The following is a 53,973-nucleotide window of genomic DNA, read 5'->3' on the forward strand; positions in this document are numbered from 1 at the left end:
TCCTTCGGCACGCCGAGCCGCTCGGTGACCTTCTGCGTCAGCGGCATGGTGCCGACGGACGAGCGGGAGACGAAGGCGAGCTGGATCGCGGGCCAGGCGCCCTTGAAGAACTGGACCGGGTTGGCCTTGGCGACGGTCGCGAGCAGCGTCGGGTAGACGCCGAACAGCACGATGAGGCAGCCGACGTAGATGTCGGCGGTGAACGTCGCGTACTTGCCGATCAGGTTCCAGCCGTAGGTGGCGATGGCGTGGCCGATGAGGCCGATCGTGCCGAGCGGGGCGAGCCGGATGACCCACCACAGCGCCTTCTGGAGGAGGCTGAGGACGGACTCGCTCAGGGTGAGGATCGGCTGGGCCTTCTCGCCGAGCTGCAGGGCCGCGATGCCGGCGACGGCGGCCATGAAGACGATCTGCAGCACGTTCAGCTGGGTGAACGGCGTGATGACGTCGGTCGGGATGATGCCCGTCAGGAAGTCGATCCAGGAGCCGGTGTCCTCGGGCTTCGAGCCGTCCTTGGGGGTGAGGCCGGTACCGGCACCGGGGTTGGTCAGCAGGCCGATGACCAGGCCGATGCTGACCGCGATCAGCGAGGTGACCATGAACCAGAGGAGGGTGCGCGAGGCCAGGCGGGCCGCGTTGTTGACCTTCCGCAGGTTGGTGATCGACACCAGGATCGCGAAGAAGACGAGCGGGGCGACCGCGAGCTTCAGCAGCCCGATGAAGGTGTCGCCGACCTTTTCCAGTGTCGTGGTCAGCCAGGACAGGTCCTGGTCGCGGGCGAGCCAGCCGAGGAGCACACCCAGGACGAGACCGGCGAGTATCTGGGCCCAGAAGGGCACCTTGAAGGACTTCGTGTGTGAGGACACGGACTGACTCCGTTGGGGGGACGCGTAGGAAAGCTGACGTGGGGAGGGGCGGCGGGGGGTTGCGTTACGTCAGGAACGACAGAAAGCGGACGCGCACCGACAGAGATCCACGTGCAGCCGCGCCACGAGCGGAGCGCTCAGGGGCGAATGGGGCGCGACTGCTGACTTCATACCAGGACCTTAACACCTGAGCTTTGGGGACCCCAAAGCCTTTCTTTGATAGGTGCCGACTCACACACACCCATACAACGCAATGCGCCCCGTTTCCGCGCATGTACGGAAACGGGGCGCTGTATGCGCGTGAGGGGCCCTACGAGGTCTGCCCCTGGGTGCGGGCCGTGTCGTCGGCGGCGTCCTCCTGGCTGCGGTTGGCGTCCAGGTTCGCCTTCATCCGGTCCACGCGCCGCGCGACCTGCACCGACGCCCGGTCCCGCTCCTTGCGCAGCACGACGAAACTGATCGGCGCGGAGATCAGCAGGGCGAGGAGTACGACCCACAGCCCGTTGCTGTTGCCCAGCCCGCGCGGGGCGATGCCGGAGTAGACGGCGCCCCAGACGACCACGAGGCAGCCCACGAAGACTCCGAGGCGCATCAGTGTGTAGCGGAGCATCTCAATCCACTCTTCCGTTTCGAACGGCCGGAACGCACCCAAAGGGGCACCGTCCAGTGAAGCACGCCGAGCGGCCGATCTTGCGAGGGGGGTCGTCGGCGGTCAGGCCAGCGGCAGCAGCATGATGACGTCGTCCCGGTCCTCCCCCGGCCCCAGCCGGATCGCCCCGGGGATGCGCCCGACCTCCTTGTAGCCGCAGGCCTCGTAGAACCGCTCAAGGCCGAGACCGCCCCGGCAGGTCAGCCGGATCGCCTCGATACCGTCCATCCCCCGGGCCGCGTCCGCGGCGGCGCGGAGCAGCTCCCGCCCCCAGCCCTTCCCGTGATGCCTCGGGTGCACCATCACCGTGTACAGCCACAGCCAGTGCGTCATCAGATGGTGCGTGTTGAAGGTCAGGAACGCCGTCGCCGCGACGCGCCCCTCCTCGTCGTGCCCGACGAGCAGCTTCACCCGCCCGTCCGCCATCGACGCGAAGTGCTGCACGAGCGCGGGGCGGATCTCCTCCCGCGTCACCGGCGGCACGTATCCGACGGCTCCCCCGGCGTTGGAGACATCGGTCCACAGGTCGAGCAGGCCGTCACGCAACTCGGGAGTGACGGAGGGACCCAGCGTGAAGGTAAGGGGCATGGATGGATTGTAGCTATTACGACAGCGCGTCGGCCGCCACCTTCAGGTCCGACACCAGCCCTCGGTACGCCGCCTCCCGGTCGTCGGACCGCAGCACCGACGACGGGTGCACGGTCGGCACCAGCCGCTCCGGCCGCCCGTGGATCTCCTCCTCCAGCACCGTCCCCCGCACCTGGGTCACCCGGAACGAGGACCCGAGCAGCGCCTTCCCGGCGGTCGCCCCGAGGACGACGATCAGCTCCGGCTCCACGACCGCGAGCTCCGCGGCCAGCCAGGGCCCGCACGCGGTCATCTCCCGCAGGTTCGGCGCCTTGTGGATCCGCCGCTTGCGCGGCTCGGCCTGCGTGAACTTGAAGTGCTTCACGGCGTTGGTGACATAGGCCTCGGAAGGATCCATGCCGGCTTCCTCGAGGGCCCGGTCCAGCAGCTTCCCGGCAGGCCCGACGAACGGCTTCCCCTGCCGGTCCTCCTGATCCCCGGGCTGCTCCCCCACGAGCATGACGCGGGCGTTCTGGTTCCCCGCCCCGAAGACGGTCTGGGTGGCGTCCCGGTGCAAGGGACACCCCCGGCAGCCGGCAGCGGCCTCCCGCAGAGCGGAAAGCCCACCGCGACCAGGAACAAAGGGTTCAGCGGTATAGGCATCCTCAGGTGCCGAGGTCCTGACCATGCCCTCCGAGTACCCACCCCGGGGGCGCGGGACCCCTTCGATATGCGGCTCCGCCGCGTGGGCGCGACCAGCCCCCACGCACGGAAAGCCGCAATCACACCCGCATGGGCTGCGGCGACTCGCGACGCTCAGGGTCAGGACCCTCGTACTCCCGAATGATCTCGTACCGGGTGTTCCGCTCCACAGGCCGGAACCCGGCATCCCGAATCAGATCCAGCAGATCCTCACGCGTCAGCTTGTTCGGCGTCCCGTAGTTGTCCGCGTCATGCGTGATCTTGTACTCGACGACGGACCCGTCCATGTCGTCCGCCCCGTGCTGCAGCGCGAGCTGAGCGGTCTGCACCCCGTGCATCACCCAGAACACCTTCACGTGCGGCACGTTGTCGAACAGCAGCCGCGACACCGCGAAGGTCTTCAGCGCCTCCGCACCGGTCGCCATCTGCGTCCGCGTCTGGAGGCGATTGCGCACCTTGCCGTCCTGCATGTCGACGAAGTCGTGCTGGTACCGCAGCGGGATGAAGACCTGGAACCCGCCGGTCTCGTCCTGCAGCTCACGCAGCCGCAGCACGTGGTCCACGCGGTGACGCGGCTCCTCGATGTGCCCGTACAGCATCGTGCACGGGGTCTTCAGACCCTTCTCGTGCGCGAGCCGGTGGATCCGGGACCAGTCCTCCCAGTGGGTGCGGTGGTCCACGATGTGCTGCCGGACCTCCCAGTCGAAGATCTCGGCGCCCCCACCGGTGAGGGACTCAAGACCGGCGTCGATCAGCTCGTCGAGGATCTCCGAGGCGCTCATCCCCGAGATGGTCTCGAAGTGGTGGATCTCCGTCGCCGTGAACGCCTTCAGCGAGACGTCCGGCAGCGCCGCCTTCAGCTCCCGCAGCGACCGCGGGTAGTAACGCCACGGCAGGTTCGGGTGCAGCCCGTTGACGATGTGCAGCTCGGTGAGGTTCTCCGACTCCATCGCCTTCGCGAGCTTGACGGCCTCCTCGATGCGCATCGTGTACGCGTCCTTCTCCCCCGGCTTGCGCTGGAAGGAGCAGTACGCGCAGGAGGCCGTGCACACGTTCGTCATGTTGAGGTGACGGTTGACGTTGAAGTGCACGACGTCGCCGTTCTTGCGGGTGCGCACCTCGTGCGCGAGACCGCCCAGCCAGGCCAGGTCGTCCGACTCGTACAGCGCGATGCCGTCCTCACGGGTCAGGCGCTCACCCGCCCTGACCTTCTCCTCCAGCTCGCGCTTGAGCCCGAGATCCATGCCCACACCTTTCTACGACGACGTCCCCACCGTACGACTACGGGTCTACTCCTCTTCGGGCAGCTCCCCGACCCGGTTCTCCCACTTCGTGGAGAGCACGATCGTCGTACGGGTCCGGGAGACGCCCTCGATCCCGCTGAGCCGCCGGATCATCTTCTCCAGGCCGTCGACGTCCGCGGCCCGCACCTTGAGCATGTACGAGTCGTCGCCCGCGATGAACCAGCAGTCCTCGATCTCCGAGAGGTCCTTCAGCCGCTGCGCCACGTCCTCGTGGTCGGTGGCGTCGGAGAGCGAGATGCCGATCAGGGCGGTGACGCCGAGGCCGAGCGAGGCGGCGTCGACGGTGGCCCGGTAGCCGGTGATGACACCGGCGGCCTCCAGCCGGTTGATGCGGTCGGTGACGCTGGGTCCCGACAGTCCGACGAGGCGTCCCAGCTCCGCGTAGGAGGCCCGGCCGTTCTCCCTCAGGGCCTGGATGAGCTGCCTGTCCACCGCGTCCATTGCGATCGAAGCCTTCCGCTGAAGTTGTCGTTGAGTCCGATGAGGTTCGGGTGCTGCTCAGCCGTCGCGGTGCGCACCGCCGCCGAGTTCACCTTGCCAACGGCGGTAGAGCCGGTGCGGCACGCCCGCCGCGTCGAGTACGCGTCCGGCGACGAAGTCCACCAGGTCCTGGATGTGCGTCGCGCCCGCGTAGAAGGCGGGTGAGGCGGGCACGACCGTCGCGCCCGCGTCGTCGAGGGTGACCAGGTGGCGCAGGGTCTGACCGTTCAGCGGGGTCTCCCGCACGGCCACGATCAGCTTGCGGCCCTCCTTGAGGGTCACGCTCGCCGCCCGTTGCAGCAGGTCCTTCGACAGCCCGAGCGCGACCCCCGCCACGCTCGCCGTCGAGGCGGGCACGATGAGCATGCCCCTGGTGGGGTACGACCCCGAGGAGGGTCCGGCGGCCAGGTCGCCGGCGCTCCAGTGCCGTACGGCGCCGATGTCGGCGGAGAACGTGCCCGGCTTGCCGTCGGCCCCCCGGGACAGCCATTCCCGCAGGTCGGCCTGCCAGTGGGCGTCCCGGAAGGAGATCCCGGTCTCGTCCAGCAGGGTGAGCCGGGAGGCCCGGGACACCACGAGGTCGACACTCTCGCCGGCGTCCAGCAGCGCGCGCAGCACGGCAGCGGCATACGGGGTGCCGGAAGCCCCGGACACCCCTACGATCCAAGGCGTACGTGGCATCTCGCCTGGCTTGACTGGGTTCACAACCCCGAGCCTATCCGGCGCCACGGCGTGGGAACCGGCCCAGGGGTGCGGGCCGTTGCACGGAGAGGACGAGCGAGCACTGGGGGTCGCCATGTCGGGTCCGCAAGCCGGGTGGTCGAACGGCGACCGTGCGCTGGCCGCGGGCAAACTGATGCTCGCCTGGGTGGCACTGCTGTGGCTGCTGGAAGTGGTGGACGTGGCGACGGGCCACGCGCTGGACGGCTTCGGCGTCACCCCGCGTGACACGTCCGAGCTGGTCGATGTCGTTCCCTCGTCCTTCATCCACTTCGGCTTCGCCCATCTGGCGTCGAACACCGTCCCCCTGCTGGTCCTCGGCTTCCTCGCCGCGCTCGCCGGGCTGCGGCGCTTCCTGCTCGTCTGCGCCATGATCATCGTCGTCGACGGCCTGGGCGTCTGGCTCATAGCCCCGGACCGCACCAACACCGCGGGCGTCTCCGGCGTGATCTTCGGCCTCTTCGGCTTTCTCCTGGTCAGCGGCTTCCTCGAGCGCCGCCCCTGGGGAGTCCTGGCAGGCGTCCTGGTCGCCGCGGTCTGGGGCGGCTCGATTTTGGCGGGCCTCGCCCCGACGCAGACGGGCGTCAGCTGGCAGGGCCATCTGCTGGGGCTGCTGGCGGGGGTGGCGGCGGCGTTCGTCTTCCGCCGCGCCCCGGCGGCACCGCCCGCGCTCACACGGTGAGGCCACGCACCAGCAGGTCCAGCAGCGCGCACACGAACAGGGCGATGCCGATGAAGCCGTTGACGCTGAAGAAGGCGCGGTTCACTCGGGACAGGTCGTGGGGGCGGACGATCGAGTGTTCGTAGAGGAACGCTCCGGCGACGATCAGCAGGCCCAGCCAGAAGAAGGCGCCGGCGCCGGTGGCGAGGGCGTACCAGACGAAGAGGGCCGTGGTGAGGGTGTGGCAGACCCGGGCACCCCAGATCGCCGCCGGGACGCCGAAGCGGGCCGGGACGGACATGACACCGATCTCGCGGTCGGCCTCCACGTCCTGGCAGGCGTAGATCAGGTCGAAGCCGCCGATCCAGATGCCGACGGCGAGACCGAGGAGCACCGCGTCCCAGGACCAGGAACCCGTGATGGCCAGCCAGCCGCCGACCGGACCCATCGCCTGGGCCAGGCCGAGGATGGCCTGCGGGAAGTTCGTGAACCGCTTCCCGTACGGGTAGACCACCATCGGGATCACCGCGATGGGCGCCAGCGCCAGGCACAGCGGGTTGAGCAGGGCCGCCGCGCCGAGGAACACGGCGAGGGCGACGAGCGCGCCCGTCCAGGCGTGCTTCACCGACATGGCGCCCGTCACCAGCTCGCGCTGCGCCGTGCGCGGATTCCGCGCGTCGATCTCCCGGTCGATGATCCGGTTGACCGCCATCGCGAAGGTGCGCAGCCCCACCATGCAGACGGTGACCAGCAGCAGCCTGCCCCAGTGGATGTTCTTGTCCCACTGGAACATCGCCGTGAGCGCGGCGATGTAGGCGAAGGGCAGCGCGAAGACCGAGTGCTCGATCATCACCAGCCGGAGGAACGCCTTGGTGCGTCCCGGCTGCGGGATCGCGGCGGAAGCGGAGGTCACAGCCCGTACTCCTTCCAGCGGCGGTCCACCTTGGCAGCCGTCTCCGGGTCCGACTCGACCATGTCGGGCCAGCCCCCGTCGCGCGTGTAGCCCTCCTCGGGCCACTTCTTCGTCGCGTCGATACCGGCCTTGCCGCCCCAGAACTGCTGGTAGGAGGCGTGGTCGAGGTGGTCGACGGGCCCCTCGACGACCGACAGGTCCCGGGCGTAGTCCGTATTGCCCAGCGCCCGCCAGGCGACCTCGTGCAGATCGTGCACGTCGCAGTCGGAGTCGACGACCACGATCAGCTTGGTCAGCGACATCATGTGCGCGCCCCAGATCGCGTGCATGACCTTCTGCGCGTGCTTGGGGTACTTCTTGTCGATCGAGACGATCGCGCAGTTGTGGAAACCGCCCGCCTCCGGCAGGTGGTAGTCCACGATGTCCGGCACGATGATCTTCAGCAGCGGCAGGAAGAAGCGTTCCGTCGCCCGTCCCAGCGGCCCGTCCTCCGTCGGCGGGCGGCCCACCACGATCGACTGGAGCAGCGGACGCTTGCGCATCGTGATGCAGTCGATGGTCAGCGCCGGGAAGGGCTCCTGCGGCGTGTAGAAGCCGGTGTGGTCGCCGAACGGCCCCTCGGGCAGCATCTCGCCCGGCTCCAGCCAGCCCTCGATCACGACCTCTGCCTGCGCCGGCACCTGCAGCGGCACGGTCTTGCAGTCGACCATCTCGATCCGCTTGCCCGCGAGGAACCCGGCGAACAGGTACTCGTCGATGTCCCCGGGCAGCGGGGCGGTCGAGGCGTACGTCACGGCGGGCGGGCACCCGAAGGCGATCGCGACGGGCAGCCGCTCGCCCCGGCGCGCGGCCACCTGGTAGTGGTTCCGGCTGTCCTTGTGGATCTGCCAGTGCATGCCGATGGTGCGCTTGTCGTGCCGCTGGAGCCGGTACAGCCCGAGGTTGCGGACGCCGCTCTCCGGGTCCTTGGTGTGGGTCAGCCCCAGGTTGAAGAACGACCCGCCGTCCTTCGGCCAGGTGAACAGAGCGGGCAGCTGGTCGAGGTCGACGTCGTCCCCGGTCAGGACGACCTCCTGGACCGGCCCGTCCTTCACCTTCTTCGGCGGCACGTGCGTCATCGCGCCGAGCTTGCCGAATGCCTCCCGGACGCCGACGAAGCCGTGCGGCAGCTCGGGCTTCAGCAGCCCGCCGATCCGCTCGGTGATCTCGGCGTACGACTTCAGGCCCAGCGCCTTCAGCAGCCGCCGGTCCGTGCCGAACACGTTCATCGCGAGCGGCATGCTCGAACCGCGCACGTTCTCGAAGAGCAGGGCGGGGCCGCCGGACTTCTGCACCCGGTCGACGATCTCCCCGACCTCCAGATACGGGTCGACCTCGGCCTTGATGCGCTTGAGGTCACCCTCGCGCTCCAGCGCCCTGAGCAGGGAGCGAAGATCGTCGTAAGCCATGGGGTCCAGTATCCCCGAGCCGCTACCCTGGCCTGGAACCACCCACCGCTTTCGCTGAGAGGCCGCATGCTCCGGGTACTGATGTTCCTCGTGCCGCTGGCGCTCAGCGTGTACGCGTTCATCGACTGCATCAGCACGAAGGACGACGACATCCGCCACATGCCCAAGCCGCTGTGGGCGCTGCTGGTACTGGTGTTCCCGCTCGTCGGGTCGATCTCCTGGCTGATCGCCGGCAAGAAGCGGGTGCCTGCGGCGGAGCGCCCCCGGAAGTGGGTGGCGCCCGACGACAATCCCGACTTCCTGAAATCCCTCGACGAGGACAAGAGCAGGGACGACGACCCGAAACGCGACGAGTCCTGAAGGCACCGGCACTCCCGCCCGTGTGAAACCACTTGCCCTCGGTAAGCACATGGTCGCCAATGGTGCCCATGGAGACACAGCAGCCACCGGGGCAGTGGGACGTACCGCCCCCGCCGTCCACTCCGCCGCGCGCCATCACAGACGTCGAACTCCGTGTGCACAAACGTCTGTTATGGGTCGGCACGGCCGCCTATCCCCTGCGCAACATCGCCCGGGTGTACACGTTCACCTTGCATCCCAAGCGCAAGGAGGCGGTCTTCCGCTTCCTGACCCGCGCGCTGATCACCCTGGCCGTGGGGGTCGGTCTGTCGATCATCGGCAGCCTGACGTTCATCGACGGCAACGCCACGGGCACCGGGGTCCTCACTTTCGTGTGGCTCGGTGCGGGCGCGGCGCTGGTCTACTTCTTCATGCGCATGCTCTCCGTCGTCACGGCCCAGTCGCACTACGTACTCGCCGTCGAGACGGCCGGCCCCTCCACCGCGATGGTCACCAGCCGGAACCCGCAGCACCTCGACCAGCTCGTGGGCTACGTCGCGGGCGCGCTGGAGAATCCTGACACCGAGTTCCAGGTGACGGTGGAGCGCCTGGCGATCAACTCGCCCACGAACTACCACTTCGGCGACAGCGTGAACATGTACGGCGGCAGCGGCAACACGGGGATCGCGGGATGAGCGGCAACAACTACTACTACGGCGACAACGTCAGCATGCACGGCGGCAGCGGCAACACGGGCATCGTGAAGAACGGGGCCACGGGCGACACGGACCCCGCCCTGCGGCTGGCCCTCGCCGAACTGATCCGTGAGGTCCGGGAGCTGCGCGACCAGCTGCCACAGCCGAGCGCGCAGCTCATCGACGAGTCCCTGCCGGTGCTGGCCGCGGACGCGGCGCCGGCACAGGAACGGCACCGTGCGCTGCTGGCCGTCGCAGCGATCGCTGCCGCCGTCGGAGCTGTGGGCCAGCCGGTGGCCGAGGCGGCCAACCGGATCCTGCAGATGGTGAGCGGGCAGTAGTTCAGCGCACGGAGTCGACGAACGCCGACCAGGCGGACCGGCCTACGACCAGGACCGGTCCGTCAGGGGTCTTGCTGTCGCGGACGGGGACGGTTTCGGGGAAATCGGGGGCTATTTCTATGCAGTCCCCGCCGTTGGCGCCGCTGTGACTGCTCTTGATCCAGGTCGCCGCGCGCAGCTGGTGGCTGGTCATGGGCCTCGTACCCTTCCCTCACGTCGCTGATCAGAGCAGCGGACTGAGGTGCTGACAGGGCGTCCGCTCGGAGCACATCATAAGAGCGCATGTGCTGCGTGAAGACGGCCGGATCATCGCTGAAGTGGCCCCGGTCGAGCGATTCCGAGTAGACCCAGCGTTCACCGCCCGGAAGCTCGATCAGCGACAGAGACGTGTCGGGACGATCGAGCTCCGGGCAGTTCGACGGAGCGATTTGTACGCGGACGTTGGGCAGCCGCCCCACCGCCAGCAGGTGCTCGCACTGGATCCTCATGACCTCCGGTCCCCCCACCACATGCCGCAGGCAGCTCTCGTCGAGCACGACGAGGTAGAACGGGCCGCCTTCGCCGAGGAATCGCTGCTGGCGACTCAGTCGAGCCCTGACCCGTTCCGCCACGTCCTGGGGGTCTGTGAGGCGGCGGCCGAACAGCGCGGTCGCGTACCCAGGCGTCTGCAACAGACCCGGGATCACCTGCGTCTGGTACGCACGGACAGCCATCGCCTCCGCGTCCATGCGCGCCCTGCGCTCGAACCAGTCGGGATGCTCCACCTGCGGATACCAGTCGATCCGGGCCCACAACCGGAGCAACATTCCACCCGTGCCCAACAGTTCGTCACAGGTCTTGGCGAACGTGTCCTGCGGAACCCTCGTGCCCGCCTCCACCCGTGCCACATGCGAACGGTCGCATGGGATCTGTCTGGCCAGACCCTCCTGCGTGAGCAGCGCCGCCTCGCGGAAATGCCGCAGCACCTCTCCGAACACGGCGGCCGTACTCGCCCCCGACTCCGCCCCGCCGTTCCGTCGGCTCACGGCTCCCCCTCCGTGACAGTGCACCGGTGTCACACGCCAAGCATTGATCCGGACCATCCCCCTGCGCAACGCTCGATACACCCAGAGTGACGGAGGTGCACGGAATGGAACCGGGAACGCTCGTCTACGACCCCCAGACGCGCAAGGTCGGCGAGTACCAGGACAGAACCGGCCCGTACGTGATGCTGCGCCCGGTCGGCGGCGGCCGGGAATGGCAGGCGGACCCGGCGAGCATCCGCGAGGCCACACCGGAGGAACGGCTCAGCGCGGGCGTACGCGCGCTCAACGACCGTTCCAGGGAGGGGCTGTCGGCCGATCCGACCCGACCGCCCTCCCCGGTACCCGGGTGCGCGGGCTGTGAGGAGCTGGCACTTCGGCGGGACAGGGCGCGGGCGGCGTTCGACGGCAGTGCGGTGACGGACGCGAACGTACTGCTGCGCCAGCACCAACGCGACGAGCATGGTGGGGAGTCGGCAGGCAGGAGGATCTTCCGGTACGTGCCGTACACGATCGTGCAGGACGCGTCCGCGCAGCCCGAGTACGAGGCGCGGTGCGTCTCGGGTGAGGAGGAGGACTGCGGGGCGGGCTCGGGTCCGTGCCAGGCGCCCGGCGAGGTGGAGGAGTGGCAGCGCAGGCACACCCAGGAGACAAGGCACCTGCGCTACCGCCGCAGCTTCGCGGACTACGCGGTACTGGAGCGGCAGGGCTGACGAAGCACTGAGCAACTGTCGGGGCGGCCCCGAGAGCACGTCTCGGCTCACCCTGCCGACCACCCACCCCTCCCCCCCGACACACACGCCTTCACCTCCGGGACCTCCATCGATGACGAACGACCGCCGCCTCCGCTCCGTCGACCTGGCCCGGCTCGCCGGTGTGTCGACGCAGCAGATCCGCAACTACGAGGACGCCGGTGTGCTCCCGCCGGCCGCGCGGACCGCGTCCGGTTACCGCGTCTTCGGCGAGGTGCACCGCGGCGCGCTGCTGGCGTACCGGACGCTGATGCGGGGGTACGGGCCGGTGACGGCGACTCAGATCATGCGGACCGTGCACCAGGGGGACGTGCCGGGCGCGCTGGCGCTCCTGGACGCCGCGCACGCCGCGCTGCACGAGGAGCGGGTGTCCCTGCGGGCGGCGAGCGAGGCCCTGGAACTGCTCGCGGCCGGGCCGTTCGCCCCGCTGCCCCGCTCGGGCGGGCTGCGCATCGGGGAGGTGGCGGGTCTGCTGGGCGTGCGGACGTCGGCGCTGCGGGTGTGGGAAGGCGCCGGGCTGCTCACACCGGGACGCGAACGTGCCACCGGCTACCGGGTGTACGCGCCGGCCGATGTGCGCGACGCCCGGATCGTGCACACCCTGCGCCGCAGCCACTACCTGTTCGACCAGATCAGGCCGGTGCTCGAGGGGCTGCGGCGGGAGGGCGGCAGTGCGGCGCTGAGTGCGGCCGTAGCGGCGCGCGGCGAGGCGCTGACGGCGCGCACCAGGGTCATGATCGAGGGCGCGGGCGCCCTGCACGCCCACCTCGACCGGCTCACCGCGGCCGGGCCGGGTTACGCAGGAGCGGGGCCGGGTCATGAATGAGGCCATGGAAGAGGGCGTGGATGACGGCGTGGATGACGGCATGGATGACGGCATGGACCGGGTGCAGGCACGCGTTTGGCTCGCTACCGCCGTCGAGGAGGCCCGGGCCGGGCTCGCCGAGGGCGGCATCCCGATCGGTGCCGCGCTGTACGGCGCCGACGGCAGTCTGCTGGGCCGCGGCCACAACCGCCGTGTCCAGGACGGCGACCCGTCGCTGCACGCGGAGACGGCGGCCTTCCGCGCGGCCGGGCGGCAGCGCTCCTACCGGGGCACGACGATGGTGACGACGCTGTCGCCGTGCTGGTACTGCTCCGGCCTGGTGCGGCAGTTCGGCATCTCCCGTGTCCTGATCGGGGAGGCCGTCACCTTCCACGGCGGCCACGACTGGCTCGCCGAGCACGGTGTGAAGATCGTGCTGCTGGACGACGACGAGTGCGTCGGCCTGATGCGGGACTTCATCGCGGGCAATCCGGCGCTGTGGAACGAGGACATCGGCGTCAACTGAAGTTACCGGCCGGGGTTCGCATCACCGTTCGGGATGCCATCCGATCCATTGAAAAGTAGCGACACCCGGTGTCGCCGGTGGCGGGTTCGCCATTCCTTTGGTCGGGTCTATCCCACCTGCGAACGGAGACGCCTCGTGCGAATGACTGACATCCAGCGCTGCGACGTACGACCTGGGCGACTCGTCGAATGGACGCTCAGCCCGGCCACCGTCGCGACGGCGAAGGCACTGCCGGAGGACTCCAGGCCGCCCGCCTACATCCAGGAGTCGCATCTGCGGACGGCGCGGTCCGTGCGCGAGGACGGTCTGTTCGTACCCACCTGGCTCGGCGCGGCGTTCGACATCCCGGGGCGGGTCGATCTGGACGCGCTGGGCGAGGCCCTGCGCGGCTGGACGCTGCGGCACGAGACCCTGCGCAGCGGCTTTCGCTGGGCGGGCGGGCCGGGCGACTCGATCCGCCGCTTCACCCTGGACCCGGCCTCCGTCTCCCTGCACCGCGAGGACGCCGGCGAGTTCACCGACCCCCAGGCCCTGGCCCAGCACCTCCAGGACCGTTTCGACACGACGGCCGACGCGCTGCGCTGGCCGAACCTCATCTACACGGCCGTCGTCCGCGACGACAGCACCAGCGTGTACATGGCTTTCGACCACAGCAACGTCGACGCGTTCTCCATCTACCGCATTCCCGCGGAGATCCAGGAGCTGTACGCCGCTCATCTCACCGGCCGGGCCCCGGAGCAGTCGCCGGTCTCCAGCTACGTCGACTTCTGCGAGGCCGAGCGGGCCAGCGCGGACCGGCTGGACGCGGACCACGAGATCGTCGCCCGCTGGCGGGAGTTCATCCGGCGCTGCGACGGGCGGCTGCCGAGTTTCCCCGTGGACCTCGGGCTGGACCCCGGGGCCGGGCTGCCGACGCAGAAGCTCATGCGCGAGATGCTCGTCGACGCGGACGCCGCCGCCGCCTTCGAGGCGTACTGCCGCCCCTACGGCGGTTCGCTGGTCGGGATCCTGGCGGCGACCGCACTGATCGTCCACGAGATCGGCGGTGAGCCCGTCTACCGGACGGTGGTGCCCTTCCACACCCGGGCGAAGTCCGCGTACTCGGACTCGGTGGGCTGGTACGTCGGCGGCGCGCCGATCGAGGTGCCCGTCGCCGAGGCGCCCGACTTCCCCACCGCGCTGAAGACCGTACGCGCCGCGCTGCACGCCACCCGGCCGCTGGCCCGGATGCCGCTGGCCCGGGTGCTGCGGCTGCTCGGCGCGGACTTCCGGCCGACGTCCCCCGACATGTACTCGATCGTGTCGTTCGCGGACGCCCGCGGCATCCCCGAGTCCATGAGCTGGACCGAGCGCAACGCCTACGGCCTGATCCGGGTGTCGTACGGCGACCAGGTCTGCGCCTGGGTCACCCGGCTCCACGAAGGCCTGTGGTTCGCGGCCCGCTACCCGGACACCGATGTCGCGCACAAGAACCTGCGGCTGTACACCGAACGTCTGCGGGACGTCGTGACCGGCACGGTCAGCCGTCCCTAGCCAGGACCGACACGACGCCGTCCTGCCCGGACCCGCCGAGCAGGGCGGCGCGGCTTGTCGAGCGGCTACTCGCCGCGGCTCTCGAGGTACTCCTCGACCACATCGGGATTGCGTCTCATCGCCGCCAGCAACTGGCCGCGCCGATAGCGGTTGCGGCCCTCCTCGACGCGCTTCTCCCAGCCTTCCCGGCCGTCGGCCAGCCGTTCGGTGATCAGGAACTCGATGACGTCCTCGATGCAAGGCCGGAAGCGTCTTCCCCCTACCGGGATGTGCAGCTTGTCGAGGGACCGCTTGTGATCGTTGTTCCTGTTCAGCGCCTCCAGGGCGGGCGAGGTGCCGTACACCTGGACGTGCGCGCTGGTGTACTTGTCCTTCTCACGTTCGTAGTCCCAGTGGAGCAGGCACGTCTCCAAGGCCTCATCGGTGAAGATGCCGCAGTAGGACGAATGCACCGTCAGGAAGTCGGCCTCGTCGTCCAAGCGGACCTGGAACGAGAGGTTCATCCAGGACCGCGGCTTCTTCTGATCGATGCGGAGCGGGAACGCTGTCGGTTGGGTGGGGTTGGCGGCCGACAGACCATGTCCGAGAGTGAAGACAGGACCGACGGCGGAACGCGGTCGCAGCACGGCGGCGATCCGCACATGCTGGCACACGGTCCCGTTGAGGGTCTCCTGTAACTCCCTTGCGAACTTATAGGCCTGTTTCGAAAGGTCAGAGGTCAACCGTGCCGCCGATGGACACCCACAGAGCATGCGCCTGCGACGAGGTGAAGCTTCCCTCCCTCGCCTGCTCTTCGAGCTCGGCGTAGGTGAGACCGAGCTCGTCCAAGGCTCGCTGCGCGGCGTCCCGGTAGTCGGCGTCGGACACGACGATCACGATGTCGTCCTCGTGGTCCGAAATCGCCCGCTCGTCAATCGTCACACTCATCGTCTACCCCCCAGACGGTTGTGGCGTGCTGCGTGACCTACACAGCATCGCGTATTCAACCGCTCGCCGACAGTTACATACCCCGGATGGCTGAATCTACCGGCCTTGAGGGCTCGTCGTCGCACATCTGTGCGTGGTCCCGTACACCGGAGGCAAGTCCGGTGCACGGGAGGAGAGCTCAGACGCCCGCGTAGGAGTGCTTGCCGGAGACGAAGATGTTCACGCCGTAGTAGTTGAACAGCCAGCAGCCGAAGGCGATGAGGGCCAGGTAGGCGGCCTTGCGGCCCTTCCAGCCGGCCGTCGCGCGGGCGTGCAGGTAGCAGGCGTAGGCGACCCAGGTGATGAAGGACCAGGTCTCCTTCGGGTCCCAGCCCCAGTAGCGGCCCCAGGCGTCACCGGCCCAGATGGCCCCCGCGATGATCGTGAACGTCCACAGCGGGAAGACGGCCGCGTTGACGCGGTAGGAGAACTTGTCGAGGGAGGCGGAGGAGGGCAGGCGCTCCAGGACGGAGGTCGCGAAGGTGCCGGGCGTTCCGCCGCTCGCGAGCTTGCTCTCGTAGGAGTCCTTGAAGAGGTACAGGACCGTGGCGACCGCGCCCACGTAGAAGACCGCGCCGCAGAAGATCGCCGTCGAGACGTGGATGTACAGCCAGTACGAGTGCAGGGCCGGGACCAGCTGGTCGCTGGCGGTGTAGAGGACCGTGACCGCCAGGCCCAGGTCGAGCAGGACCGAGGTGATCAGGAACAGGCCGAGCCAGCGCACGTTCTTCTTCAGGGCCAGCAGCCCGAGGTACACGCCGACCGCGACCGTGGAGAAGGTGATGTTGAACTCGTACATGTTGCCCCACGGGGCGCGCTCCACCGACAGGGCGCGGGTGAGGACACCGCCGAACTCGACCAGGAAGGCGAGGACCGTGAGGGAGATGGCGATCCGGCCGTACAGGTCGCCCTGCTCGTCCCCGCCGTGCGCCCCGGGCCCGTCCGGCACGTCGCGCTGACCGGCGGCGGCCCGCACGGTGACCTTCGGCCGCTCCAGCACGGCGGTGCCGCCGGCCTGGTTCACGGTGACGGCCGGGGCCGTCTTCTTGGCGTCCGCCTTGGTGGTGAGCGCGGCGGCGGTCCTGGCGACCTTGCTGCGGCTGCCGAAGAGCCATTCGGCGATGTAGGCGAAGAAGGCCAGGGTGTAGACGGCCATCGAGGAATAGATCAGCACATTGCTGATCTGCGCGAGGTTTTCGTTCGTGGCGGCGGCGAGAGTCACTGCTTCTCAGCCCCTTCGGCAGGTACGGGGGGTTCGGTACCCGGCTCCTGAGCGGGGTCGGGGGAATCTGCGGGGTCGTCGGGGCCGGGGGCGCCCGGCGCCTGCTCGTAGAGGTCGCCGGCGAGCCGGCCCAGTTCCTCGGGGACCTTGGCGGACTCGCTGCGGCCGAGGCCGGCCATCTCGACGACGGTGACGCCGTCGGCGCCCTTGACCGCGCGCACCCAGACGCGGCGGCGCTGGATGAACAGGGAGGCGGCGAGGCCGCCGATCGCGGCGAGGGCACCGGCGAGGGCCCAGCCGCTGCCGGGCTGCTGGACGACCTGGAAGCCGGCCCACTCCTTGATGTCCTTGCCGAAGGTGACCGTACCGGCGCCGTTCGGGAGCTTCATGGTCTCGCCGGGCTTCAGCAGCTTCTTGAACAGCTTGCCGTCGGAGTCCTTGAACTCCTTCATGTTGGTGCGGTCCATCTGGTACACGCTCTGCGGGATGCCGGAGTCGGCCCCCAGGTCGCCGTGGTAGGCGGACAGCGCGAGCAGCGGATTGTCCAGTGCGGGGAACTGCGACAGCATCGTGCCGCTGGCGGAGCCGCCGAAGGTCGGCACGAAGAACGCGTTGAAGCCGAGCTGTTCCTTCTTGCCCTGGGCGTTGCGGTAGCCGTCGAGGACCTTGACGACGCCGGAGGAGGTGACGTTGGCGTCGAGCGGCAGCAGCGGTACGGCGTCGTCGAAGACGACCTTGCCCTGGGCGTCGCGGACGGTGATGACCGGGGCGTAGCCGTGGCTGACGAGGTAGACCTTGGAGTCGCCGATCTCCAGCGGGTGGTTCACCTCGACGGTGTCGTTCTCGTCCTTGCCGTAGGCGCCCGTGCTGTAGGTGATGTCGGCCTTGTAGACGCGCGGGGTGCCCTTGTTGGGGCCGGTGCGCTCGTAGGTGCCGGTGAACTTCTTCAGGTTGAAGCTGAACGGCACCAGGTCGTCGGAGGTGAAGAGGTTGCCGGACTTGAAGTCGTCGTACTGGGTGAGGGTGTTGGAGAAGCCGTCACCCTCGACGACCAGCTTGTTCCCCTCGGACTTGTACAGCTGGCCCCAGGCGAAGGCGGTCAGCATCACGATGAGGGCGATGTGGAAGACGAGGTTGCCCACCTCGCGCAGGTAGCCCTTCTCGGCGGCGACGGCGTCCCCGGTGAGGTGGGTGCGGAAGCGGCGCTTCTTCAGCAGCACCAGGGCGGCCTGGTGGACCTGCTCGGGTTCGGCGGTGGTGCGCCAGGTGGTGTGGGCGGGCAGCCGGGTCAGGCGGCGGGGCGCGCCGGGCGGCAGACCGCGCAGCTGGCCGACGAACTGCCAGGTGCGGGGCACGATGCAGCCGATGAGGGAGACGAACAGCAGGATGTAGATCGCGGAGAACCACACCGAGCTGTAGACGTGGAACATGCCGATCTTGTCGTAGACGTCCCCGAGGGCCGGGTGGGCCTTGCGGAAGTCGGCGACCTTCGTCTCGTCCTGGCCGGACTGCGGGATGAGCGAGCCGGGGATCGCGCCGAGGGAGAGCAGCAGGAGCAGCAGGAGCGCGACCCGCATGGAGGTGAGCTGCCGCCAGAACCAGCGGGCCCAGCCGATGACGCCGAGGGACGGCAGGCTGGGGGCCTCCTCCTTGGGGGCGGTGGACAGCTGGGAGCCGGCGTCGCCCAGCTCCTGGTCCTCGGCGGCGGAGGGGGCCGGGTCGGAGGCGGTGGTCTTGCTCATGGATCAGATCCCCACAGTGAAGCCGTCGGACCAGACCTGCATCTCCTGCACGATGCGGTCCCACGCGCCGGTCAGCAGCAGCAGACCGGTCACGATCATCATGGTGCCGCCGATCCGCATCACCCAGACGTAGTGGCGCTTGATCCAGCCGAAGGCTCCGAGGGCCTTGCGGAAGGCGACCGCGGCGAGCACGAAGGGCACGCCCAGGCCCAGACAGTACGCGATGGTCAGGACGGCACCGCGTCCGGCGCTGCCCTGGTCGGAGGAGAGGGCGAGCACGGAGGCGAGGGTGGGGCCGATGCAGGGTGTCCAGCCGATGCCGAAGAGAGCGCCGAGCAGGGGCGCGCCGGCCAGTCCCGCCACCGGCTTCCGGTGGAAGCGGAACTCGCGCTGGGTGAACCAGGGCATGAGGCCCATGAAGAACACGCCCAGGACGATCATGAGTACGCCCAGCACCTTGGACAGGATGTCCCGGTACTCCTGGAGCGTCGCGCCGAAGTAGCCGAACAACGCCCCGGACGAGACGAACACGACGGTGAAGCCCAGTACGAACAGCGAGGCACCCGCGGCCATCCGACCGCGTCGCGCCTCGGCGAGGTCGGTACCGGCCACCCCGGTGACGTAGGACAGGTAACCGGGTACCAGCGGCAGGACGCACGGCGAGAAGAAGGAGACGAGTCCGCCCAGCAGCGCGATCGGCAGGGCCGCCAGCAGGGCGCCGTTGAGCACCGTGCCGTTGGGGTCCGCGACCGCGGCGAGCGTGGTGACTGCGCTCACGTCACTACTCCGCTCACTTCTCGGCGACGACCGGCTTGAGCATCTTCAGCAGCCGTTCCTCGCTGAGCGCGGACAGGGAGCGGGCGGCGATCCTGCCGTCCCGGTCGAGGATGAGCGTGGAGGGGATCGCCTGCGGGTTGAGCGTGCCCTTCTTGAAGCGCAGCAGCAGCTTGCCGGTGGGGTCGTAGAGGCTGGGGTAGGTGATGCCCCAGTCCTTCTCGAAGGCGAGGGCGGCGCCGGTGGAGGTGTCGCGGGTGTTGATGCCGACGAACTGCACACCCTTGCCGGCGTACTCCTTGGAGACCTTCGCGAAGTACTTGGCCTCGGCGCGGCAGGGGTTGCACCAGGAACCCCACACGTTGAGGACGACGACCTTGCCCTTGTAGTCGGCGACGTCGAGGGTCTTGCCTGCGATGGTCTTGCCGGACAGGTCGGGGGCGGGAGTGCGCTTGCCCTGGGCGACCGTGGCGACGCCGTCGGTGCCGGTGACGAAGTTGGTGTTGCCGCCCCCGCCGGAGGTGCCGCCGGAGCCGCACGCCGTGACGAGCAGCGCGGCCGCGGCGAGAGAGGCGGTCAGGGCGGCACTACGGCGGACACGTCGGGTGCGCTCGGCGGCACGGGTCGTGCGGTTCGAACGCTGGGGGGCGCTGTCGGCACTCATGTGAAAAGTTTCGCATGCCCGTTCTGGGGGTCTCGCCCACCCCCCTTGCGGGCGGAAAACCGCATTTCAGGCGGCGTTCGGTGAGGCTTCCCGGCCGGGCGTGGCGGCCTGGCCGGTGAACTCCCGCCAGCCACCGGCCGGCTGCTGTCCGACCCCGAGCGTACGGAGCTTGTCGAGCACCTCGGGCTTCTGCACGTCGAGCCAGTCGGTGAACTGCCGGAAGGAGACGAGACGCACATCGGCGCCCTTCTCCTTCTCGCGCGCGATGCGCCTGAACGCCTCCTCGACGGCGTCCATGTAGATGCCGCCGTTCCACTGCTCGAAGTGGTTGCCGATGAAGAGTGGTGCCCGGTTTGTCTCGTATGCCCGTTTGAATCCCTGGATGTACGCCTGCGCCGACTGCTTCCGCCAGCCCGGGTAGTTGTGGGCCGGGGCCTTCGTGGAATTGAGGGACTGGTTGGCGAGCATGTTGTAGTCCATCGACAGGACCTCGAAGCCGCGGCCGGGGAAAGGTATCTGCTGCAGGGGCAGGTCCCATAGGCCCTGACGCTTGCGGGGCCAGACCTGCAGGCCGCCGGGCGAGGAGGCGTCGTAGCGCCAGCCGAGCTCGCGGGCGGTGGGCAGCAGGTTGTCCTGGCCGAGCAGACAGGGCGTACGGCCGCCGACGAGCTCCTTGTCGTAGTCGAACGGCAGCGACGGCAGGTCGGTCCAGCCGGTGTTGGTGCGCCACTCCTTCACGAAGGACTTCGCCTGGTCGATCTCGCTGCGCCACTGCGCCGGCGTCCAGTTCTTGACCGAGCCGTGGGACTCGCCGCAGAAGTGGCCGTTGAAGTGGGTGCCGATCTCGTGGCCCTCCAGCCACGCCCGGCGCACGTTCTCCAGGGTCGCCTTGATGTGGTCGTCGGTGAGGTAGCCGATGTCGGAGGCGCCGCGCGGGTTGTTCGGCGGGTTGTAGAGGCGCTTCTTCGACTCGGGCAGCAGGTACAGCCCGGACAGGAAGAAGGTCATGCTCGCGCCGTGCTCCTTGGCCAGGTCCAGGAAGCGCGGGAAGAGGCCGTTGCCGACCTCGCCTGCGCCGTCCCAGGAGAACACGACGAACTGCGGCGGGGTCTGACCCGGCTCCAGCGGCTCGGGCCCGGCGGGCTGGTGGGGCTGCTTGCCGGTGTGGGCGGTGGAGCCGTCGCCGATGGGGCGCGCGGTGCGCTTCGGCTTCGGCTTGGATCCACCCTGGACGGAGTCGCCGCCGGAACCGTCGGCGTGGCCGGAGTCGTCCGAGCCCGTGAGACCGCCGCATCCGGCGAGTGAGACGGCGGCGGCTCCCGCGCCGAGTCCGAGCATTCCCCTGCGGGAGAGAGCGCGCATGGCATCCCCGATTCGTCACGTCGTGCTGGTCACCCGGTCAGAGGCCGTGACGAGGAAGGGGGTTCCGCTGATATGCGCAGATTCCGTAACGAAGGAGTCGTAAGCGCTCATAAGGGGGCGAACGAAAGGCCTTGCAGGCCTGCCGAACGCCCCCTCACGCGGGCCCGGGGAACTACGCCCCGAACGCCTTGGCCTGCCCCTTCGCCGGCTTGGCACCGGCGAGGAGATGGGCCGGGACGAGATCGCGGGCCGGCTCGCTGTAGCCGACGGAGACGATCCGGTCGCCCTGGTACGTGAACGTCGTCAGCGACGCGAGCGTGCACTGGCGCTTGCGCGGGTCGTGCCAGAGGCGGCGGCGCTCGACGTAGGACCGGACGATCCAGATGGGCAGCTGGTGGCTGACCACGACAGCCTCGTGCCCGCGGGCCTTGTCCTTCGCCGTGCCCAGCGCGCTCATCATGCGGACGACCTGGTCGACGTACGGCTCGCCCCAGGACGGCCGGAACGGGTTGACCAGGTGCTTCCAGTTGTTCGGCTTGCGCAGCGCACCGTCCCCGACGCCGAACGTCTTGCCCTGGAAGATGTTGTCGGCCTCGATCAGCCGCTCGTCGGTCGCCAGGTCCAGACCGTGCGCCTTGGCGATCGGCTCGGCCGTCTCCTGGGCCCGCTCCAGCGGCGAGGCGACGACGTGCGTCACATCGCGGCCGGACAGGTGCTCGGCGACCCGGTCGGCCATGCGGCGCCCCAGGTCGGAGAGGTGGTAGCCGGGGAGGCGGCCGTAGAGGATGCCGTCCGGGTTGGCGACCTCACCGTGCCGCATGACGTGGACGACGGTGATGTCCTCGGCGCTGTTGCCGTGCTGCTCGCTCATGCCGTGGCCTCCGCAGCCGCCCGGGCCGCCGCCGGAAGGGCGTCGGCGATCCGCTGCACGGCCCGCTCGTCGTGCGCGGTGGACACGAACCAGGACTCGAAGGAGGACGGCGGCAGGTAGACGCCGTCGGCGAGCAGCGAGTGGAAGAACGCGGTGAAGCGGAAGGACTCCTGGGTCTTGGCGTCCTCGTAGTTGCGCACCGGCCGGTCGGTGAAGAACACCGAGAACATGTTGGAGGCGTTCTGGAGCGTGTGCGCCACGCCCTCCTTGGACAGGGCGTCGGTGACCAGCCCCTGGATCTGCTGCGACACCGCGTCGACCTTGGCGTAGGCGGCGTCGTCGAGGAGCCGCAGCTGGGCGAGTCCGGCGGCGGTGGCGACGGGGTTGCCGGACAGGGTGCCGGCCTGGTAGACGGGCCCGGCCGGGGCGAGGTGGGCCATGACGTCCGCGCGCCCGCCGAAGGCCGCCGCGGGGAAGCCGCCGCCCATGACCTTGCCGAAGGTCATCAGGTCCGGGACGACGCCGTCGACCCCGAACCACCCGGCCCGGCTGGTACGGAAGCCGGTCATGACCTCGTCGGAGATGTAGAGCGCGCCGTTCTCGGCACAGAGGTTCTTCAGGCCCTGGTTGAAGCCGTCGGCGGGCGGCACGACGCCCATGTTGCCCGGGGACGCCTCGGTGATCACGCACGCGACCTCGCCGGGGTGGGCCAGGAAGGCCTCGCGTACGGCGTCGAGGTCGTTGTACGGCAGGACGACGGTGTCGCCGGCCTGGGCGCCGGTGACGCCCGGGGTGTCGGGCAGCGCGAAGGTGGCGACACCGCTGCCGGCCGCGGCGAGCAGCGAGTCGACGTGCCCGTGGTAGCACCCGGCGAACTTGATCACCTTGGTGCGCTGCGTGAATCCCCGAGCGAGCCGGATGGCGGACATGGTCGCCTCCGTCCCGCTGGAGACCAGCCGCACCTGCTCCAGCGGCGCGACGCGGGCGACCATCTCCTCGGCGAGCGCGACCTCGCCCTCACCGGGCGTGCCGAAGGACGTACCGCGGGATACGGCGTCCTGCACGGCGGCGATCACCTCGGGGTGCGAGTGGCCCAGGATCATGGGCCCCCAGGAGCACACGAGATCGACGTACTCCCGGCCGTCGGCGTCGGTCAGATAGGGGCCGGTGCCGGACACCATGAACCGCGGCGTGCCGCCGACGGCTCGGAAGGCCCGCACCGGGGAGTTCACGCCGCCGGGCGTGACGGCCGCCGCACGGTCGAACAGAGCCTGCGAGGCCGGTGCTTCATACGGATATGCCAGTTCACTCATGACCTGCGACTTCTCCGACCTTCTCCGACGCTGTCGGGCTCCGGGTGCCAGTGACCTGTTCAGGGTAGGCCAGGGGCGCGGGCGGACGGGGCGCGGGACAACCGGCCCCGTGGTCCCCGTCGTCTGCGAGACTGGACCCCGATACACAACAGCTCGCACGGCCCGCCGTGGTCGGAGGCTGCGGACATCCCGCGGACAGTTGTTTCAGCGCACGTTTCGGCGGGCGGCCGTGGGGGAGGTCACTGACACGATGATCGGGTTGCGCGGCGGGGGCGACGCGTTCTGGAAAAAGCAGTCGGGTGGAGATATGCATCGCGGTGGCGGACTGGGCGAGGGGACCGATGACCTGGGTCCTCGCCGTGCCCGGCGGGGACGGCACCGGCGCGAGGCGGAGGACGCTCAGGAACCGCGTCGGACACAGGGTTCACCGAGTGAACCGGAGCGGGCCGCCGGACGTACTGAACGTCAGGTGGACGATCTTCCTGAACGTCAGGTGGACGATCTTCGGGCCGGGAGCAGCGGGAATGGTGGTCGGGTGGGGGTGACGTACAAGTACTTCGGCGCGCCCGACGGCGCGACCGCGGCCCGCGTGCCGATCTCGATGCGCCCCGAGGAGCTCGGCGGCGACGAGCTCGGCATGAACGGCATGTTCACGAAGATCAAGCCGGAGACCATGGCCGCGATGGTCCTCACGGGCATCGAGGGCGTCCCCCTGCACAAGGTCCCGCCCCTGGAGCTCGTCGTCCTGCACCCCGACTACGCCGTGGTGAAGCTGCCCATGACGGTCGTCGACCCCCTGCGCGGCATCGGCGAGGAGGCGGTGGGCGCGGCGGCCTTCATCTGGTCGACGGTCCCGGACCGGGGCGGCCCCCGGGACGCGTTCAACGTCTACCAACTGCTGCACGAGTGGCAGGACTTCAGCCACCGACTGCATGAGGCGGGGCATCAGCCTTATTGCCTGGTGTGGCCCTGAGCCGGGGTTTCCCGGGATTCGGGCGGGGCCGTTGCGCTCCGCTCTCATGGTGAGAGGACCCCTCAGGACCCCTCAGGACCCCTCAGGACCCCTCAGGACCCGTCAGGACCCCTCAGGCGACCGCATAGTCGCCGATGGCCGGTTCGAGGAGGTCGAAGGCGTGTGCCGCTTCCTTCGCGATCGTCCTGGCGATCTCGTCGTTGGTGTGCCCGGCCAGGGTCAGGTCCTGGATGCGCTGGAACAGGACGCGGTGCACGGCGCCGAGCAGCCCGGCGACCGTACGGACGGTGATGTCGTCCGGCCGCGCACCCACGGCTTCGGCGAGGGCCTCCGCCAGCACCTGCTCACGCCGGTCGTGCAGGTTGCGCAGGCACGCCGACAGGGTGGGACTGTCGGTGATCATGCGGGAGAACTCCGGGCCGGCGAATCCGGCGACCGGGTCCTGCGCCGCGACGGCGGCCCCGAAGGCACGGCGAAGCGCCGCGAGGGCGGACTCCCCGGGGCGGCGTGACGTCACGACCCGCGCCGGCGCGGCTGCGAACTCGTCCTGGTGGTCGAGAGCCAGGTCCTCTTTGCGCGCGAAGTAGTTGGTCACCGTCTTCTTCGCGACGCGGGAAGCCGCCGCGATCTCGGCGATGGTGGTGTTCTCGAAGCCCTGCTCGATGAAGAGCCGTGTCGCGTGGTCGGAGATCAGCTGCCGCGTCTCCTGCTTCTTCGCCTCCCGCAGGCCCTGAGGGGCGGCGGCGCCGGGCGTGGAGGCAGTCACTGGGGCGCTCGTCCTGGTTTCCATGAGCAGAATCTTACATCCGTAGTAAAAATACGTTTACGGCATCGGGTGGTCGGTAGTAATGTTACTACCGACGTAAGATCAGTGCGGAGAAACCACCCCGACCGCAACCCGACAAGGAACCCGTTTGAGGATCACCGCTTCCACCGTCTCCCTCACCGTCGAAGACATCGCGGCCTCCCGCGACTTCTTCACCGAGCACCTCGGCTACCGGGAACAGGCCGCGGCCGATGGATTCGCCTCCCTCGCCCGTGATGACGCCGCCGTCGACATCGTCCTGCTCCGGAGGGGAACCGACGTCCTGCCGCCCGGCCGGCGCGACCGGCACGCCGACGGCCTGATCCTCGCCTTCACCGTCACCGGCCTCGACGCCGAGGAGAGACGACTGCGTTCCGAAGGCGTCGACATCACGATGCCCCTGCGCGAAGAGCCGTGGGGAGAGCGCCTGTTCCAAGTCACCGACCCCAACGGGGTCGTCGTCCAGTTCGTCGAATGGGTCACGCCGGACCACTCCTGATCCCCTCGCCCATCACGCAGACCCGGAAGAGAGCGCACCGCATGCGAAAGCTCGTGTACTACATCGCCACCACGCTGGACGGTTTCATCGCGGGCCCGGACGGTGCCGACCCCACCGGCCCGGCCGGCTTCTGGCCGATCCCGGCGGACTACATCGAGTACCTGGTGGCGGAGTACCCGGAGACCCTGCCCGTCCAGGCCCGTGCGGCCCTGTCCGTCACGGCGGAGGGCACGCACTTCGACACGGTCCTCGAAGGACGGCGCAGCTACGAGATCGGCCTCAAGGCCGGCATCGACGACGCCTACCCCCACCTGCGTCACCTGGTCTTCTCCCGGACCCTCACCGAGGCCCCGGCCCCGGCCGTCGAGCTGGTCGCCGACGACCCCGTGGAGAAGGTGCGGCAGTTGAAGCGGGAGGACGGCAAGGACATCTGGCTGCTGGGCGGCGCGGAGCTGGCCGGTGCCCTGTACTCCGAGATCGACCGGCTCGTCCTCAAGGTGGCCCCGTTGACCATCGGCGCCGGGATCCCGGTGTTCTCCCACAAGGCCGCCTTCGATCCGCGCGGCTGGGAGCTCACCGGCCACACCGTGCTCGACAGCGGCGCGGCCTTCGTCACCTACGCGCGCGCCACCGGGAACTGAAGCCGGACGAACCGCGGTCCCGGTGTCGGCGCCTTCCGGGCTCCGGCACCGGAACCATCCGTGGTGCTCCCCGCGACCCATGATGAAGGGCCGAAGCCCTACCCGCATTGCCGGTTTCCGGCAGGGTTCCCTAGGGTCTGCATGCCGGTGGCCGTCAACGGGGCCGTCAGCGGCACACGGAGCAAGGGGGCAGGGTGAGCGAGCCGGACACGGCGAGGCGGTACCTCGACGGGTACGCGGAGATCCTGGCCGAGGTCGCGGCGACCGGCCGTCGTCCGACGCGGGACGAGCTCGACGCCCGCCGCGCCCTCGGTGAGCAGGCCGCGGAACGCGGACACAGCCTGCGCGGCCTCGTACGGGAGCACCTCGCGGCCACCCGGGCCGGCTGGCCCGGCGCCCCGGGCTCCGCCGACAGTGTCCTGGCCGCGGTCGAGCAGGCGGTCGACGCCTTCGCCGAGGGGTACGAGCGGGCCCAGCGCCAGGCCGTGCGCGAAGAGGAGGCCGCGCGCCGGGAGTTCATCGACGACCTGCTCTACGGCCGCAGCAACCTGGGCCGCCTCGCCGAACGCGCCGAACGCTTCGGCCTCGTACTCTCCCGCGCCCACGCCGTCGCGGTCGCCGAGGGGCCCGAGGCGTACGACGACGTCGCACCGGTCACCCGCCGGATCGAGGCCGCGCTGACAGCGCGGTTCGGCAACCGGCGCATCCTGCTCGCCACGAAGAACGAGAAGCTGGTCTGCATCGCTCCCGGCGACCAGGACGACGTGCTCGCCTACTTCGCCAAGCAGGCCCACGCCGCCACGGACGACGGCCGCGTGGCCATCGGCCGCCCGCGGCCCGGCGCCGGCGGAGTGGTGCACTCCTACGAGGAAGCGCTCAGCACGCTCGAACTCGCCGGCCGGCTGGGCCTGGACGATCCCGTCGTGCGCTCCGCCGACCTGCTGGTCTACCCCGTCCTGGCCCGCGACCGGCAGGCCATGGCCGACCTCGTCCTCAGCGTGCTCGGGCCGCTGACGCGTGCCCGCGGCGGTGCTGAGCCGCTCCTCAGGACGTTGCAGGTGTACTTCGAGTCCGGCTGCACCGCGGCCGAGGCGGCCCGTCGCCTGGCACTGAGCGTGCGGGCCCTGACGTACCGGCTGGAGCGCATCCATCAGCTGACCGGCGCCAATCCGGCCGATCCCCTGCACCGCTACACCCTGCAGACCGCCGTCATCGGGGCGCGGTTGCTGGACTGGCCCGCCCAGGAGATCTGAGCAGGCGAGCGAGAACAGAGAAGAGCAGGGGACGGCTCAGGGCCCGCCCACCGGGTGCGGTGAGCGGGCCCTTGCGGAGCACCGGCGTGTCAGCCGGTGATCTCCACCTTCCCGTTGGGCGACGCCGTCGGCTCTCCCGCCGCCGCGGTGCGCTGCGTGACGCCCTTCAGCAGTTCGGCGAGGTCGACGCCCGTCGTGGAGCCGAGGAGCTCCAGGCCCTGGGCGACGTTGTCCGCGACCGCCCGCGGAATGCGGCCGGCGCCGTCGGTGGAGATGACCGTCATCTTCTCCACCGCGCTCAGCGGCTCGGACGCCTTGGCCACGACCTCCGGCAGCACCTCGACGAGCATCTGCAGGATTGCCGCGTCCCCGTACTGCCCGAACGCGTCCGCCTTCTTGCGCATCGCCTCGGCCTCGGCCGCGCCCTTCGCGCCGATCGCCGACGCCTCGGCCTCGCCCTCCAGCCGGACGGCCTCCGCGATCGCCGCACGGCGGGCCCGCTCGGCCTCACCCTGCTTCAGCCCCTCGAGGGCCTCCGCCTCGGCCAGCGCGGAGCGGCGCTGCTTCTCGCCCTCACCGGTCAGCCGGGCCCGCTCGGCCTCCGCCTGCGCGGCCGCGATGCCGGCCGCCTTGTCCGCTTCGGCCTGCTTGACCCGGGCGACGCGCTTGGCCTCGGCCTCCTGTTCGGCGGCGTAGCGCTGGGCGTCGGCGGGCTTGCGGACCTGGGTGTCGAGCTGCCGGTCGGTCAGCGCGGCCTGCCGCTCCGCGACCTTCTCCTGCTGGGTGAGGATCTCCTGCTGCCGCGCCGCCTCGGCCAGCGGTCCGGCCGCCGCCGCGCGGGCCGCGGCCTCGTCGGTCTCGGCCTTGATCTCGGCCTGCTTGAGGGCGAAGGTCCGCTGCGCGATCGCGATCTCCTCCTCCGCCTTCAGCCGTGCCTGCTCGGCGGCCCGCCGGGCGACGGCCTCGGCGATGTCGGCCTCCTGCTTGGCGCGTGCCGCCTCGGGCCGGCCGAGGTCCTCCAGGTAGGAACCCTCGGTGGTGATGTCCTGGATCTGGAAAGCGTCCAGCACCAGCCCCTGCCCGGAGAGACTGGACTCGGCCTCCTCCGCGACCTGCCCGGCGAAGGCCGCCCGGTCGCGGATGACGTCCTCCACCGACATCCGTCCGACGATGGCCCGCAGGGCGCCGGACAGCACCTCCTGGGTGAAGCCGACGATGCCGTCCTGCTGCATCAGGAACCGCTGTGCGGCGGCGCGGATGGAGTCCTCGGTGCCGCCGACCTTGACGATCGCGACACCGTCGAGATTGGCCTTCACGCCGCGCAGTGTGACCGCGCCGCGCACCGCGACCGGGATGTGCCGGGAGGACAGGTCGAGGGTGAACTTCTGCTGCACGAAGGGCACGACGAACACGCCGCCGCCGACCACGACCTTCTGTCCGCTGTTGTCGGTGAAGACCCGGCCGGTCTCCGGGTCGGTGGCCTTCTTGCCGCGCCGGCCGGTGACGATGAACGCCTCACTCGGACCCGCCACCTTGTAGCGGGTGACCACGACCAGTGCCAGCAGCACGAGGAGTACGACGACCCCCGCGACGGCGACGACGACAGGACTCATGACAGTGCCCCCGAATCACGTACGAAAGAACGAACAGGAAGAGAAGAAGGACGGAGAGAGAGTCGGCGGACGGGTCAACGGTCCACCGGGCGGACCACGACGGACGTGGCGGAGGGCACCGCCTCCACCCACACCTCGGCGCCTCGGTCCACCGGCCCCGCACTGCGAGCGGCGAACTTCACCGTCTGACCCGCGAGTCGGAGCAGTACCTCGCCGTAGCCGTCCGCCGGGATGGACGTGACCACGTGGCCCGACGTCCCCACCAGGTCGCCGCCGGTCGGCGTGAGATCCGTCTGATCACGCATCAGGAGACGGCTGAAGCGGTAGGTCCCCCAGGCCGTCCCGAGTCCGCACACGGCTCCCGCCGTGGTGGCGACCGCGGGACCGGCGTCCGCCGCACCCGTGGCGATGGCCCCGGCGAAGCCGGTCATCGCCAGGAACCCGGCGATGGCCGGCAGCGACAGCCATCCGTCCAGGGCACTGCCCAGCGCACCGTCGAGGACGCCGTCCAGTACCCCGTCGAAGAGCAGCGACAGTGCGAGCAACGCGACCCCCGTCATGCCCAGTCCCAGAAACCAGACCATGCGCGCCGTCCCCCTCCCGCTTACCGCTGAACTCCGACTTGACGGAATCTTCACACGCGGGGAGGGACGGTTTCATTGCCATGTTCCGGCAACCTTTACGGGCCTTTTATGCCGGGCCCCGGAGCATTCCCCGCCGGCCCGCCGCACGCGGGCAGGACGTCGGCCACTTACCGGCCACAAACGGCTCCCCTGGCAGGACGGGAGGATGAGCCGGGCCGCCGGCGGGCAGGACCGGGGCGGCAGCAGTCGGTGACCGGAGGGGGACCTGTGCGTGATCTCGCGGAGTCGATCGAGTCGATGGAACAGCTCGCCACGGTCTGGCGGGCCATGGTGCTCGATCGCGATCCCGGTGCCGACGTGCGGGACCTGCCGGGCATCGCCGTACGGTGGGCCGACTGCCGGTTCGCCTTCTGGAACTGCGTGACCCTGACGGACGCCGGTGCGGACGCCGGGTTGCTGAAGCAGCGGCTGAACGAGGCCGCCGAGATCATGCGCGCGAAATCCCACGCCGGGTTCCTGTGGGTCTTCGAAGCCCTGCTCGACGACCGGGCGCAGGCCGCGCTCGGGGCGGCCGCCGGGCAGGCGGGCCTGCGGTACGCCTTTCCCGGCACCGGCATGGCGGGTGACCTGCTGCCGGTGCCCGAACCCGCCCACCCCGAGCTGACCTTCGTCCGCGTGGACGACGAGGAGCTGCTGCGGGCGTACGCGGACATCAATTCCCGCGCCTACGGGTTCCCGCTCGAGGACGGGCGGGACGGGCTCGCCGGGTCCTCGCTGTGGAAGAGCGGGGTGTTCGCCTACCTGGGGCTGCGGGACGGCGTCCCCGTGACCTGCGCCGCCTCCGTCGAGGCGGACGGGCGGCTCTTCGTCGTGCTCGTCGCCACCGATCCGGCGTGGGAGCGGCGAGGCTACGGGGAGGCCGTGACCCGCAAGGCGCTGTACGAGGGGGCCCGGGCCACCGGCCTGACCCGGGCGACCCTGCACGCGACCGCCGCCGGCGCACCCGTGTACCCGAGGATCGGGTTCCGGCCGAACTCGCCGATCGGCTTCTACGCCTTAACGGACTGACCGCCGGCACAGCCCTGCCCCGGGCCGGCGGGGCCGCGCGGCAGAACCACCGCCCCGCAGGGCCGCGCCGCAGAACCACCGCCCCGCGGGGATGTGCCGCAGAACCGCCCCGCGGGGACGTCCCCGCAGGACCGCCCCGCGGGGAGGTGCCGCGGCTCAGCCGCCAGGGCGCACGTGGCGTGAGGCCGGGCCGCAGCTCGGCGGTACCTCACCGCAGGCCCGTGCGGTCAGTCGATCCCCCCGCCCACCGTGAACCCGGTCACCGTCCCGCCCCCTTCCCGCCGGAACGCGAACGGCGCTCCCCCGTGGGCGAGGGCCACCTCGCGGACGATGGACAGGCCGAGGCCCGAGCCCGGCAGGGAGCGGGCGTCGGCGGCGCGGTAGAAGCGGTCGAAGACCCGGGTGAGGTCGCGCTCGGCGATGCCCGGGCCGCGGTCGAGGACCTCGACCCGGATCCGGCCGGGCCGGGCGGGCCCCGAGACGACGATCTCGATGGGGGCCCGGCCGCCCTGGTCGAACTTGACCGCGTTCTCGACGAGGTTGGACAGCGCGCGGGTCAGCATCCCGGGACGCCCGTCGGTCGTGGTGTCGCCGCTCGCGCGCAGCAGGATCTCCCGGCCGCTCCGGCGCCGGGCCACCCCCGCGACCTCCTCGGCGATGTCCGCGACGTCCACCCGCCGCGGCGGCTCGGTGTCGGACTGCCCGGCCGCCAGATCCACCAGTTCGTTGACCAGGTCGGTCAGCTCCCGGGCCTCCTGGCCCAGGTCGGCGACGAGTTCGTCGCGGGCCCCCGGCGGGAGTTCGTCGATCCGGCGCAGCAGGGAGATGTTCGTACGCAGCGAGGTGAGCGGCGTGCGCAGCTCGTGGCCCGCGTCCTGGACCAGCCGGCGCTGGTCCTCCTCGGACTGGGCGAGCCGGCCCAGCATGCGGTCGAAGGCCCGGCCGAGGCGGCCCACCTCGTCGTGTCCGGCCACGGGCACCTGGATGCCCAGGCGGCGGGTGCGGGCGACGTCCTCGGCGGCGTCGGTCAGCACGACCAGGCGGCGCGTGATCCGCCGGGCCAGCCACCAGCCGAACAGTCCGGCGCCGATCACCACGGCCGCCACCAGCAGCAGCGTCCGCTGCTGGAGCACCCGCAGCAGGTCCTCGACGTCGCTGAACTCCTGGGCGACCTGTACCGCGCCCCGGGCGTCGCCGAGGGAGACGGTGGCGACGCGGTAGACGTCGTCGCCCACGTCGACGTCCTTGTGCTCGGCCACCTCCCCGGGCGAGGACGCGGCGGCGATCCGCACGTCGGCGCCGGTGACCGGCAGGCCCGGGCTGCCCCGGTCGACGACGTGCCCGTCCGGGCCCAGCACCTGCACGTCGGTGCGGGCGGGCCGTACCAGGTCGTGGCCGGGCGCGGCGGACGAGAAGTCGCCGGGCGTCATGCGGTTCTGCCGCACCTCGTCGCGCAGATCCTGCACGACCTCGTCGAACACCGTCTGCTGGTCCACCCGCACCAGCCGCGCGGCGGCGCTGTACGACAGGATGCCGACCAGGATCGTCACGGCCGCCGTCACCGCCGCGAACGACACCGCGAGGGTGGTGCGCAGCGAGACGAGCCCCGGCCGCCGCCCGGCCAGCAGCCGGCGCAGGCTGCCCACTCAGTCCTCCCGCAGCACGTAACCCACGCCCCGGACCGTGTGGATCAGCTGCGGCGCGTCCGGCTCGTCGAGCTTGCGGCGCAGGTAGCCGACGTAGACGGCGAGGTTCTTCGAGCCGGGCCCGAAGTCGTAGCCCCAGATGCGGTCGTAGATCGTCGAGTGGTCGAGGACGATGCCCGCGTTGCGCACCAGCAGTTCCAGCAGCTCGAACTCGGTGCGGGTCAGTTCCAGCTCGCGCGCGCCCCGCCAGGCCCGGCGCGCCTGCGGGTCCATGCGGATACCGGCGGCGTCGATGAACCGATCCGGGAGCGGCCTGGGCGCCTCGGCCGCGGGTGCGCTGCCGGCCCCCACCGGGCTGGTGCGGCGCAGCAGGGCGCGCAGCCGGGCGAAGACCTCCTCCACGTCGAAGGGCTTGACCACGTAGTCGTCCGCGCCCGCGTCCAGGCCGGCGATCCGGTCGGCGGTCTCGACGAGGGCCGTGAGCATCAGCACCGGCGTCCGGTCCCCCTCGGCGCGCAGCACCCGGCACACCTGGAGGCCGTCGATGCCGGGCATCATCACGTCCAGCAGGAGCACGTCCGGACGGTTGCGGTGGGCCTGTGCCAGCGCCTCGACACCGTCGGCGACCGCCATGACCTGGTAGCCCTCCAGGGTCAGGGCACGCTCCAGGGCGTTGCGGATGGCGCGGTCGTCTTCGGCGAGCAGCACGGTGTGGGGCACGCGTCCAGTGTGCCAAGCCGCCCGGCCCCGGGGACCGTCTGCGCTGCGCCGGAGCGTCCTTCTTACTCCTCTCTCACCAGCGGCCGGGCAACCTCGGAGCCGGGCCCTACCCTGCCCTCACCCTCGGGCCCGGGCGAGCCGGGCCGCGTGCGTCGGGGCGTCCGGGACGTCCGCCGGGCGGTCCACCTCGAACTCCTTGCGCAGCACCGGCACGACCTCCTCGCCGAGCAGGTCGATCTGCTCCAGCACGGTCTTCAGCGGCAGCCCGGCGTGGTCGATCAGGAACAGCTGGCGCTGGTAGTCGCCGGCGTACTCGCGGAACGCCAGCGTCTTCTCGATGACCTGCTGCGGGGAGCCGACGGTCAGCGGCGTCTGCTCCATGAAGTCCTCCAGTGAGGGCCCGTGCCCGTACACCGGGGCGACGTCGAAGTAGGGGCGGAACTCGCGCACCGCGTCCTGGGCGTTCTTCCGCATGAACACGTGCCCGCCGAGGCCGACGATCGCCTGTTCGGGAGTGCCGTGCCCGTAGTGGGCGTAGCGCTCGCGGTACAGCTCGACCATGCGCCGGGTGTGGTCGGCCGGCCAGAAGATGTTGTTGTGGAAGAAGCCGTCGCCGTAGAACGCGGCCTGTTCGGCGATCTCCGGCGAGCGGATCGACCCGTGCCAGACGAACGGCGCCACGCCGTCCAGCGGGCGGGGCGTGGAGGTGAAGCCCTGCAGCGGGGTGCGGAACTTCCCCTCCCAGTCGACGACGTCCTCGCGCCACAGGCGGTGGAGCAGCGCGTAGTTCTCGACGGCGAGGTTGATGCCCTGGCGGATGTCCTGTCCGAACCAGGGGTAGACCGGGCCGGTGTTCCCGCGCCCCAGCATCAGGTCCACCCGGCCGTCGGCCAGGTGCTGGAGCATCGCGAAGTCCTCGGCGATCTTCACCGGGTCGTTGGTGGTGATCAGGGTCGTGGCCGTGGAGAGGATCAGCCGCTCGGTGCGGGCCGCGACGTAGCCGAGCATCGTCGTGGGGGACGAGGGCACGAAGGGCGGGTTGTGGTGCTCGCCGGTGGCGAAGACGTCGAGGCCCACCTCCTCGGCCTTCAGCGCGATGGCCACCATGGCCTTGATCCGCTCGCGCTCCGTGGGCGTCCGGCCGGTGGTGGGGTCGGGCGTGACGTCGCCGACGCTGAAGATCCCGAACTGCATGCTCGCTCACCCTCCAGGTTGTTTATCGTTCAACCATACCTGTGAACGGCGGCCGACGTGGGCCTATTCCCCGAGAAGCAACCTGCGGGCGCCGCCGCGGCCCGGGCCCGCAGTCGAGCACCCAGCGGGCACCCCATGGCTTACGCACCGCGTACCCCTCTCATGGAGACGAGCACCAGGGGTGAGGGTCCGGCGCCGGGGGCGGGTGCCGGTGCCGGGGCCGGAGGCGAGGGCCGTTGCCGGAGACGAGGGCCGTTGCCGGAGACGAGGGCCGTTGCCGGAGACGAGGGCCGTTGCCGGAAACGAGGGCCGTTGCCGGAAACGAGGGCCGTTGCCGGAGGCGAGGGCCGGAGCTGCCTGGGAGGCGAGGGCCGGTGCTGCCGGAGGCGAGGGCCAGGCATCAGGACAAGGGCCGGGCACGGAGACGAGGGGCCCCTGCACCAAGGCAAGGGCCCGGCGACGGAACCGACCCAGCACCGAAGCAGGAGCCCCCGCACCGCCGTCGAAAGCCTCGGCGCCGCGGTCGAGCGCCCGACCCGGACCCCGCGCCCCGGCCCGGCCGACAGGGCACGAGCACCAGCCACCCCCGCACACCCACCCCAGCCCGGCCGACAGGACACAAGCACCAGCCAACCCGCACACCCACCCCAGCCCGGCCGACAGGACACAAGCACCAGCCACCCCCGCACACCCACCCCACCCCAGCGGACAGGACACGAGCACCAGCCAACCCGCACACCCACCCCACCCCAGCGGACAGGACACGAGCACCAGCCAACCCGCACACCCACCCCACCCCAGCGGACAGGACACGAGCACCAGCCAACCCGCACACCCACCCCAGCCCGGCCGTCAGGGCACCAGCACCAGCCGCCCCCGCACACCACCCTCGCCGAGCCGGGCATGCGCCTTGGCCGCGTCCTCCAGCGCGAACGTCTCGGCCACCCGCGTCGTCAGCACCCCCTCGTCCACCAGCCGCACCAGCTCCGCCAGCTGCGCCCCGTCCGCGCTCACCTCGACCGCCCCCGTCCGCACCCCCCGGACCGAGGTCGGCTCCGCCTGCGGGATGACCCCGGCGTACCGGCCCCCGTCGCGCACCGCGGCCAGGGCCGGCTCACCGAGAACGGCGGCGTCCAGCACCGCGTCGAACTCCCCGTCCGGGACGGCGCCGCCGACGAAACGCCCGGCCCCCAGGGACCGCACCAACGCCTCGTCGCCCTCGCGGGCCAGCCCGGCCACCGGTATCCCCCGGTGCGCGGCCAGCTGCACCGCGTACCCGCCGACCGCCCCCGCCGCACCCGTGACCAGCAGCGACCGGTCCGGCGTCAATTCCAGCAGTTCCAGGGCCTGCAAGGCGGTCAGCGCGTTCAGCGGCAGGGTCGCCGCGTGGACCGTGTCCACCGAGGCCGGCGCGAGGGCCACGGCGTCCGTGTCCACGACGACGTACTCGGCATGGGTGCCCAGCGGCTTGACCATGCCGTAGTCGAGCGCCACCACCGCGTCCCCGACGCTCCACGCACTGGCCACACCCACCGCGTCCACCGTCCCGGCGACGTCCCAGCCGAGCCCGATCCGCTTGCCCGCACCCCCGAAGACACCGGACCGCACCCCCGCGTCCACGGGATTCAGCGAGGCCGCCGCGACCTTGATCCGCACCTGACGCGCACCCGGCTCCGGCACCGCCGCCTCCACGACCTCCACCGTCTCCGGCCCACCGAACGAGTTCACCACAACAGCACGCACAGCGACGCTCCTTGGATTGTCGGCATCCGGGACCTCCTCCCGGCCGGCACAACCCTAGGAAGAGCTACTATCCACAGGTAAGTAGTTACCTGTGAGTGCGTACGTACCCCGGAGGTGAGCCATGGCGACCATGACGGCGGCCCAGCGGCGCGAGCAGGCCCGCATCGAGTACGACGCCTTCATCAAGAGCTGCCCCACCAACCAGCTCCTGGACCGCATCAGCGACAAGTGGGTCAGCCTCGTCGTGTCCGCCCTCGCCCCGGGCCCCCTGCGCTACAGCGACCTCGGCCGCAGGATCGCCGGCGTCAGCCCCAAGATGCTCACCCAGACCCTGCGCTCCCTCGAACGCGACGGCCTCCTCACCCGCACCGTCACCCCGTCCGTCCCGGTCCGCGTCGACTACGAACTCACGCCCCTGGGCCACAACCTGGCCCTGCTCCTGACCGCCGTGAAGGACTGGGCGGAGAACCACTTCGACGAGGTCAGGGACGCCCGCGAGCGCTACGACGCCGAGGCCCGAGGCGACTGACACCGGCGGCACGGCCGAGGGACCGGCGCGCGTGCGAAGCTGACCGCCATGTCCGTACTGCGCTCCGCCGCCCTCTTCGTCCTCGCCGCCCTGCTGGAGATCGGCGGCGCCTGGCTGGTCTGGCAGGGCGTGCGCGAGCACAAGGGCTGGCTCTGGGCGGCCGGCGGCGTCCTCGCCCTCGGCGCCTACGGCTTCGTCGCGACGTTCCAGCCCGACGCCCACTTCGGCCGCGTCCTCGCCGCGTACGGCGGGATCTTCGTCGCCGGTTCGATCCTGTGGGGCGTGGTCGCGGACGGCTACCGTCCGGACCGCTGGGACATCACGGGCACGCTGGTCTGCCTCGCGGGCATGGCCGTCATCATGTACGCCCCGCGAGGAAACTGACCCGGCTCCTCGCGCGGCTCAGAACGGCTCGTCGGGCGGGAGCAGCCCCAACTGCCCCAGGAAGTCCAGCTCGTCGAAGTACAGCCGGTAGTCGACGATCCGCCCGTCCTTCACGGTGGCGATGTCCACCCCGCGGATCCGGACCTCCTTCTGCGTCGGCGGCAGCGTCTCCCCGTTGGGCAGCTGCAGCGGCCCGGTGTTCCGCCCGCGGTAGACGCCCTCGTCGATCGCCGTGTCGCCGGCCTCGTAGGAGTGCAGCGCCTCGAACGTCGCCCCGGGGACGGCCTCGGTCATCGTCCGCCAGTACGCGACGATCGCGTCGCGTCCGCGCAGCTCGCCCTCGTCGGGAGTGAAGGCCACCGCGTCCTCGGCGTAGAGCTCGCCCACGACCTGCAGGTCGGGGTGCGCGGTGACCGCGTCCGTGAGCCGGTCCATCACCTCACGTGCCTCGCCCATGATCCACCTCCGGGAGAACAGGGGCCCACCCAGCCTCATTCTCCCACCGCCGGGCCTGCCTATCCTGGCCGGAAGCGTCTGCGCACCGTCCGCCCCGCACACCCCACACCCACGCCCGAGGAGCTCCCATGGCCACCGCCGCCCCGTCCGCAGCCTCCCGCATCGCCGTCGTCACGGGTGCGAGCAGCGGAATCGGCGCCGCCACGGCCCGGCAACTCGCCGCGGCGGGCTACCGCGTCGTCCTCACCGCGCGCCGCAAGGACCGCATCGAGGCCCTGGCCGAGGAGATCAACACGGCGGGCCACCAGGCCACGGCGTACGCCCTGGACGTCACGGACCGCGCGGCGGTCGACGAGTTCGCCACGGCGTTCAGGACGATCGGCGTGCTGGTCAACAACGCGGGCGGCGCGCTCGGCGCCGACCCGGTCGCCACCGGCGACCCGGACGACTGGCGCCGGATGTACGAGACGAACGTCCTCGGCACCCTCAACCTCACCCAGGCCCTGCTGCCCAAGCTGATCGCGAGCGGCGACGGCACGGTCGTGGTCGTCTCCTCCACCGCCGGACACGGCACCTACGAGGGCGGCGGGGGCTACGTCGCCGCCAAGCACGGCGCCCACGTCCTCGCCGAGACCCTGCGCCTGGAGATCGTCGGACAGCCGGTCCGCGTCATCGAGATCGCCCCCGGCATGGTCAAGACGGACGAGTTCGCCCTGACCCGCTTCGGCGGCGACGAGGAGAAGGCGGCCAAGGTCTACCAGGGCGTCGCCGAACCCCTCACGGCCGACGACGTGGCCGACACGATCACGTGGGCGGTCACTCGCCCCGCCCACGTCAACGTCGACCTCCTGGTCCTGCGCCCCCGAGCCCAGGCGTCGAACACGAAGGTGCACCGGGAGCTGTAGAGCCCGCTGGTCAGCCCTTCACGCAGACGACCTGCTTGATGCGCGCCACGACCTCCACCAGGTCCCGCTGCTGGTCGATGACCTGCTCGATCGGCTTGTAGGCGCCGGGGATCTCGTCCACGACACCGGAGTCCTTGCGGCACTCCACGCCCTGGGTCTGCTGCTCCAGGTCCTGCGTGGTGAACCGGCGCTTGGCCGCGTTGCGGCTCATGCGCCGGCCCGCGCCGTGCGAGGCCGAGTTGAAGGACTTGGCGTTGCCGAGGCCCTTCACGATGTACGAACCCGTGCCCATGGAGCCCGGGATGATCCCGTACTCGCCGGCACCGGCCCGGATCGCGCCCTTGCGGGTCACGAGCAGGTCCATCCCGTCGTAGCGCTCCTCTGCCACGTAGTTGTGGTGCGCGCTGATCTCCGGCTCGAAGGTGGGCTTGGCCTTCTTGAACTCCTTGCGGATCACGTCCTTCAGGAGCGCCATCATGATCGAGCGGTTGTGCTTGGCGTACTCCTGCGCCCAGAACAGGTCGTTGCGGTACGCCGCCATCTGCGGGGTGTCCGCGACGAACACCGCGAGGTCGCGGTCGACCAGGCCCTGGTTGTGCGGGAGTTTCTGGGCCACGCCGATGTGGTGCTCGGCCAGTTCCTTGCCGATGTTCCGGGAACCGGAGTGCAACATCAGCCAGACAGATCCGGTCGTATCCGTGCACACCTCGACAAAGTGGTTGCCTCCGCCGAGCGTTCCCATCTGCTTCGTGGCACGTTCCTGACGGAACTTGACCGCTTCCGCCACCCCGCCGAACCGCGACCAGAAGTCGTCCCACCCGGCGGTGGCCAGCCCGTGGAAGCGCCCCGGATCCACCGGGTCGTCATGCATCCCCCGGCCGACCGGAATCACCTGCTCGATCCTCGACCGCAGCCGGGACAGATCGCCCGGCAGGTCGTTCGCCGTCAGGGACGTCTTCACCGCCGACATCCCGCAGCCGATGTCCACGCCCACCGCCGCCGGACACACCGCGCCCTGCATGGCGATGACCGAGCCGACCGTCGCGCCCTTGCCGTAGTGCACGTCGGGCATGACGGCCAGACCCTTGATCCAGGGCAGGGTCGCGACGTTCCGGAGCTGCTGGAGTGCCGAGTCCTCGACCGAGGCCGGGTCGGTCCACATCCGGATCGGTACCTTCGCGCCCGGCATCTCTACGTACGACATAACACCCTCAATCCCCCGTAAACGAACAGAAGTCTCCAACAGCAAATACCGGAGCCAAGGTCGACGAAAAGGAAATCGGACCGGCGTCCACGGCAGTGCGTGCGATACACATTGTGTCCATCGCCCGCTGTACGGCGGCAAGCCAATATCCGTGTCGAGAGGAGCCACCACGTGCGACGGAAGGCGTGGGCACCCGGGATCGCCGCGCTCCTCACGGCGGTACTGGCCGGCTGCACCGGCGGCTCGGCCGAAGGCGGCCCGACGGACGACTCCAACCCCGGCGACACCGGCACGGCGTCGCCCGCCGCCGAGCCCGGCCGCTACCGGACCCTGCCGGATCCGTGCGCCGAGGTCAGCGAGAGCACGCTCGACGAACTGCTCCCCGGCATCCGGCAGATCGGCGACGAGGAACAGCGCGACAAGGCCTACGAGGGCGAGCCCACGACCACCTTCGACACCGACCGCAAGGTCGGCTGCCGCTGGAAGGTGGACTCCTCCGCGGCCACCGACCATCTGCTGATCGACTTCGAGCGGGTCGTCTCCTACGACAACGCCGTCAGCGACGACAACCAGGCCGAGCAGCTCTTCGCGGAGCGGGAGGCCGCCGCGCACCTGCCCGAGCCGACCACCACGCAGACGGCGGCCTCCGGCAGCACCCCGGCGGGCGGTGCGTCGGCGTCACCGAGCGGCTCCCCGGCCCCCTCCGGCTCCTCCTCGCCGTCGGCGCCCCCTTCCGCGACCCCGACCGATCTGCAGCCCCGGGTCCTGGAGGAGCTCGGCGACGAGGCCTTCCTCGACGACGGGCTGAACCGTTCCGGTTCGACGGCCGAGCAGCGGACCGTGACTGTGGCGTTCCGCACGTCCAACGTCATCGTGACCATCGAGTACGCGGAGCAGCCGGCGACCGTCGGTGTCGTCCCGGACAGCAAGGAAATGCAGGACAGGGCGCAGAAACTGGCCTCCCAGCTGGCGGAGTCGCTGGGCGGCTGAGGCCCCTTCACGGCCCCTTCACGCCCACCCGCAAAGGATGCGAAGGAAGAACACACCGCTGCCTCAGCGCGTACGGTGACCATTCGGACCCGTTCCGACCGCAGGGAACCACGAGCGTCATGAGTGAAGGAACCATGCAGCGACGAGCACAGCGAGTAGAGCGAGACCAGCGAGCGAAGCGCCGGGGCCGCGTCCTTGTCTGCGCGGCCGCCGTCCCCGTGGTGCTGGTCGCCGCCGGCTGCTCCTCGGACTCCGGCTCCGACGACAGCACGGACAAGGCCGCCAAGGCCGCGGCGTCGGCGTCCTCGAGCCCGTCACCGACGGTGCAGGCGGCGGCGTACGACAAGCTTCCGGAGCCGTGCAAGGTGCTCTCGAAGAAGACGCTGAAGGACCTCGTGCCGAAGGGTGTGTCCGGCAAGGAGGGCAAGTCGGACGACATCTCGACGCGCGCCAACTGCTCCTGGAACAGCCTCGACAACAACGGCGTGAAGGGTTCGCAGTTCCGCTGGCTGAACGTGTCGATGCTGCGCTTCGAGTCGGACGTCACCCGCGGCCCGGCCGACAAGCTGGCCCAGGAGTACTACGAGAAGCAGGTCCAGGAGGCCCAGGCCGCCGAGGGCGCGAAGGGTGTCGAGTCGGAGCCGGTGGCCGGTACGGGCGACCAGGCCACGGCCGTGCACTACGACCTGAAGAAGAAGGAAGGCACCTTCAAGCAGCAGACGATCGTGGCGCGCGTGGAGAACGTCGTGGTCACGCTCGACTACAACGGCGCCGGTCTGGCCGGTGACAAGACGCCGGACGAGGGCGACCTGCTGAAGGACGCGAAGAAGGCCGTCAAGGAGGCCGTGGAGGGGGTGTCGGCCGCGAACGGCAAGGGCGGCAGCGCTCCGTCCGGAGCGTCGTCCGAGTCGTCGAAGCCGTCGAAGTCGCCTTCGAAGTCGGCGTCCGCGGAGGCGTCGGACGAGCCCTCGAAGGACGCCTCGGCCTCGCCGTCCAAGAAGCCCGCGTCGAAGAGCTGAGCAGTTCCGACAGGAACCGGCCACCCGTTCCCCGCACACATGTGCCACCCTGTTGCGCGCAACAACACGCAAGGGGAGGGGATTACGGGTGGCCGCGCCACTGCAGCTGACTCGGATGCACCGCGTTCTCATCGGCGTGGTCGTGGCCGGTGCCGTGATCATCGCCGGTATCGGCTTCGCCGGTTCGTACGCGGCGGTCCGCGAGTTGGCCATCAAGAAGGGCTTCGGGAACTTCTCCTACGTCTTCCCGATCGGCATCGACGCGGGCATCTGCGTCCTGCTGGCCCTGGATCTGCTCCTCACCTGGATCAGGATCCCGTTCCCCCTCCTGCGTCAGACGGCCTGGCTGCTGACGGCGGCGACGATCGCCTTCAACGGCGCGGCCGCGTGGCCGGATCCGCTCGGTGTGGGCATGCACGCGGTGATCCCGGTGCTGTTCGTGGTCGCGGTCGAGGCGGCCCGGCACGCGATCGGCCGGATCGCCGACATCACGGCCGACAAGCACATGGAGGGCGTCCGCCTCACCCGTTGGCTCCTCTCCCCGGTCCCCACGTTCCTGCTGTGGCGCCGCATGAAGCTCTGGGAGCTGCGCTCCTACGACCAGGTCATCAAGCTGGAGCAGGAGCGGCTGGTCTACCAGGCACGGCTGCGGTCGCGGTTCGGGCGGGCGTGGCGCAGGAAGGCGCCGGTGGAGTCGCTGATGCCGCTGCGGCTGGCGAAGTACGGGGTGCCGTTGGCGGAGACGGCTCCGGCGGGGCTGGCGGCCGCGGGGATAGAGCCGGCCCTGATACCGCCGGCCCCGCAGCAGGCGCTGGACGCGGCGGAGCCGAAGACGCTCGCGGCGGACGCCGCCCTCGCCGCGGCCGGTCGTGCCGCCGGGGCGGCACAGGCGGGCGCCGCGGCACCCCGCGGCGGGCAGCGTCCGGAGCTCGACAGCAGCCCTCACCCGCAAGCGCCCGGCCAGGAAGCCGAACCCGACCAGAGCCCTTGGTTCAACACCCCCCGCGAGGTGGAGTACCAGGGCGGCTACGACCCGGCCTTCGACCCCGACCAGTACGCCCAGTGGATCGCCGAGCCCCCGCAGGCCGCACAGCATGTGGACCCGGTGCAGGAGCCCCTCTCCGCGGAGGACACCGGCAGCTTCCCCATCCCGGTCGGCCCGAACCGCACGCGCGAGCTGGGCGACGGCGGCGGCACAGCTCCCACCCCGGAGCCGGACGAGGAGGCGTACTACCAGATCTTCCGTGAGTCGATCAAGAGCGGGAACGGAGCGCCCACCCCGCGCGGGTTCATCGCCGACGTCGAGGCGACGTACGGCGTCACGCTGGAGGAGGCCGAGTCCAAGCGGATGGTGAACCGTTTTTCCAACCGCCTCAACGCAGAGCTGACGGACGAGCACATCGCATGACGAAGGGGCCCTGACACCAGGGCCCCTTCTCTTGCGACGGCGGTTACCGACCGAGCAGCGCCCGCACCCGGTCCTGCCCGACCGCGAGCAGCAGCGTCGGCAGCCGCGGCCCGGTGTCACGGCCCACCAGCAGGTGGTACAGCAGCGCGAAGAACGACCGCTGGGCGGTCTTGATCTCCGGCGGCAGCTCCTTCGGCGTGGCGTCGGCGGAGAACCCGGCCTGCACCTTCGGCACGCCGTACACCAGGTGCGTCAGCCCGTCGAGCGACCAGTGCTCGGCCAGCCCGTCGAGCAGCAGCCGCAGCGACTCGCGGCCCTGCTCGTCGAGCGACTTCAGCAGCTCGGCGTCCGGCTCGTCCCGCACGATCGTGCGCTGGTCGGCCGGGACGTGCGTGTTGATCCAGGCCTCGGCCTTGTCGTACCGCGGGCGGGCCTCGTCGAGGGAGGCCAGCGGCTGCTCGGGGTCGAGCTCGCTGAGGATGCGCAGCGCCTGGTCCTCGTGCCCGGCGGTGATGTCCGCGACGGACGCCAGCGTCCGGTACGGCAGCGGCCGGGACGTCCGGGGCAGCTCACCGCCGGCCGTGCGCACCGCACGGGAGTGCGCGGCGACGTCGGCCGGCAGGGCGCTGCCGTCGGCGACCTTGGCGTCCAGGCGGTCCCACTCGTCGTAGAGCCGCTGGATCTCCTGGTCGAAGGCGACCTTGAAGGACTGGTTGGGCCTGCGGCGCGCGTACAGCCAGCGCAGCAGCTGCGGCTCCATGATCTGCAGGGCGTCGGCCGGGGTGGGCACGCCGCCCTTCGAGGACGACATCTTCGCCATGCCGGAGATGCCGACGAAGGCGTACATCGGCCCGATCGGCTGCTTCCCGCCGAAGATGCCGACGATCTGCCCGCCGACCTGGAACGACGACCCCGGGGAGGAGTGGTCGACACCGGAGGGCTCGAAGATCACGCCCTCGTACGCCCACCGCATCGGCCAGTCGACCTTCCAGACCAGCTTGCCGCGGTTGAACTCGTTCAGCCGGACCGTCTCGGAGAAGCCGCACGCGGTGCAGGCGTACGTCAGCTCGGTGGAGTCGTCGTCGTAGGAGGTGACGGTGGTGAGGTCCTTCTCGCAGTTGCCGCAGTACGGCTTGTACGGGAAGTACCCGGCGGCGGTGGAACTGCCGTCGTCCTCGCCGGCCGCGCCGGAGCCCTCGGCGGCCTCCAGCTCGGCCTCGTCGACCGGCTTCTGCCCCTGCTGCTTCTTGGCGGGGGCCTTCTTCGTGCGGTACTGGTCGAGGATCGCGTCGATGTCGGCGCGGTGCCTGATGGCGTGCAGGATCTGCTCGCGGTACACGCCGGAGGTGTACTGCTCGGTCTGGCTGATGCCGTCGAACTCCACGCCCAGGTCGGCCAGCGACTCGATCATCGCGGCCTTGAAGTGCTCGGCCCAGTTCGGGTGCGAGGAGCCCTTGGGTGCCGGGACGGACGTCAGCGGCTTGCCGATGTGCTCGGCCCAGGCCTCCTCGTCGACCCCGGCGATGCCCTTGGGCACCTTGCGGTAGCGGTCGTAGTCGTCCCAGGAGATCAGGTGCCGCACCTGGTGGCCGCGGCGGCGGATCTCGTCGGCGACGAGGTGCGGGGTCATGACCTCGCGCAGGTTGCCGAGGTGGATGGGGCCGGACGGCGAGAGGCCGGACGCGACGACGACGGGTTTGCCCGGGGCCCGGCGCTCCGACTCCTCGATGACCTCATCCGCGAAACGGGAGACCCAGTCGGTGGTCTCGGTGCTCTGAGCCACGATCGGCACGTCCTTCTTTCTGCATCGGGCAGCCGGTACGGTCGCACGGCTGACCGCATCATTGTCCCAGACCGCTTCGCGCCCGGAAAAACGGCTTTACCCCCATGGGATACTGGCCGGGTCCATCGATTTCCCCTAGGAGAACGGCACCCTCGCCCATGGCCTCGGTCACGTCCCTCAGCGACTCCGTCCACCAGCGCCTCGCGGCGGCCCTGTCGGCAGCTCTGCCGCAGGCCGGCTCCGCGGACCCGCTGCTGCGACGAAGCGACCGGGCCGACTTCCAGGCCAACGGGATCCTGGCCCTCGCCAAGAAGGAGAAGGCCAACCCGCGCGAGCTGGCCACGCAGGTCGTCTCCCGGGTCGAGTCGGGTGAGCTGATCGAGGACGTCGAGGTCTCCGGCCCCGGCTTCCTGAACGTCACGATCACCGACCGGGCGATCACGGAGAACCTCGCCGCGCGGCACGCGGACGGCGAGCGTCTCGGCGTGCCGCTGAAGGAGAACGCGGGCATCACGGTCGTCGACTACGCCCAGCCGAACGTGGCGAAGGAGATGCACGTCGGCCACCTGCGCTCGGCGGTCATCGGCGACGCCCTGCGCGGCATGCTCGACTTCACCGGTGAGAAGACGATCGGCCGGCACCACATCGGCGACTGGGGCACCCAGTTCGGCATGCTCATCCAGTACCTCTTCGAGCACCCCGGCGAGCTGGCCCCCGCGGCCGACGTCGACGGCGAGCAGGCGATGAGCAACCTGAACCGGGTGTACAAGGCGTCGCGTGCGCTCTTCGACGCGGACGAGGAGTTCAAGGAGCGCGCCCGGGGGCGGGTCGTCGCCCTGCAGTCCGGTGACAAGGAGACGCTCGAGCTGTGGCAGCAGTTCGTGGACGAGTCGAAGGTCTACTTCTACTCCGTCTTCGAGAAGCTCGACATGGAGATCCGTGACGAGGAGATCGTCGGCGAGTCCGCCTACAACGAGGGCATGCCCGAGACCGCCCGCCTCCTGGAGGAGACGGGTGTCGCGGTGCGCTCCGAGGGCGCGCTCGTGGTGTTCTTCGACGAGATCCGCGGCAAGGACGACCAGCCGGTCCCGCTGATCGTGCAGAAGGCGGACGGCGGTTTCGGCTACGCGGCCTCCGACCTGACCGCGATCCGCAACCGCGTCTTCGACCTGCGGGCGACGACGTTGCTGTACGTCGTGGACGTACGCCAGTCGCTCCACTTCAAGATGGTCTTCGAGACGGCCCGCCGGGCCGGCTGGCTGGGCGAGCACGTCACCGCGCACAACATGGGCTACGGCACGGTGCTCGGCGCGGACGGCAAGCCGTTCAAGACGCGTGAGGGCGAGACCGTACGGCTGGAGGATCTGCTGGACGAGGCGGTGCAGCGGGCCGCCGAGGTCGTGCGGGAGAAGGCACAGGACCTCACCGAGGACGAGATCCAGGAACGGGCCGCGCAGGTCGGCATCGGTGCCGTGAAGTACGCGGACCTGTCGACGTCGCCGAACCGGGACTACAAGTTCGACCTGGACCAGATGGTGTCGCTGAACGGCGACACGTCCGTCTACCTCCAGTACGCCCACGCCCGGATCCAGTCGATCCTGCGCAAGGCCGGCGAGACGAAGCCGGTCGCGCGTCCGGAGCTCGCACTCGCCCCGGCGGAGCGGGCGCTCGGTCTGCACCTGGACACGTTCGGCGACACGGTCTTCGAAGCCGCCGCGGAGTACGCCCCGCACAAGCTGGCGGCGTACCTATACCAGCTGGCGTCGCTGTACACGGCGTTCTACGACAAGTGCCCGGTCCTCAAGGCCGAGACGCCCGCGCAGGTCGAGAACCGGCTGTTCCTCTGCGACATCACGGCCCGCACGCTCCGCCAGGGCATGAACCTGCTGGGCATCCGGGCACCCGAGCGCCTCTGAGCCAGGGCTCCGGCCGACGTCCCCGAGGGCGGCACTCCCTGGTGGAGTGCCGCCCTCGGGCGTTACGGGGCGGCGTGTGCCGTGCCACCTCGGTCCGGCGCCGCACCGGGTCAGCGCCGGGCCGTGCTGTTCGCGCCGTCCAGGGCCTCCCGGATGATGTCCGCGTGCCCGGCGTGCTGGGCGGTCTCCTTGATCAGGTGCAGCAGGATCCGGCGGACGGACCAGTGCCCGGGGTCCGGCGGGGACCAGGGTGTGCGCGGCAGCGGCACGCGCACGTCCAGGTCCGGCAGCCCTGCCACCGCCTCCTCGGCGGCCCGCGCGGCCGACTCGTAGCGCTCCAGCAGCGCCGGGAGGGTGTCGCTCCCGGCCATCCGGTACTGCGCCATGTCCAGCATGCCGTCGGGCAGTTCCCCGTCGGCCTTGGTCATGATCTGCGTCCACGTCTCCTGGCCCTGGGCCAGGTGCTTCAGGATGCCGCCGAGGGTCAGCTCGCTCACGGTCGTACGCTGCGCGGCCTGCGCGTCGGTGAGCCCCTGCACGGTGAGCAGCAGCAGGGCGCGCTGTTCCGCGAACGCCGCCAGCAGGTCCGTCTTCTCCGAGGAAGTGGTCATGCCCCGAACGGTAGGGCGCCGATAGGCCGGATTCTGTCCGCCATGACGGCCACGGGGCCGGTCGGGATGTCAGTGGCCCGCCCTAGAGTCACCGCCATGGCGACTCTTCCCAATCCCCTGCCGACGCTGGCGGCAGACCCGAGCGGCGGCTCGCTCGGCCTTCGGCTCCCCGCCGGGACGCTCCTCGACACCACCGACGAGGGCCCCTGGCACGAGCCGCTGCTGTGGTGCGCGGACGGACCGGCCCTTCCGGGCGGCTGGGCGGCACTGGAGCCGGCTCGCCGGGCGGGACTGCTGCCCCTCGTTCTGGAGACGGGGGACGGCCATGGCGGCCCGGGCCGCTGGGAGTTGATGCCCGGTGAGGTGTCCTACCCGGGGGACCACGACGCGGAGGAGGTGCTCGCCGAGCACTGGGAGGAGTACGCCGCACAGGGCGAGGCATGGCCCGGACCGGCCGGGCCTGGCGACCGGGGCCGGGACCCGGACGGCCTGGCCGCCGACGTCGCGGACGCCCTGCTCGGCGACGGCGGCCCGTTCAAGGAGCCCCGCCTCGCCCTGATCCCGGCCCGCCGCAGCGCGGACCTCCCGACGGCGATCGGCTGGACGGGCCCGGTGAACCACGAGGGCGACACGGCCCGGCTCAGCGCGGTGCTCCGCTCCTGGGAGGACCGCTTCGGCATACGCGTCGTAGGCCTCGGATTCGATCACCTGCTGGTGTCCGTGGCGAGCCCGCCCACGACCCCGGCCGCCGCGCTGGCCGTCGCCGCCGAGCACTTCGCGTTCTGCCCCGGCAACATCCGCCAAGGCACGGACCCGACCCTCCGGGACTACGCCGATCACCAGGTCCTCAACCAGCGGACGTGGCACTTCTGGTGGGACTGAGCCCCTCCCCCAGCCGGCGCAGCCCCTCCCCGATCTCCTCGGGCGTCGGCGTCACGAAGCACAGCCGCAGGGTCCTCCGGTCGGGCGGGCCGGCGTAGAAGGGCGCGCCGGGGACGTAGGCCACGTCGTGCCGGACCACCTGCGGCAGCAGGGCCGTCGTGTCGTACGGCTCCGGCAGGCGCGCCCAGAGGAACATGCCGCCCTCGGGCCGGTTCCAGACCGAGCCCGGCGGCAGCGCCCCGGCCAGTCCGCAGAGCATCGCGTCGCGGCGTTCGCGGTACACGCCGGCGACGCGGGCGACATGGGTGTCGAGGTCGTGGTCGGCGAGGTAGCGGGCCGCGGCGAGTTGGTTGACGGTCGGGGTGTGCAGGTCGGCGGCCTGCTTGGCGACGGCACAGGCCCGCCTCAGCTCCCCGGGCGCCCGCAGCCAGCCCAGCCGCAGCCCGGGCGCCATGACCTTGGAGAAGCTGCCGAGCAGCACGGTCCGGTCCTCGGCGCCCGGGTGGGCGGCGATCCACGGCACGCGCTCACCGTCGTAGCGCAGCTCGCCGTAGGGGTCGTCCTCGAGAATCCACAGGCCGCGCCGTGCGGCGACGGCGGCCACGGCGGCGCGGCGTTCGGCGGGCAGGGTCCGGCCGGTGGGGTTCTGGAAGGTGGGCACGGTGTAGAGCAGCTTGGGCCGCTCCCGCACGACGAGTTCCTCCAGGGCCCCCGGGTCGACGCCGTGTTCGTCGCCGGGCACGGCCACGATCCGTGCCCCGGCGAAGCCGAAGGCCTGAAGCGCCGCCAGATAGCAGGGGTTCTCGACGAGGACGGTGTCGCCGGGTTCGAGGAGGGCGGTGGCCAGGAGCGAAAGGGCCTGCTGGGAGCCGGTGGTGACGAGCAGGTCGTCGGGGCCGGTCGGCAGACCGCGCGCGGTGGTGCGGGCGGCGAGCGCGTCCCGCAGCGCGGGTTCGCCCTCGGTGGTGGAGTACTGCAACGCCCGCGCGGGCGCCTCGGCGAGCACCGCCTCGTACGCGGCGGCGATGCCGTGGGCGTCGAACAGCTCCGGTGCCGGGAGCCCGCCCGCGAAGTTGATCACCTCGGGGCGGGCGGTGACGGCGAGGATGTCGCGTACGGGAGAGCCGCCGACGGCCTGCGCCCGCGCGGCCAGGGGCGGCACCGGAGAGTGGGTGGGCAGGGGTTCGGCGACGGTCATGAGACGGCTCCTTCGGCTGCGGTGACGCCCGGTGCCCCGCAGCCTAGAGAAGTACGTGCCGTCTACAAGCAGGTTTCCGGGATCCGGACGCCCCGCCGGTCACACGGCGCACCAGGGCTCACCCCTTCGCGCCGATCGCCGCGTACACGTTGATGTCCGCGTCCGTGACGTCGTTGATGTCGCGGTACCGCACCTTCTCGATCTCCTCCAGCCCGGCGAGGAAGGACTCCTCCGGCTGCTCGGGGACGGGGGCGGCGTGGTCGGGCCGCCAGCGGTGTGCGGGGACGACCCCCGGGTCGGCGATCTCCAGCCGGCTCTCGGTGAAGAACCGCTCGACGTCGGCCCGGGAGCGCAGCACGAAGGTGAAGCCGCGTTCGGTGTAGGTGCGTTGGACCGCGCGGATGTTCTCGGGGTTGAGGTCGTCGGTGAGGTGGCTCAGCACCAGCCGGCTGCCGGCGGGCAGTTCGTCGAGCAGCCCGCTCACCAGCGGGTAGGCCTCCTCGTCGGCGACGAAGTGCAAAATCGCGACCAGGCAGAGCGCGACCGGCTGGTCGAAGTCCAGGGTCTTCGCGGCCTGTTCGAGGATGCGGCCCGGGTCGCGGAGGTCGGCGTCGATGTAGTCCGTGCGTCCCTCGGGGCCGCTGGTGAGCAGGGCGCGCGCGTGCGCGAGCACCACGGGATCGTTGTCGACGTACACGACCCGCGACTCGGGTGTGATGCGCTGGGCGATCTGGTGGACGTTCTCGGCGGTGGGCAGCCCGGTCCCGATGTCGAGGAACTGCCGGATGCCGTCCTGCTCCACGAGCGTGGTCACCGCGCGACGGAGGAAGTCGCGGTTGTGCCGGACGTCGAGGTACCCGCGCGGGTTGGCGGCCAGCGCGGCGGCGGCAGCGTCCCGGTCGGCGGGGTAGTGGTCCTTGCCGCCGAGGAAGACGTCGTAGACCCGTGCCGGGTGCGCCTTGCTGCTGTCGATCCTCCTCTGCAGCTCGGCGGGATCCTGGCTGAGGGCGTCACCGGACATGGACGTCTCCCTGAGAAGTGTGTAGTTCAATCACCAACCACTACGACGGTCAACAACCTAACGGTTCAACTGATTTGATGGTGCCCGTGCAGAAAGACAGCCGACCGACGACGACCCTCTGGCGCCCCACCGGACCCAAGGAACTGGACCTGGTCCGGGACCTCGGCTGGCGCGCCTGGCCGCCCCGGCTCCCCGAGCAGCCGATCTTCTACCCGGTCCTCAACGAGGACTACGCCATCAAGATCGCCCGCGACTGGAACGTGAAGCACGACGGCGCCGGTTACGTCACCCGGTTCGAGGTCGACACCGAGTTCCTGACCCGCTACCCGGTCCAGCAGGCCGGCGGCCGCACCATCGTGGAGCTGTGGGTCCCGGCGGAGGAACTCGACGAGTTCAACGCCCACATCGTCGGGAGGATCGAGCTGGTCCACGAGTTCCACTGAGCCGCCCTCGCGGCACTACTGCGTGGTCCCCTCCTCGACCCACTTCTCGCCGCCCAGCGGGAACTCGTAGGCCGGACGCCCGTTGTTGCCGCTCGTACGGAAGGGCCGGCCGTGGTCGTCCACGGTCAGCGTGCCCGTCCTGCCCCCGCTGGACCAGTGCAGCTCCAGGTACCAGCTGACGTCGTACGCGGAGGCGTCGGCCCGTATGTAGTACATCTCGGGGTCGGACTCACTCACCTTGAAGGGGAAGTCCGCGTGCCCCGCCTCCGGCACGACCCCGGGGCGGACGGCGTCGAGGGCGACCGTGAAGGACCTGGTCGGCACGCCACCGCCGCAGCCGACGCCCGGATACCCCATGGCGTAGTCGTTCCACGCGAGCGGCGCCCGCTTGCCGGCCATCCGGACCGTCAGCCCCTTGACGACCACGGTCTCCTTGCCCTTCCCCTGCACCGTCAGCCTCAGGAGCTGCTCCCCGGACGGCACGGCCCCCATCGCCGCCACCCAGCCGGGCGCGCTCGGCTCCGGCGGCGGCGGCTTGACCCGCCCCGGCGGCAGATTCACCAGATAGCGCTGGGAACAGGGACTCTCCCAGAGGTGCGGCTCCGTGGTCACGGTGAGAGGCGCCGCGGCGGGGGCGGCGTCACGGCCGGGGCGGCCGGTCCCGCCGGTGGCGGAGTTCGGGGCGGCAGGCACCGAGGCGCCCGGCTCCTTCTTCCTCCCGTCCTTGCCGTTGCCCTCGCCTTCGTCACTGACCTTGTCCTTGTCTCCGTCCGTGTCCTTGCCTCCGTCCTTGTCCTGGTCGTGGCCGCCCGCGGACGACGAACCGGCGGACGGCGGCACGGAGGCCGCCGCGCCGTCCCCTTCCACCCCGCCACCACTGCCGGTGGCCACCGCCGTTCCGCGCCGCCCCGCGTCACCCGGACCTTCCGGTGGGACGGCCACGGCGAGACCGACCCCTCCGAGGGCCACGGCCACGGCGAGACCGCCGAGGAGGGCACGACGGGGGCGTCGGCGCACGGGGACCTCCGGCGCGGGCGGACCGGCGTCGACGGGCCCGGCCGCGTCCGGCGCGAGAGGGCCGGGCCCTGCGGAGGCCTCCTCCGACCGTCCGCCTCCCGTACCGCCGCTCCCCTTGGCACCACCCCCCGTGCCGCCGCTGCCCTTGCGCGCCCGCCCGGCGTCCGCCAGCACCCACCGCCGGTGCAGCTCGACCAGTTCCGCGGGCGACGCCTTGCACAGCCGGGCGAGCCGCTCCACCGGCGCGTAATCGGCCGGCACGGCATCCCCGTTGCAGTACCGGTGCAGCGTCGACGTGCTCATGTGGAGCCGCTTGGCGAGCACCCCGTAGCTCAGCCCCGAGCGCTCCTTCAACTCCCCCAGCAGTGCGGCGAATTCCGCCGCGGTCGTGCCCTCCGACACTGCCCCTCCATGCCCCGTGTCCCGTTCCCCCGTTCCAGGGAATGACCGTTCTCCCTGGTCAGAGCATGTGCGGGCGTTCCAGCGTCCCTGATCTCCCGCCTGGTCTGGCGGCCGGGACGGATCACCGCACAAGCTCTGGTCATCCAAGCACGCCGCTCCGGGCCCACCGGCAGCGCGACCCACCCGGGCCTGCTTCTCCACCGCCTTTGTCCGAAAGGAAACGCAAGCATGCGCAAGTACCGCGCCCTCCCCGTCGCCCTCCTGGCCGCCCTCACCCTGGCGGCATGCCAGAACGGCACGGGCACGAAGGACGAGGGAGCCGCCCACCCCGAGCCGGCCTCGGCGACCGTCACGGCGACACAGCCGGCCGAAAGCGGGAGCAGCGGGCACGACGAGGACGGCGCCGCCGGTACCAGCGGCGCGACGGACACACGGGCGACGGGCGCACAGGCCACGCAGGCCGGCCGGAAGAGCGCGAAGGGCGCCACGGCGGCCCGTGTCCTGTGCAACGGCTCCAACACCACCGTCACCGCCCAGCCGGTCCGCCGCCCCCTCAACCACATGCTGCTCACGGTGAAGAACACCGGCTCGAAGACGTGCGACCTGACCTACTACCCGACGCTGCGCTTCGACGAGATGCAGTGGGCGCCGCGGCCGATGGAGGAGTCACAGCCGCAGGCGGTGGTGACTCTGACCCCGGGCGAGTCCGGCTACGCGGGTGTCTTGCTGTCGGCGGCCGACGGCAGCGGCGAGGGGGGCACCACCGGCCACCGGCTCACGGTCGGCTTCCAGGGCCGCACGCCCAACAGCGACGGCGGCCCCTCGGCGGTCCCGGCCCTGCCGGCCAAGGGCGTGTACTACGACAGCACGCTCGCGGTCACCTACTGGCTGCGCGACAGGGACGACGCGCTGACCTACTGAGCGCCGCTCTACCGGTCCTTGAGCTTCTGGGCCACTTCGGTGGCCCAGTAGGTGAGGATGCTGCGCGCGCCGGCCCGGCGGATACCGGTCAGGGCCTCCATGATCGCCCGGTCCCGGTCGATCCAGCCCTTCTCGGCGGCGGCCTCGATCATCGAGTACTCGCCGGAGATCTGGTAGGCGGCGACCGGCACGTCCACCGCGTCCGCGACCCGGGCGAGGATGTCCAGGTAGGGCCCGGCCGGCTTGACCATCACCATGTCGGCGCCCTCCTCCAGGTCGAGGGCGAGCTCGCGCAGCGACTCACGCACGTTCGCGGGGTCCTGCTGGTACGTCTTCCGGTCCCCTCGCAGGGACGAGCCGACGGCCTCCCGGAAGGGCCCGTAGAAGGCCGAGGCGTACTTCACGGTGTAGGCGAGGATCGCGACGTCCTCGCGCCCGATCTGGTCGAGGGCGTCGCGGACGACCCCGATCTGCCCGTCCATCATCCCGCTGGGCCCGACGACATGGGCGCCGGCGTCCGCCTGCACCTGGGCCATCTCGGCGTACCGCTCCAGGGTGGCGTCGTTGTCGACCCGCCCCTGCTCGTCGAGCACGCCGCAGTGCCCGTGGTCGGTGGTCTCGTCGAGGCACAGGTCGGACATGACGAGCAGGTCGTCGCCGACCTCGGCCCGCACGTCCCGCAGGGCGACCTGGAGGATGCCGTCCGGGTCGGTCCCCGGCGTCCCGAGCGCGTCCTTCTTCGACTCCTCCGGCACGCCGAACAGCATGATCCCGGAGATCCCCGCCGCGACCGCCTCCGCGGCGGCCTTCTTCAGACTGTCCCGGGTGTGCTGCACGACCCCCGGCATGGCGCCGATCGGCACGGGCTCGCTGACGCCCTCCCGCACGAAGGCCGGGAGAATGAGATC

Annotated in this window: 59 protein-coding genes (2 of these 59 cut by a window edge); 23 read left to right on the forward strand and 36 right to left on the reverse strand. The window is 70.7% G+C overall.

Going from position 1 to position 53,973, the window contains the following annotated elements:
• From AB0F04_RS30990 to AB0F04_RS31025, 8 genes are all read right to left on the reverse strand, one after another.
• Positions 1-866, reverse strand: the 5' portion of a protein-coding gene (locus AB0F04_RS30990) for a dicarboxylate/amino acid:cation symporter (protein ID WP_362047458.1). It extends 457 nt beyond the left edge of the window; only the first 866 of its 1,323 coding nucleotides appear in the window; it begins with the start codon at positions 864-866; its stop codon lies off the left edge, out of view.
• Between the two features lie 69 nt (positions 867-935).
• The gene (locus AB0F04_RS30995; RefSeq protein WP_324614259.1) at positions 936-1,037 is read right to left on the reverse strand and encodes a putative leader peptide; all 102 of its coding nucleotides are present in this window, start codon (positions 1,035-1,037) and stop codon (positions 936-938) included.
• A 139-nt stretch (positions 1,038-1,176) separates the two neighbouring features.
• On the reverse strand, positions 1,177-1,476 hold the full coding sequence (locus AB0F04_RS31000) for a DUF4229 domain-containing protein (protein WP_362047461.1): 300 nt from the start codon (positions 1,474-1,476) through the stop codon (positions 1,177-1,179).
• 102 nt (positions 1,477-1,578) lie between these two features.
• The gene (locus AB0F04_RS31005) at positions 1,579-2,103 is read right to left on the reverse strand and encodes a GNAT family N-acetyltransferase (RefSeq protein ID WP_362047463.1); all 525 of its coding nucleotides are present in this window, start codon (positions 2,101-2,103) and stop codon (positions 1,579-1,581) included.
• Between the two features lie 16 nt (positions 2,104-2,119).
• Complete coding sequence (locus tag AB0F04_RS31010) at positions 2,120-2,770, reverse strand: UdgX family uracil-DNA binding protein (RefSeq protein WP_362047465.1); 651 nt, start codon at positions 2,768-2,770, stop codon at positions 2,120-2,122.
• Between the two features lie 94 nt (positions 2,771-2,864).
• On the reverse strand, positions 2,865-4,028 hold the full coding sequence (mqnE, locus tag AB0F04_RS31015; RefSeq protein WP_362047468.1) for an aminofutalosine synthase MqnE: 1,164 nt from the start codon (positions 4,026-4,028) through the stop codon (positions 2,865-2,867).
• A 45-nt stretch (positions 4,029-4,073) separates the two neighbouring features.
• Complete coding sequence (locus AB0F04_RS31020; RefSeq protein WP_033314055.1) at positions 4,074-4,529, reverse strand: Lrp/AsnC family transcriptional regulator; 456 nt, start codon at positions 4,527-4,529, stop codon at positions 4,074-4,076.
• 57 nt (positions 4,530-4,586) lie between these two features.
• Positions 4,587-5,249, reverse strand: coding sequence for a UbiX family flavin prenyltransferase (locus AB0F04_RS31025; RefSeq protein WP_362047471.1), 663 nt, complete (start codon positions 5,247-5,249; stop codon positions 4,587-4,589).
• A gap of 115 nt (positions 5,250-5,364) precedes the next feature.
• Here AB0F04_RS31025 and AB0F04_RS31030 point away from each other — a divergent pair, with 115 nt between their 5' ends.
• Positions 5,365-5,970: a rhomboid family intramembrane serine protease gene (locus AB0F04_RS31030; RefSeq protein ID WP_362047474.1), complete on the forward strand. Its 606-nt coding sequence runs from the start codon at positions 5,365-5,367 to the stop codon at positions 5,968-5,970.
• On the opposite strand, the gene mqnP is transcribed toward AB0F04_RS31030, so the two are convergent.
• Both mqnP and AB0F04_RS31040 read right to left on the reverse strand, forming a co-directional pair.
• Complete coding sequence (gene mqnP, locus AB0F04_RS31035; protein WP_362047477.1) at positions 5,960-6,862, reverse strand: menaquinone biosynthesis prenyltransferase MqnP; 903 nt, start codon at positions 6,860-6,862, stop codon at positions 5,960-5,962. The genes AB0F04_RS31030 and mqnP overlap by 11 nt on opposite strands.
• Positions 6,859-8,310, reverse strand: a complete 1,452-nt coding sequence (locus AB0F04_RS31040) for a menaquinone biosynthesis decarboxylase (protein ID WP_362047480.1) — start codon at positions 8,308-8,310, stop codon at positions 6,859-6,861. Before AB0F04_RS31040 ends, mqnP begins: the two co-directional genes overlap by 4 nt.
• Before the next feature lie 66 nt (positions 8,311-8,376).
• Between AB0F04_RS31040 and AB0F04_RS31045 the strand changes: the two genes are divergently transcribed.
• From AB0F04_RS31045 to AB0F04_RS31055, 3 genes are all read left to right on the forward strand, one after another.
• Complete coding sequence (locus tag AB0F04_RS31045) at positions 8,377-8,670, forward strand: PLD nuclease N-terminal domain-containing protein (RefSeq protein ID WP_362047483.1); 294 nt, start codon at positions 8,377-8,379, stop codon at positions 8,668-8,670.
• A 68-nt stretch (positions 8,671-8,738) separates the two neighbouring features.
• The gene (locus tag AB0F04_RS31050) at positions 8,739-9,344 is read left to right on the forward strand and encodes a DUF6232 family protein (RefSeq protein ID WP_362047486.1); all 606 of its coding nucleotides are present in this window, start codon (positions 8,739-8,741) and stop codon (positions 9,342-9,344) included.
• Positions 9,341-9,685 carry a hypothetical protein gene (locus AB0F04_RS31055; protein WP_351645659.1) on the forward strand — a complete coding sequence of 115 codons (345 nt, stop codon included), beginning with the start codon at positions 9,341-9,343 and terminating at the stop codon, positions 9,683-9,685. Before AB0F04_RS31050 ends, AB0F04_RS31055 begins: the two co-directional genes overlap by 4 nt.
• Position 9,686: 1 nt before the next feature.
• On the opposite strand, the gene AB0F04_RS31060 is transcribed toward AB0F04_RS31055, so the two are convergent.
• Together AB0F04_RS31060 and AB0F04_RS31065 are read right to left on the reverse strand one after the other, a co-directional pair.
• Complete coding sequence (locus AB0F04_RS31060) at positions 9,687-9,800, reverse strand: DUF397 domain-containing protein (RefSeq protein WP_362047690.1); 114 nt, start codon at positions 9,798-9,800, stop codon at positions 9,687-9,689.
• Complete coding sequence (locus AB0F04_RS31065) at positions 9,748-10,710, reverse strand: helix-turn-helix transcriptional regulator (protein ID WP_362047489.1); 963 nt, start codon at positions 10,708-10,710, stop codon at positions 9,748-9,750. Before AB0F04_RS31065 ends, AB0F04_RS31060 begins: the two co-directional genes overlap by 53 nt.
• 104 nt (positions 10,711-10,814) lie before the next feature.
• Between AB0F04_RS31065 and AB0F04_RS31070 the strand changes: the two genes are divergently transcribed.
• The 4 genes from AB0F04_RS31070 to AB0F04_RS31085 all read left to right on the forward strand — a co-directional run bounded on the left by AB0F04_RS31070 (position 10,815) and on the right by AB0F04_RS31085 (position 14,323).
• Positions 10,815-11,420, forward strand: a complete 606-nt coding sequence (locus AB0F04_RS31070; RefSeq protein WP_362047492.1) for a hypothetical protein — start codon at positions 10,815-10,817, stop codon at positions 11,418-11,420.
• Between the two features lie 112 nt (positions 11,421-11,532).
• Positions 11,533-12,285 carry a MerR family transcriptional regulator gene (locus AB0F04_RS31075; RefSeq protein ID WP_362047495.1) on the forward strand — a complete coding sequence of 251 codons (753 nt, stop codon included), beginning with the start codon at positions 11,533-11,535 and terminating at the stop codon, positions 12,283-12,285.
• A gap of 52 nt (positions 12,286-12,337) precedes the next feature.
• Positions 12,338-12,790, forward strand: a complete 453-nt coding sequence (locus AB0F04_RS31080; protein ID WP_362047693.1) for a nucleoside deaminase — start codon at positions 12,338-12,340, stop codon at positions 12,788-12,790.
• 135 nt (positions 12,791-12,925) lie between these two features.
• Positions 12,926-14,323 (forward strand): condensation domain-containing protein, encoded by a 1,398-nt coding sequence (locus tag AB0F04_RS31085; RefSeq protein WP_362047498.1) that lies wholly within the window; start codon positions 12,926-12,928, stop codon positions 14,321-14,323.
• A gap of 65 nt (positions 14,324-14,388) precedes the next feature.
• Here the strand turns inward: AB0F04_RS31085 and AB0F04_RS31090 are convergent, their stop codons facing one another.
• The 9 genes from AB0F04_RS31090 to hemL form a co-directional block, all read right to left on the reverse strand.
• Positions 14,389-14,826 carry a hypothetical protein gene (locus AB0F04_RS31090; RefSeq protein WP_362047501.1) on the reverse strand — a complete coding sequence of 146 codons (438 nt, stop codon included), beginning with the start codon at positions 14,824-14,826 and terminating at the stop codon, positions 14,389-14,391.
• Positions 14,827-15,034: 208 nt separating this feature from the next.
• Complete coding sequence (locus tag AB0F04_RS31095) at positions 15,035-15,244, reverse strand: hypothetical protein (protein WP_362047504.1); 210 nt, start codon at positions 15,242-15,244, stop codon at positions 15,035-15,037.
• A gap of 184 nt (positions 15,245-15,428) precedes the next feature.
• Entirely contained in the window at positions 15,429-16,511 is a 1,083-nt protein-coding gene (gene ccsB / locus AB0F04_RS31100; protein WP_362047507.1) for a c-type cytochrome biogenesis protein CcsB, read from the reverse strand.
• Positions 16,508-18,253, reverse strand: coding sequence for a cytochrome c biogenesis protein ResB (locus AB0F04_RS31105; RefSeq protein ID WP_362047510.1), 1,746 nt, complete (start codon positions 18,251-18,253; stop codon positions 16,508-16,510). Before AB0F04_RS31105 ends, ccsB begins: the two co-directional genes overlap by 4 nt.
• A gap of 3 nt (positions 18,254-18,256) precedes the next feature.
• Positions 18,257-19,030 (reverse strand): cytochrome c biogenesis protein CcdA, encoded by a 774-nt coding sequence (locus AB0F04_RS31110; protein WP_362047513.1) that lies wholly within the window; start codon positions 19,028-19,030, stop codon positions 18,257-18,259.
• Positions 19,031-19,043: 13 nt separating this feature from the next.
• Positions 19,044-19,691, reverse strand: a complete 648-nt coding sequence (locus AB0F04_RS31115) for a TlpA disulfide reductase family protein (RefSeq protein WP_362047516.1) — start codon at positions 19,689-19,691, stop codon at positions 19,044-19,046.
• A gap of 66 nt (positions 19,692-19,757) precedes the next feature.
• Entirely contained in the window at positions 19,758-21,053 is a 1,296-nt protein-coding gene (locus AB0F04_RS31120; RefSeq protein ID WP_362047519.1) for a polysaccharide deacetylase family protein, read from the reverse strand.
• Positions 21,054-21,225: 172 nt separating this feature from the next.
• Positions 21,226-21,924 (reverse strand): histidine phosphatase family protein, encoded by a 699-nt coding sequence (locus AB0F04_RS31125; protein WP_362047522.1) that lies wholly within the window; start codon positions 21,922-21,924, stop codon positions 21,226-21,228.
• Positions 21,921-23,237, reverse strand: a complete 1,317-nt coding sequence (gene hemL, locus AB0F04_RS31130) for a glutamate-1-semialdehyde 2,1-aminomutase (protein ID WP_362047526.1) — start codon at positions 23,235-23,237, stop codon at positions 21,921-21,923. The genes AB0F04_RS31125 and hemL overlap by 4 nt, the downstream gene beginning before the upstream one ends.
• A gap of 535 nt (positions 23,238-23,772) precedes the next feature.
• Here hemL and AB0F04_RS31135 point away from each other — a divergent pair.
• A complete protein-coding gene (locus AB0F04_RS31135; protein WP_003974483.1) occupies positions 23,773-24,210 on the forward strand; it encodes a hypothetical protein in 438 nt (145 codons plus the stop codon).
• A gap of 112 nt (positions 24,211-24,322) precedes the next feature.
• On the opposite strand, the gene AB0F04_RS31140 is transcribed toward AB0F04_RS31135, so the two are convergent.
• On the reverse strand, positions 24,323-25,000 hold the full coding sequence (locus AB0F04_RS31140; protein ID WP_362047529.1) for a TetR/AcrR family transcriptional regulator: 678 nt from the start codon (positions 24,998-25,000) through the stop codon (positions 24,323-24,325).
• A gap of 124 nt (positions 25,001-25,124) precedes the next feature.
• Here AB0F04_RS31140 and AB0F04_RS31145 point away from each other — a divergent pair, with 124 nt between their 5' ends.
• The 3 genes from AB0F04_RS31145 (at position 25,125) to AB0F04_RS31155 (ending at position 27,408) form a co-directional block, all read left to right on the forward strand.
• Positions 25,125-25,514, forward strand: coding sequence for a VOC family protein (locus AB0F04_RS31145; RefSeq protein WP_362047532.1), 390 nt, complete (start codon positions 25,125-25,127; stop codon positions 25,512-25,514).
• A gap of 41 nt (positions 25,515-25,555) precedes the next feature.
• Positions 25,556-26,155, forward strand: coding sequence for a dihydrofolate reductase family protein (locus AB0F04_RS31150; RefSeq protein ID WP_362047535.1), 600 nt, complete (start codon positions 25,556-25,558; stop codon positions 26,153-26,155).
• Between the two features lie 194 nt (positions 26,156-26,349).
• Positions 26,350-27,408, forward strand: coding sequence for a helix-turn-helix domain-containing protein (locus AB0F04_RS31155; protein WP_362047538.1), 1,059 nt, complete (start codon positions 26,350-26,352; stop codon positions 27,406-27,408).
• 89 nt (positions 27,409-27,497) lie between these two features.
• Here the strand turns inward: AB0F04_RS31155 and AB0F04_RS31160 are convergent, their stop codons facing one another.
• Together AB0F04_RS31160 and AB0F04_RS31165 are read right to left on the reverse strand one after the other, a co-directional pair.
• The gene (locus tag AB0F04_RS31160; RefSeq protein WP_362047541.1) at positions 27,498-29,021 is read right to left on the reverse strand and encodes an SPFH domain-containing protein; all 1,524 of its coding nucleotides are present in this window, start codon (positions 29,019-29,021) and stop codon (positions 27,498-27,500) included.
• Positions 29,022-29,095: 74 nt separating this feature from the next.
• Positions 29,096-29,605, reverse strand: a complete 510-nt coding sequence (locus AB0F04_RS31165) for a hypothetical protein (RefSeq protein WP_362047544.1) — start codon at positions 29,603-29,605, stop codon at positions 29,096-29,098.
• A gap of 267 nt (positions 29,606-29,872) precedes the next feature.
• Here AB0F04_RS31165 and AB0F04_RS31170 point away from each other — a divergent pair, with 267 nt between their 5' ends.
• The gene (locus AB0F04_RS31170; protein ID WP_362047547.1) at positions 29,873-30,673 is read left to right on the forward strand and encodes a GNAT family N-acetyltransferase; all 801 of its coding nucleotides are present in this window, start codon (positions 29,873-29,875) and stop codon (positions 30,671-30,673) included.
• A 227-nt stretch (positions 30,674-30,900) separates the two neighbouring features.
• On the opposite strand, the gene AB0F04_RS31175 is transcribed toward AB0F04_RS31170, so the two are convergent.
• The 4 genes from AB0F04_RS31175 to AB0F04_RS31190 all read right to left on the reverse strand — a co-directional run bounded on the left by AB0F04_RS31175 (position 30,901) and on the right by AB0F04_RS31190 (position 35,976).
• Entirely contained in the window at positions 30,901-32,319 is a 1,419-nt protein-coding gene (locus AB0F04_RS31175) for a HAMP domain-containing sensor histidine kinase (RefSeq protein WP_362047550.1), read from the reverse strand.
• Positions 32,320-33,039 (reverse strand): response regulator transcription factor, encoded by a 720-nt coding sequence (locus AB0F04_RS31180; protein WP_362047553.1) that lies wholly within the window; start codon positions 33,037-33,039, stop codon positions 32,320-32,322. It abuts the gene before it with no gap.
• Positions 33,040-33,156: 117 nt separating this feature from the next.
• On the reverse strand, positions 33,157-34,233 hold the full coding sequence (locus AB0F04_RS31185; protein ID WP_362047556.1) for an LLM class flavin-dependent oxidoreductase: 1,077 nt from the start codon (positions 34,231-34,233) through the stop codon (positions 33,157-33,159).
• Between the two features lie 852 nt (positions 34,234-35,085).
• Positions 35,086-35,976 (reverse strand): NADP-dependent oxidoreductase, encoded by an 891-nt coding sequence (locus AB0F04_RS31190; RefSeq protein WP_362047559.1) that lies wholly within the window; start codon positions 35,974-35,976, stop codon positions 35,086-35,088.
• A 121-nt stretch (positions 35,977-36,097) separates the two neighbouring features.
• On the opposite strand from AB0F04_RS31190, the gene AB0F04_RS31195 reads away from it, so the two are divergent.
• The gene (locus tag AB0F04_RS31195) at positions 36,098-36,505 is read left to right on the forward strand and encodes a helix-turn-helix domain-containing protein (protein ID WP_362047562.1); all 408 of its coding nucleotides are present in this window, start codon (positions 36,098-36,100) and stop codon (positions 36,503-36,505) included.
• A 48-nt stretch (positions 36,506-36,553) separates the two neighbouring features.
• On the forward strand, positions 36,554-36,889 hold the full coding sequence (locus tag AB0F04_RS31200; protein WP_362047565.1) for a YnfA family protein: 336 nt from the start codon (positions 36,554-36,556) through the stop codon (positions 36,887-36,889).
• Positions 36,890-36,907: 18 nt separating this feature from the next.
• Here the strand turns inward: AB0F04_RS31200 and AB0F04_RS31205 are convergent, their stop codons facing one another.
• Positions 36,908-37,345: a nuclear transport factor 2 family protein gene (locus tag AB0F04_RS31205; protein WP_362047568.1), complete on the reverse strand. Its 438-nt coding sequence runs from the start codon at positions 37,343-37,345 to the stop codon at positions 36,908-36,910.
• A 128-nt stretch (positions 37,346-37,473) separates the two neighbouring features.
• Between AB0F04_RS31205 and AB0F04_RS31210 the strand changes: the two genes are divergently transcribed.
• Positions 37,474-38,250 carry an SDR family NAD(P)-dependent oxidoreductase gene (locus AB0F04_RS31210; RefSeq protein WP_362047571.1) on the forward strand — a complete coding sequence of 259 codons (777 nt, stop codon included), beginning with the start codon at positions 37,474-37,476 and terminating at the stop codon, positions 38,248-38,250.
• Positions 38,251-38,260: 10 nt separating this feature from the next.
• Here the strand turns inward: AB0F04_RS31210 and AB0F04_RS31215 are convergent, their stop codons facing one another.
• Positions 38,261-39,454 (reverse strand): RtcB family protein, encoded by a 1,194-nt coding sequence (locus tag AB0F04_RS31215; RefSeq protein WP_362047574.1) that lies wholly within the window; start codon positions 39,452-39,454, stop codon positions 38,261-38,263.
• A gap of 171 nt (positions 39,455-39,625) precedes the next feature.
• Here AB0F04_RS31215 and AB0F04_RS31220 point away from each other — a divergent pair, with 171 nt between their 5' ends.
• The 3 genes from AB0F04_RS31220 to AB0F04_RS31230 all read left to right on the forward strand — a co-directional run bounded on the left by AB0F04_RS31220 (position 39,626) and on the right by AB0F04_RS31230 (position 42,871).
• Entirely contained in the window at positions 39,626-40,444 is an 819-nt protein-coding gene (locus tag AB0F04_RS31220) for a DUF3558 domain-containing protein (protein WP_362047577.1), read from the forward strand.
• A 119-nt stretch (positions 40,445-40,563) separates the two neighbouring features.
• The gene (locus AB0F04_RS31225) at positions 40,564-41,463 is read left to right on the forward strand and encodes a DUF3558 family protein (RefSeq protein ID WP_362047580.1); all 900 of its coding nucleotides are present in this window, start codon (positions 40,564-40,566) and stop codon (positions 41,461-41,463) included.
• Positions 41,464-41,551: 88 nt separating this feature from the next.
• Positions 41,552-42,871 carry a DUF2637 domain-containing protein gene (locus tag AB0F04_RS31230; protein ID WP_362047583.1) on the forward strand — a complete coding sequence of 440 codons (1,320 nt, stop codon included), beginning with the start codon at positions 41,552-41,554 and terminating at the stop codon, positions 42,869-42,871.
• Between the two features lie 43 nt (positions 42,872-42,914).
• Here AB0F04_RS31230 and lysS read toward each other — a convergent pair whose 3' ends face one another.
• A complete protein-coding gene (lysS, locus tag AB0F04_RS31235; protein WP_362047586.1) occupies positions 42,915-44,663 on the reverse strand; it encodes a lysine--tRNA ligase in 1,749 nt (582 codons plus the stop codon).
• 149 nt (positions 44,664-44,812) lie between these two features.
• On the opposite strand from lysS, the gene argS reads away from it, so the two are divergent.
• Positions 44,813-46,570, forward strand: coding sequence for an arginine--tRNA ligase (gene argS, locus AB0F04_RS31240; protein WP_362047589.1), 1,758 nt, complete (start codon positions 44,813-44,815; stop codon positions 46,568-46,570).
• A 110-nt stretch (positions 46,571-46,680) separates the two neighbouring features.
• On the opposite strand, the gene AB0F04_RS31245 is transcribed toward argS, so the two are convergent.
• Positions 46,681-47,181 carry a DinB family protein gene (locus AB0F04_RS31245; protein ID WP_362047592.1) on the reverse strand — a complete coding sequence of 167 codons (501 nt, stop codon included), beginning with the start codon at positions 47,179-47,181 and terminating at the stop codon, positions 46,681-46,683.
• 96 nt (positions 47,182-47,277) lie between these two features.
• Here AB0F04_RS31245 and AB0F04_RS31250 point away from each other — a divergent pair, with 96 nt between their 5' ends.
• On the forward strand, positions 47,278-48,063 hold the full coding sequence (locus AB0F04_RS31250; RefSeq protein WP_362047595.1) for a DUF4253 domain-containing protein: 786 nt from the start codon (positions 47,278-47,280) through the stop codon (positions 48,061-48,063).
• Here the strand turns inward: AB0F04_RS31250 and AB0F04_RS31255 are convergent.
• Complete coding sequence (locus AB0F04_RS31255) at positions 48,029-49,261, reverse strand: PLP-dependent aminotransferase family protein (protein WP_362047598.1); 1,233 nt, start codon at positions 49,259-49,261, stop codon at positions 48,029-48,031. The two genes, AB0F04_RS31250 and AB0F04_RS31255, sit on opposite strands and share 35 nt — an antisense overlap.
• A gap of 118 nt (positions 49,262-49,379) precedes the next feature.
• The gene (locus AB0F04_RS31260; protein ID WP_362047601.1) at positions 49,380-50,282 is read right to left on the reverse strand and encodes an SAM-dependent methyltransferase; all 903 of its coding nucleotides are present in this window, start codon (positions 50,280-50,282) and stop codon (positions 49,380-49,382) included.
• Positions 50,283-50,359: 77 nt separating this feature from the next.
• Between AB0F04_RS31260 and AB0F04_RS31265 the strand changes: the two genes are divergently transcribed.
• Positions 50,360-50,725 (forward strand): hypothetical protein, encoded by a 366-nt coding sequence (locus tag AB0F04_RS31265; RefSeq protein ID WP_362047604.1) that lies wholly within the window; start codon positions 50,360-50,362, stop codon positions 50,723-50,725.
• Between the two features lie 15 nt (positions 50,726-50,740).
• Here AB0F04_RS31265 and AB0F04_RS31270 read toward each other — a convergent pair whose 3' ends face one another.
• Positions 50,741-52,144 carry a helix-turn-helix transcriptional regulator gene (locus tag AB0F04_RS31270; protein ID WP_362047607.1) on the reverse strand — a complete coding sequence of 468 codons (1,404 nt, stop codon included), beginning with the start codon at positions 52,142-52,144 and terminating at the stop codon, positions 50,741-50,743.
• 228 nt (positions 52,145-52,372) lie between these two features.
• Between AB0F04_RS31270 and AB0F04_RS31275 the strand changes: the two genes are divergently transcribed.
• On the forward strand, positions 52,373-53,065 hold the full coding sequence (locus tag AB0F04_RS31275; protein WP_362047610.1) for a DUF4232 domain-containing protein: 693 nt from the start codon (positions 52,373-52,375) through the stop codon (positions 53,063-53,065).
• Positions 53,066-53,073: 8 nt separating this feature from the next.
• On the opposite strand, the gene hemB is transcribed toward AB0F04_RS31275, so the two are convergent.
• A protein-coding gene (gene hemB, locus AB0F04_RS31280; protein WP_362047613.1) for a porphobilinogen synthase crosses the window boundary here: on the reverse strand, positions 53,074-53,973 show its 3' portion. Its footprint extends 99 nt past the window's final position; the window shows 900 of its 999 coding nt (coding positions 100-999); its start codon lies off the right edge, out of view; it ends in the stop codon at positions 53,074-53,076.

Source organism: Streptomyces sp. NPDC029041, assembly GCF_040637515.1.
Taxonomy (GTDB): Bacteria; Actinomycetota; Actinomycetes; order Streptomycetales; family Streptomycetaceae; genus Streptomyces.

What these genes read in the sequence shown, in the direction of transcription:
- AB0F04_RS30995 (WP_324614259.1), bottom strand. Translation starts at nt 1,037, where the DNA reads ATGAAGTCAGCAGTCGCGCCCCATTCGCCCCTGAGCGCTCCGCTCGTG.
- AB0F04_RS31000 (WP_362047461.1), bottom strand. Translation starts at nt 1,476, where the DNA reads ATGCTCCGCTACACACTGATGCGCCTCGGAGTCTTCGTGGGCTGCCTC.
- AB0F04_RS31005 (WP_362047463.1), bottom strand. Translation starts at nt 2,103, where the DNA reads ATGCCCCTTACCTTCACGCTGGGTCCCTCCGTCACTCCCGAGTTGCGT.
- AB0F04_RS31010 (WP_362047465.1), bottom strand. Translation starts at nt 2,770, where the DNA reads ATGGTCAGGACCTCGGCACCTGAGGATGCCTATACCGCTGAACCCTTT.
- mqnE (WP_362047468.1), bottom strand. Translation starts at nt 4,028, where the DNA reads ATGGATCTCGGGCTCAAGCGCGAGCTGGAGGAGAAGGTCAGGGCGGGT.
- AB0F04_RS31020 (WP_033314055.1), bottom strand. Translation starts at nt 4,529, where the DNA reads ATGGACGCGGTGGACAGGCAGCTCATCCAGGCCCTGAGGGAGAACGGC.
- AB0F04_RS31025 (WP_362047471.1), bottom strand. Translation starts at nt 5,249, where the DNA reads ATGCCACGTACGCCTTGGATCGTAGGGGTGTCCGGGGCTTCCGGCACC.
- AB0F04_RS31030 (WP_362047474.1), top strand. Translation starts at nt 5,365, where the DNA reads ATGTCGGGTCCGCAAGCCGGGTGGTCGAACGGCGACCGTGCGCTGGCC.
- AB0F04_RS31040 (WP_362047480.1), bottom strand. Translation starts at nt 8,310, where the DNA reads ATGGCTTACGACGATCTTCGCTCCCTGCTCAGGGCGCTGGAGCGCGAG.
- AB0F04_RS31045 (WP_362047483.1), top strand. Translation starts at nt 8,377, where the DNA reads ATGCTCCGGGTACTGATGTTCCTCGTGCCGCTGGCGCTCAGCGTGTAC.
- AB0F04_RS31050 (WP_362047486.1), top strand. Translation starts at nt 8,739, where the DNA reads ATGGAGACACAGCAGCCACCGGGGCAGTGGGACGTACCGCCCCCGCCG.
- AB0F04_RS31055 (WP_351645659.1), top strand. Translation starts at nt 9,341, where the DNA reads ATGAGCGGCAACAACTACTACTACGGCGACAACGTCAGCATGCACGGC.
- AB0F04_RS31070 (WP_362047492.1), top strand. Translation starts at nt 10,815, where the DNA reads ATGGAACCGGGAACGCTCGTCTACGACCCCCAGACGCGCAAGGTCGGC.
- AB0F04_RS31075 (WP_362047495.1), top strand. Translation starts at nt 11,533, where the DNA reads ATGACGAACGACCGCCGCCTCCGCTCCGTCGACCTGGCCCGGCTCGCC.
- AB0F04_RS31080 (WP_362047693.1), top strand. Translation starts at nt 12,338, where the DNA reads ATGGACCGGGTGCAGGCACGCGTTTGGCTCGCTACCGCCGTCGAGGAG.
- AB0F04_RS31090 (WP_362047501.1), bottom strand. Translation starts at nt 14,826, where the DNA reads ATGAACCTCTCGTTCCAGGTCCGCTTGGACGACGAGGCCGACTTCCTG.
- AB0F04_RS31105 (WP_362047510.1), bottom strand. Translation starts at nt 18,253, where the DNA reads ATGAGCAAGACCACCGCCTCCGACCCGGCCCCCTCCGCCGCCGAGGAC.
- AB0F04_RS31115 (WP_362047516.1), bottom strand. Translation starts at nt 19,691, where the DNA reads ATGAGTGCCGACAGCGCCCCCCAGCGTTCGAACCGCACGACCCGTGCC.
- AB0F04_RS31120 (WP_362047519.1), bottom strand. Translation starts at nt 21,053, where the DNA reads ATGCGCGCTCTCTCCCGCAGGGGAATGCTCGGACTCGGCGCGGGAGCC.
- AB0F04_RS31125 (WP_362047522.1), bottom strand. Translation starts at nt 21,924, where the DNA reads ATGAGCGAGCAGCACGGCAACAGCGCCGAGGACATCACCGTCGTCCAC.
- hemL (WP_362047526.1), bottom strand. Translation starts at nt 23,237, where the DNA reads ATGAGTGAACTGGCATATCCGTATGAAGCACCGGCCTCGCAGGCTCTG.
- AB0F04_RS31140 (WP_362047529.1), bottom strand. Translation starts at nt 25,000, where the DNA reads ATGGAAACCAGGACGAGCGCCCCAGTGACTGCCTCCACGCCCGGCGCC.
- AB0F04_RS31150 (WP_362047535.1), top strand. Translation starts at nt 25,556, where the DNA reads ATGCGAAAGCTCGTGTACTACATCGCCACCACGCTGGACGGTTTCATC.
- AB0F04_RS31160 (WP_362047541.1), bottom strand. Translation starts at nt 29,021, where the DNA reads ATGAGTCCTGTCGTCGTCGCCGTCGCGGGGGTCGTCGTACTCCTCGTG.
- AB0F04_RS31165 (WP_362047544.1), bottom strand. Translation starts at nt 29,605, where the DNA reads ATGGTCTGGTTTCTGGGACTGGGCATGACGGGGGTCGCGTTGCTCGCA.
- AB0F04_RS31185 (WP_362047556.1), bottom strand. Translation starts at nt 34,233, where the DNA reads ATGCAGTTCGGGATCTTCAGCGTCGGCGACGTCACGCCCGACCCCACC.
- AB0F04_RS31195 (WP_362047562.1), top strand. Translation starts at nt 36,098, where the DNA reads ATGGCGACCATGACGGCGGCCCAGCGGCGCGAGCAGGCCCGCATCGAG.
- AB0F04_RS31200 (WP_362047565.1), top strand. Translation starts at nt 36,554, where the DNA reads ATGTCCGTACTGCGCTCCGCCGCCCTCTTCGTCCTCGCCGCCCTGCTG.
- AB0F04_RS31205 (WP_362047568.1), bottom strand. Translation starts at nt 37,345, where the DNA reads ATGGGCGAGGCACGTGAGGTGATGGACCGGCTCACGGACGCGGTCACC.
- AB0F04_RS31210 (WP_362047571.1), top strand. Translation starts at nt 37,474, where the DNA reads ATGGCCACCGCCGCCCCGTCCGCAGCCTCCCGCATCGCCGTCGTCACG.
- AB0F04_RS31215 (WP_362047574.1), bottom strand. Translation starts at nt 39,454, where the DNA reads ATGTCGTACGTAGAGATGCCGGGCGCGAAGGTACCGATCCGGATGTGG.
- AB0F04_RS31225 (WP_362047580.1), top strand. Translation starts at nt 40,564, where the DNA reads ATGAGTGAAGGAACCATGCAGCGACGAGCACAGCGAGTAGAGCGAGAC.
- argS (WP_362047589.1), top strand. Translation starts at nt 44,813, where the DNA reads ATGGCCTCGGTCACGTCCCTCAGCGACTCCGTCCACCAGCGCCTCGCG.
- AB0F04_RS31245 (WP_362047592.1), bottom strand. Translation starts at nt 47,181, where the DNA reads ATGACCACTTCCTCGGAGAAGACGGACCTGCTGGCGGCGTTCGCGGAA.
- AB0F04_RS31250 (WP_362047595.1), top strand. Translation starts at nt 47,278, where the DNA reads ATGGCGACTCTTCCCAATCCCCTGCCGACGCTGGCGGCAGACCCGAGC.
- AB0F04_RS31255 (WP_362047598.1), bottom strand. Translation starts at nt 49,261, where the DNA reads ATGACCGTCGCCGAACCCCTGCCCACCCACTCTCCGGTGCCGCCCCTG.
- AB0F04_RS31260 (WP_362047601.1), bottom strand. Translation starts at nt 50,282, where the DNA reads ATGTCCGGTGACGCCCTCAGCCAGGATCCCGCCGAGCTGCAGAGGAGG.
- AB0F04_RS31265 (WP_362047604.1), top strand. Translation starts at nt 50,360, where the DNA reads ATGGTGCCCGTGCAGAAAGACAGCCGACCGACGACGACCCTCTGGCGC.
- AB0F04_RS31275 (WP_362047610.1), top strand. Translation starts at nt 52,373, where the DNA reads ATGCGCAAGTACCGCGCCCTCCCCGTCGCCCTCCTGGCCGCCCTCACC.